This is a genomic window from Agrobacterium sp. D14 (genome assembly GCF_001526505.1).
Taxonomy (GTDB): domain Bacteria; phylum Pseudomonadota; class Alphaproteobacteria; order Rhizobiales; family Rhizobiaceae; genus Agrobacterium; species Agrobacterium leguminum.
In genome coordinates this window covers 112,612-170,282 of sequence record NZ_ASXX01000010.1, presented here as the reverse complement: position 1 = coordinate 170,282, position 57,671 = coordinate 112,612, and the positions used below count along the sequence as shown (strand labels likewise).

49 protein-coding genes, 2 tRNA genes and 2 pseudogenes (2 of these 53 only partly in view) are annotated in these 57,671 nt (G+C 59.0%); 39 read left to right on the top strand and 14 right to left on the bottom strand.

The genetic code is table 11. The features are described 5' to 3' along the window. Positions 1-606, top strand: partial view of a TIGR00282 family metallophosphoesterase gene (locus L901_RS09175; protein WP_003523211.1) — the 3' portion only. The gene continues 219 nt to the left of window position 1, outside the view; only the last 606 of its 825 coding nucleotides appear in the window; its start codon lies beyond the left edge, outside the window; its stop codon occupies positions 604-606. Positions 607-719: 113 nt separating this feature from the next. Further along, the gene (locus L901_RS09170) at positions 720-1,562 is read left to right on the top strand and encodes an MBL fold metallo-hydrolase (protein WP_059755787.1); all 843 of its coding nucleotides are present in this window, start codon (positions 720-722) and stop codon (positions 1,560-1,562) included. A 38-nt stretch (positions 1,563-1,600) separates the two neighbouring features. Here the strand turns inward: L901_RS09170 and L901_RS09165 are convergent, their stop codons facing one another. Beyond that, entirely contained in the window at positions 1,601-2,104 is a 504-nt protein-coding gene (locus L901_RS09165; protein ID WP_031234299.1) for a pyridoxamine 5'-phosphate oxidase family protein, read from the bottom strand. A 194-nt stretch (positions 2,105-2,298) separates the two neighbouring features. Here L901_RS09165 and L901_RS09160 point away from each other — a divergent pair, with 194 nt between their 5' ends. Next, positions 2,299-3,045, top strand: coding sequence for a YebC/PmpR family DNA-binding transcriptional regulator (locus tag L901_RS09160; protein WP_003523214.1), 747 nt, complete (start codon positions 2,299-2,301; stop codon positions 3,043-3,045). 52 nt (positions 3,046-3,097) lie between these two features. Here L901_RS09160 and L901_RS09155 read toward each other — a convergent pair whose 3' ends face one another. Together L901_RS09155 and L901_RS09150 are read right to left on the bottom strand one after the other, a co-directional pair. Next, the gene (locus L901_RS09155; protein ID WP_059755784.1) at positions 3,098-4,099 is read right to left on the bottom strand and encodes an LLM class flavin-dependent oxidoreductase; all 1,002 of its coding nucleotides are present in this window, start codon (positions 4,097-4,099) and stop codon (positions 3,098-3,100) included. A gap of 130 nt (positions 4,100-4,229) precedes the next feature. After that, positions 4,230-6,538, bottom strand: a pseudogene (locus L901_RS09150) (methyl-accepting chemotaxis protein). Between the two features lie 246 nt (positions 6,539-6,784). Here L901_RS09150 and ruvC point away from each other — a divergent pair. The 24 genes from ruvC (at position 6,785) to L901_RS09030 (ending at position 31,093) form a co-directional block, all read left to right on the top strand. After that, positions 6,785-7,297: a crossover junction endodeoxyribonuclease RuvC gene (gene ruvC, locus L901_RS09145; RefSeq protein ID WP_003523217.1), complete on the top strand. Its 513-nt coding sequence runs from the start codon at positions 6,785-6,787 to the stop codon at positions 7,295-7,297. 32 nt (positions 7,298-7,329) lie between these two features. Continuing rightward, positions 7,330-7,947 (top strand): Holliday junction branch migration protein RuvA, encoded by a 618-nt coding sequence (gene ruvA / locus L901_RS09140; RefSeq protein ID WP_059755780.1) that lies wholly within the window; start codon positions 7,330-7,332, stop codon positions 7,945-7,947. Positions 7,948-8,072: 125 nt separating this feature from the next. Further along, positions 8,073-9,113, top strand: a complete 1,041-nt coding sequence (gene ruvB / locus L901_RS09135; protein WP_059755777.1) for a Holliday junction branch migration DNA helicase RuvB — start codon at positions 8,073-8,075, stop codon at positions 9,111-9,113. Between the two features lie 52 nt (positions 9,114-9,165). After that, a complete protein-coding gene (locus L901_RS09130) occupies positions 9,166-9,384 on the top strand; it encodes a DUF2945 domain-containing protein (RefSeq protein ID WP_080629651.1) in 219 nt (72 codons plus the stop codon). A 36-nt stretch (positions 9,385-9,420) separates the two neighbouring features. Further along, a complete protein-coding gene (locus L901_RS09125; RefSeq protein ID WP_059755775.1) occupies positions 9,421-10,002 on the top strand; it encodes a DinB family protein in 582 nt (193 codons plus the stop codon). Further along, the gene (locus tag L901_RS09120) at positions 9,999-10,523 is read left to right on the top strand and encodes an NUDIX hydrolase (RefSeq protein ID WP_059755772.1); all 525 of its coding nucleotides are present in this window, start codon (positions 9,999-10,001) and stop codon (positions 10,521-10,523) included. Before L901_RS09125 ends, L901_RS09120 begins: the two co-directional genes overlap by 4 nt. Next, positions 10,520-11,056 (top strand): NUDIX hydrolase, encoded by a 537-nt coding sequence (locus L901_RS09115; RefSeq protein ID WP_059755769.1) that lies wholly within the window; start codon positions 10,520-10,522, stop codon positions 11,054-11,056. The genes L901_RS09120 and L901_RS09115 overlap by 4 nt, the downstream gene beginning before the upstream one ends. Beyond that, entirely contained in the window at positions 11,053-11,493 is a 441-nt protein-coding gene (gene ybgC / locus L901_RS09110; RefSeq protein ID WP_059755767.1) for a tol-pal system-associated acyl-CoA thioesterase, read from the top strand. The genes L901_RS09115 and ybgC overlap by 4 nt, the downstream gene beginning before the upstream one ends. A 261-nt stretch (positions 11,494-11,754) precedes the next feature. Further along, positions 11,755-12,474, top strand: coding sequence for a protein TolQ (gene tolQ / locus L901_RS09105; protein ID WP_003523238.1), 720 nt, complete (start codon positions 11,755-11,757; stop codon positions 12,472-12,474). Between the two features lie 52 nt (positions 12,475-12,526). Next, positions 12,527-12,985, top strand: coding sequence for a protein TolR (tolR, locus tag L901_RS09100; RefSeq protein WP_003523240.1), 459 nt, complete (start codon positions 12,527-12,529; stop codon positions 12,983-12,985). Between the two features lie 9 nt (positions 12,986-12,994). Next, positions 12,995-14,164, top strand: a complete 1,170-nt coding sequence (locus L901_RS09095) for a cell envelope integrity protein TolA (protein WP_003523241.1) — start codon at positions 12,995-12,997, stop codon at positions 14,162-14,164. Positions 14,165-14,184: 20 nt separating this feature from the next. Continuing rightward, positions 14,185-15,492 (top strand): Tol-Pal system beta propeller repeat protein TolB, encoded by a 1,308-nt coding sequence (tolB, locus tag L901_RS09090; RefSeq protein ID WP_003523242.1) that lies wholly within the window; start codon positions 14,185-14,187, stop codon positions 15,490-15,492. A gap of 210 nt (positions 15,493-15,702) precedes the next feature. Next, positions 15,703-16,236, top strand: coding sequence for a peptidoglycan-associated lipoprotein Pal (pal, locus tag L901_RS09085; RefSeq protein WP_003506243.1), 534 nt, complete (start codon positions 15,703-15,705; stop codon positions 16,234-16,236). A gap of 158 nt (positions 16,237-16,394) precedes the next feature. After that, entirely contained in the window at positions 16,395-17,411 is a 1,017-nt protein-coding gene (gene ybgF / locus L901_RS09080) for a tol-pal system protein YbgF (protein ID WP_003523244.1), read from the top strand. A gap of 27 nt (positions 17,412-17,438) precedes the next feature. Beyond that, positions 17,439-18,776 carry a tRNA lysidine(34) synthetase TilS gene (gene tilS, locus L901_RS09075; protein ID WP_059755764.1) on the top strand — a complete coding sequence of 446 codons (1,338 nt, stop codon included), beginning with the start codon at positions 17,439-17,441 and terminating at the stop codon, positions 18,774-18,776. Between the two features lie 154 nt (positions 18,777-18,930). Further along, complete coding sequence (gene ftsH / locus L901_RS09070; RefSeq protein WP_003523247.1) at positions 18,931-20,877, top strand: ATP-dependent zinc metalloprotease FtsH; 1,947 nt, start codon at positions 18,931-18,933, stop codon at positions 20,875-20,877. Positions 20,878-21,067: 190 nt separating this feature from the next. Next, the gene (gene glmM, locus L901_RS09065) at positions 21,068-22,420 is read left to right on the top strand and encodes a phosphoglucosamine mutase (RefSeq protein ID WP_003523248.1); all 1,353 of its coding nucleotides are present in this window, start codon (positions 21,068-21,070) and stop codon (positions 22,418-22,420) included. 186 nt (positions 22,421-22,606) lie between these two features. Next, a complete protein-coding gene (locus L901_RS09060) occupies positions 22,607-23,449 on the top strand; it encodes an outer membrane protein (RefSeq protein WP_059755761.1) in 843 nt (280 codons plus the stop codon). 208 nt (positions 23,450-23,657) lie between these two features. Then, positions 23,658-24,836, top strand: coding sequence for a phosphoserine transaminase (locus L901_RS09055; protein ID WP_059755759.1), 1,179 nt, complete (start codon positions 23,658-23,660; stop codon positions 24,834-24,836). Between the two features lie 83 nt (positions 24,837-24,919). Further along, positions 24,920-26,515 (top strand): phosphoglycerate dehydrogenase, encoded by a 1,596-nt coding sequence (gene serA, locus L901_RS09050; RefSeq protein ID WP_003523252.1) that lies wholly within the window; start codon positions 24,920-24,922, stop codon positions 26,513-26,515. Between the two features lie 224 nt (positions 26,516-26,739). Beyond that, entirely contained in the window at positions 26,740-27,813 is a 1,074-nt protein-coding gene (locus L901_RS27005) for a Tim44 domain-containing protein (RefSeq protein ID WP_059755756.1), read from the top strand. 473 nt (positions 27,814-28,286) lie between these two features. After that, positions 28,287-29,477, top strand: coding sequence for an OpgC family protein (locus tag L901_RS09040; protein ID WP_059755753.1), 1,191 nt, complete (start codon positions 28,287-28,289; stop codon positions 29,475-29,477). Between the two features lie 207 nt (positions 29,478-29,684). Continuing rightward, complete coding sequence (gene mnmA / locus L901_RS09035; protein ID WP_035239631.1) at positions 29,685-30,881, top strand: tRNA 2-thiouridine(34) synthase MnmA; 1,197 nt, start codon at positions 29,685-29,687, stop codon at positions 30,879-30,881. A 135-nt stretch (positions 30,882-31,016) separates the two neighbouring features. Beyond that, positions 31,017-31,093 (top strand) — tRNA-Met (locus tag L901_RS09030). A gap of 219 nt (positions 31,094-31,312) precedes the next feature. On the opposite strand, the gene L901_RS27000 is transcribed toward L901_RS09030, so the two are convergent. Beyond that, positions 31,313-31,612: a hypothetical protein gene (locus L901_RS27000; RefSeq protein WP_147401515.1), complete on the bottom strand. Its 300-nt coding sequence runs from the start codon at positions 31,610-31,612 to the stop codon at positions 31,313-31,315. A 290-nt stretch (positions 31,613-31,902) separates the two neighbouring features. Continuing rightward, positions 31,903-31,977 (bottom strand) — tRNA-Gly (locus L901_RS09025). 253 nt (positions 31,978-32,230) lie between these two features. Here L901_RS09025 and L901_RS09020 point away from each other — a divergent pair. From L901_RS09020 to pbpC, 6 genes and pseudogenes are all read left to right on the top strand, one after another. Next, positions 32,231-32,740 (top strand): prolyl-tRNA synthetase associated domain-containing protein, encoded by a 510-nt coding sequence (locus L901_RS09020; RefSeq protein ID WP_003523260.1) that lies wholly within the window; start codon positions 32,231-32,233, stop codon positions 32,738-32,740. Positions 32,741-32,793: 53 nt separating this feature from the next. Further along, positions 32,794-33,762, top strand: coding sequence for a thioredoxin (gene trxA, locus L901_RS09015; protein ID WP_003523262.1), 969 nt, complete (start codon positions 32,794-32,796; stop codon positions 33,760-33,762). Positions 33,763-33,831: 69 nt separating this feature from the next. Continuing rightward, positions 33,832-34,503: an LON peptidase substrate-binding domain-containing protein gene (locus L901_RS09010; protein WP_059755750.1), complete on the top strand. Its 672-nt coding sequence runs from the start codon at positions 33,832-33,834 to the stop codon at positions 34,501-34,503. Between the two features lie 10 nt (positions 34,504-34,513). Beyond that, positions 34,514-34,702: a Trm112 family protein gene (locus L901_RS09005; RefSeq protein WP_059755746.1), complete on the top strand. Its 189-nt coding sequence runs from the start codon at positions 34,514-34,516 to the stop codon at positions 34,700-34,702. A gap of 118 nt (positions 34,703-34,820) precedes the next feature. Next, a pseudogene (locus L901_RS09000) lies at positions 34,821-40,276 on the top strand (MG2 domain-containing protein). Beyond that, positions 40,273-42,351 carry a penicillin-binding protein 1C gene (pbpC, locus tag L901_RS08995; RefSeq protein ID WP_059755743.1) on the top strand — a complete coding sequence of 693 codons (2,079 nt, stop codon included), beginning with the start codon at positions 40,273-40,275 and terminating at the stop codon, positions 42,349-42,351. The pseudogene L901_RS09000 and the gene pbpC overlap by 4 nt, the downstream one beginning before the upstream one ends. A 74-nt stretch (positions 42,352-42,425) precedes the next feature. On the opposite strand, the gene L901_RS08990 is transcribed toward pbpC, so the two are convergent. The 7 genes from L901_RS08990 to L901_RS08955 form a co-directional block, all read right to left on the bottom strand. Then, positions 42,426-42,722: a hypothetical protein gene (locus L901_RS08990; RefSeq protein WP_059755865.1), complete on the bottom strand. Its 297-nt coding sequence runs from the start codon at positions 42,720-42,722 to the stop codon at positions 42,426-42,428. A gap of 487 nt (positions 42,723-43,209) precedes the next feature. After that, positions 43,210-45,060: a TniQ family protein gene (locus L901_RS08985; protein ID WP_059755740.1), complete on the bottom strand. Its 1,851-nt coding sequence runs from the start codon at positions 45,058-45,060 to the stop codon at positions 43,210-43,212. Positions 45,061-45,081: 21 nt separating this feature from the next. Then, complete coding sequence (locus L901_RS08980) at positions 45,082-46,056, bottom strand: ATP-binding protein (RefSeq protein ID WP_020808702.1); 975 nt, start codon at positions 46,054-46,056, stop codon at positions 45,082-45,084. A gap of 1 nt (position 46,057) precedes the next feature. Further along, a complete protein-coding gene (locus tag L901_RS08975) occupies positions 46,058-48,262 on the bottom strand; it encodes a DDE-type integrase/transposase/recombinase (RefSeq protein WP_020808703.1) in 2,205 nt (734 codons plus the stop codon). A gap of 47 nt (positions 48,263-48,309) precedes the next feature. Beyond that, positions 48,310-48,954 (bottom strand): hypothetical protein, encoded by a 645-nt coding sequence (locus L901_RS08970; RefSeq protein WP_020808704.1) that lies wholly within the window; start codon positions 48,952-48,954, stop codon positions 48,310-48,312. A 432-nt stretch (positions 48,955-49,386) separates the two neighbouring features. Beyond that, positions 49,387-50,133 (bottom strand): hypothetical protein, encoded by a 747-nt coding sequence (locus L901_RS08960; RefSeq protein ID WP_020808706.1) that lies wholly within the window; start codon positions 50,131-50,133, stop codon positions 49,387-49,389. Between the two features lie 87 nt (positions 50,134-50,220). Beyond that, positions 50,221-50,616, bottom strand: a complete 396-nt coding sequence (locus L901_RS08955; protein ID WP_020808707.1) for a helix-turn-helix domain-containing protein — start codon at positions 50,614-50,616, stop codon at positions 50,221-50,223. A gap of 165 nt (positions 50,617-50,781) precedes the next feature. Here L901_RS08955 and L901_RS08950 point away from each other — a divergent pair, with 165 nt between their 5' ends. Beyond that, the gene (locus tag L901_RS08950; protein WP_059755738.1) at positions 50,782-51,174 is read left to right on the top strand and encodes a DoxX family protein; all 393 of its coding nucleotides are present in this window, start codon (positions 50,782-50,784) and stop codon (positions 51,172-51,174) included. Positions 51,175-51,194: 20 nt separating this feature from the next. Next, on the top strand, positions 51,195-51,941 hold the full coding sequence (locus L901_RS08945; protein ID WP_059755736.1) for an SDR family NAD(P)-dependent oxidoreductase: 747 nt from the start codon (positions 51,195-51,197) through the stop codon (positions 51,939-51,941). Between the two features lie 345 nt (positions 51,942-52,286). Here the strand turns inward: L901_RS08945 and L901_RS26175 are convergent, their stop codons facing one another. After that, entirely contained in the window at positions 52,287-52,967 is a 681-nt protein-coding gene (locus L901_RS26175; protein ID WP_082710556.1) for an SH3 domain-containing protein, read from the bottom strand. Between the two features lie 335 nt (positions 52,968-53,302). Here L901_RS26175 and L901_RS08935 point away from each other — a divergent pair, with 335 nt between their 5' ends. From L901_RS08935 to L901_RS08920, 4 genes are all read left to right on the top strand, one after another. Beyond that, complete coding sequence (locus L901_RS08935; RefSeq protein WP_059755731.1) at positions 53,303-54,313, top strand: ABC transporter substrate-binding protein; 1,011 nt, start codon at positions 53,303-53,305, stop codon at positions 54,311-54,313. A 241-nt stretch (positions 54,314-54,554) separates the two neighbouring features. Continuing rightward, positions 54,555-55,178, top strand: coding sequence for an ABC transporter permease (locus L901_RS08930; protein ID WP_236766938.1), 624 nt, complete (start codon positions 54,555-54,557; stop codon positions 55,176-55,178). Then, positions 55,175-55,897 carry an ABC transporter ATP-binding protein gene (locus tag L901_RS08925; RefSeq protein ID WP_059755729.1) on the top strand — a complete coding sequence of 241 codons (723 nt, stop codon included), beginning with the start codon at positions 55,175-55,177 and terminating at the stop codon, positions 55,895-55,897. The genes L901_RS08930 and L901_RS08925 overlap by 4 nt, the downstream gene beginning before the upstream one ends. Before the next feature lie 9 nt (positions 55,898-55,906). Beyond that, complete coding sequence (locus L901_RS08920) at positions 55,907-57,244, top strand: LLM class flavin-dependent oxidoreductase (protein ID WP_059755726.1); 1,338 nt, start codon at positions 55,907-55,909, stop codon at positions 57,242-57,244. 170 nt (positions 57,245-57,414) lie between these two features. Here L901_RS08920 and L901_RS08915 read toward each other — a convergent pair whose 3' ends face one another. Then, positions 57,415-57,671: the 3' portion of a hypothetical protein gene (locus L901_RS08915; RefSeq protein WP_245289631.1), read on the bottom strand. 1,507 nt of this gene lie beyond the right edge of the window; 257 of the gene's 1,764 nt are visible here — the last part of the coding sequence; its start codon lies off the right edge, out of view; it ends in the stop codon at positions 57,415-57,417.

Genomic DNA, 57,671 nt, shown 5'->3' with positions numbered 1-57,671 from the left:
GAAGCGGTTTCCTTCTGTGAGCGCCACGACCAGTTCCTGCGGCCCGCCAATTATCCGGATGGTACGCCGGGCAAGGGCTCGGGCATTTTTTATGCCCGCAACGGCGCGCGCATACTGGTTGCCAACATCATGGGCCGGGTCTTCATGCATCCGGAACTGGACGATCCCTTCAAGTCGGCGGAAAACATTCTTGCCGCCTGCCCGCTGAAGGAACAGGCCGACGCCATTATTTTCGATTTCCACGCGGAAGCGACCAGCGAAAAACAGTGTTTCGGCCATTTCGTCGATGGGCGCGCTAGTTTCGTTGTCGGCACCCACACCCATGTTCCGACCGCCGACGCGCAGATATTGAACGGTGGAACCGCCTACATGTCGGATGCCGGCATGTGCGGCGATTATGACAGCTCGCTTGGCATGGAGAAGGAAGAGCCGATCAACCGCTTCATTTCCAAAATGCCGAAGGGCCGTTTCGAGGCAGCGAGCGGACCGGCGACGATCTGCGGTGTCGGCGTTGAGATTTCCGACCGAACCGGACTGGCGGAAAAGATTGCGCCGCTGCGCATCGGGCCGCGGCTTTCGGAAACCCTGCCGTCCTTCTGGGTTTAATTTTCCCCGAAGCGTTCACAATGACGAGAGTGTGAGCCTTCCGTTGCTCTTGTAACTGGACGCTCGCCAAAACCTGTCCCATCCTCTCAGCTTCGCAAGTTCAGGGGAGTGGCATGATGCTGCGCGTGCTAATGCTTGCAATAACGGGGCTGATCGCCTGTTCGGGAGCGGCCTTCTCCCAGACGGCGAGCCGTCCTCCCGTCAGCCAGTGCCAGGCGATCGCCAGCAACATTCCGGGCGTCATGTTCGCGAGCTTCAATCCGCCGGGTGTTCAGCTGGCGCAGGCGACGGCGAAGGAAGAGGTGAAGATCAGCTTCATCGGCCATTCCACCTATCTCATCGAAAGCCCCGGCGGTGTGACCATCGCCACCGATTATAACGGCGTCTATCGTCCGCCCGTCACGCCGACGGTGGTGACGATGAACCGGGCGCATTCGACGCATTTTACCCTCAGTCCGGACCCGGCCATTCAATATGTGCTGCATGGCTGGAGCGATACGCCGGGAGAAAAGGCCGAGCACAAGGTTCTGGTGGGCGATGTCTATATCCGCAATGTCGCAACCGACATCCGCAACCGCTGGGGCGATTATGAGTCCTTCCAGGAGAACGGCAATTCCATCTTCATCTTCGAGGTTGCCGGGCTGTGCATCGGCCATCTCGGGCATCTGCATCATGAGTTGACGGATACGCATTATGCCGAGATCGGCCGTCTGGATGTGCTGATGGTGCCGGTGGATGGCGGGCTGACCATGGGTGCCGACAGCATGAGCCGGGTGGTCAAGCGTCTGCGCTCCGCGCTTATCCTGCCGATGCACCGCACCGGCCCGCCGCTGGAGCAGTTTCTGACGATGTTCGGCGAAAGTTTCCGCATTGCCTATGCGACCGATCCGGTGATCCGCGTTTCGATGAGGAACCTTCCCCGCCAGCCGCAGATACTGGTGCCGAAAGGCATGTAGCATGGCGACGGGTGGGGAAGGCCGGGGGGAGTGGTTTATCAGGCAAAGGTCAGGTGCTGACGGACGCCGACGTCAGGCGTCTTGTCATCCGACATGTTCGCCTTGGCGATTTCCCAGCCGAATTTCAGCGTGCTGTCCGTCGAAGCCCAGATATCGGCATCGTCGACATGCAACGCCAGCATGGTCAGTTGCGGGTCGCTTTTGCCATGTTCGTACCAGGCCGCCGTAACGGAGTTCCAATATTCGTCGATCTTGGTTTTATCGTCGCGCGCTTCGAGGATGCCTGAAAGGCAGGCGTGGTAGTCATGGTCCTTGCCCACCACGCAGAAATGCGCCCGGGAGCCGGATTTCAGCGATTTAACCAGATCGGTGTCTTTTTTGGAGAAAAACCAGATGGTGTTGGTCTTGGGGTCAGCATGAGGCGCCATGGGCTGCATGTGGTTGTGCAGTCCCTCCAGCCCGAGCATGCCGGCATGGACGGAATTGATCTCGTCCCAGAGCTGGCGGGCCGGTGCTTCTCGTGCTTCAGTCAGGCTGACCATATGTTTTCTCCTTCGGGTGTCATGCTGCGACGGAGGAAAAATGCCCTGTTCCGCCGCGTTCATGATCAGAACGAAGAGCGGATAAATCAGTTCCTTCTGTTGTTGCGGCAAGAGAAAGCGCTTGCGGGGTTGAATGGCGCGCCTATCGCACTTATAAGGCCCGCAATCTCCAAATTACGACAATCAGGTTTTCCATGGCTGGTCATTCACAGTTCAAGAACATCATGCACCGCAAGGGCAAGCAGGACTCCGTGCGGTCCAAAATGTTTTCCAAGCTTGCGCGCGAAATCACCGTTGCGGCAAAGACGGGCATGCCCGACCCGAACATGAACCCGCGCCTGCGTCTGGCAATCCAGAACGCCAAGGCCCAGTCCATGCCGAAGGACAATATCGAGCGTGCGATCAAGAAGGCCTCCGGCGCCGATGGCGAGAACTATGACGAAGTCCGTTACGAGGGTTACGGCCCGGGCGGCGTCGCCGTCATCGTCGAGGCCCTGACGGACAACCGCAACCGCACCGCCTCCAACGTTCGTTCCATCTTCACCAAGGCCGGTGGTGCGCTTGGCGAAACCGGTTCGGTCTCCTTCTCCTTCGACCGCGTCGGCGAAATCTCCTACAAGGCTGAAGTCGGCGATGCCGACAAGGTCATGGAAGCCGCCATCGAGGCCGGCGCCGACGACGTCGAATCTTCCGAAGATGGTCACACCATCATCTGCGGTTTCGAAGCGATGAACGAGGTTTCCAAGGCGCTGGAAGGCGTGCTGGGCGAAGCCGAGAGCGTCAAGGCCATCTGGAAGCCGCAGAACACGGTGCCGGTGGATGAAGAAAAGGCGCAGTCGCTGATGAAGCTCATCGACAATCTCGAAGACGATGACGACGTGCAGAACGTCTATTCCAACTTCGAAGTGTCCGAAGAAATTCTCGCCAAGCTTTCCGCCTGACGTCTCATATTTCAAAAAAAGCCCCGGTAGCGTCCGCTCCGGGGCTTTTTGTTTAGGCGGCCTTCTTTATGGAGGTCCGCACGTCGGCAAAAATCTCCACGGATCGCAGCCGCTTTTCGATGTCATGGATCGGCATGGAAACGATCAGCTCGTCCGCCTGCGTTTCCGCCAGGAAACCGTCGAGATGGCGCTGGATCGTCTCAGGCGAGCCCACGGCTGCGAAACGCAGCGTGTGTTCGACGGAGAAACGTTCCATCTCGTTCCAGTAATCGTCCATGCTGTGCACCGGCTTCGGAAACTGCGTGCGCACGTTGCGGCGCAGGTTGACGAATTGCTGCTGCGACGAGGTGAAGAGATGCTGCGCCTCCTCGTCCGTATCGGCGCCGACCCCCATCACACCCACCATCACATAGGGCTTGTCCAGCACTTCTGAGGGCTGGAAGCGCTCGCGATAGATATGGATCGCTTCCATCAGCATATCCGGCGCGAAATGCGAGGCGAAGGAATAGGGCAGGCCGAGGGCTGCGGCGAGATGTGCGCTATAGGTGCTGGAGCCGAGCAGCCAGATCGGCACGTTGGAATTCATGCCCGGTATGGCGAGAATGGCCTGATCCTGCTGCGGCGGGCCGAGGTAACGCTGGAGTTCGACGATATCGTGCGGGAAATTTTCCGCACCGGCATCGAGATTGCGGCGCAGCGCCCGTGCCGTGCGCATGTCGGTTCCGGGCGCACGGCCGAGACCGAGATCGACACGGTCGGGAAGCAGCGCCGCAAGCGTGCCGAACTGCTCGGCGATGACGAGCGGGGAATGGTTGGGCAGCATGATGCCGCCGGAACCGACGCGGATATGTTTCGTGGCCGCGCCCACATGGGCGATGACGAGCGATGTTGCCGCACTGGCAATGCCCGGCATGCCGTGGTGCTCCGCCAGCCAGATGCGGTTATAGCCGTGTTCTTCGGCCTTGATCGCCATTCGGCGGGAATTTTCAAGCGCCTCGCTGACGCTCTCGCCTTCGCCGATGGGCGAAAGGTCGAGAATGGAAAAGGGGATCATCCGACGCTCCTGCGAAATTGAAATCTTTGCTGCGGATGTAAGGCGCGTGTCCCGATTTACCAGTGAAGTCGCGCAGAATTGAAGGATGGTTCAAAAAAATTGGGGCCTCCGGAGAGGCCCCTTTGCTTTTTCAGCCTGCCCGCCGAATTTGTCGGGTGTCGCGATGACCAGCCGCATCCCGGTCGGAAGCCAGCGCGAATTGTCCAAGCCTGCCATCCATTTCACCCGCTTCGGAGGCGAGATTGTGAATGGCGGCCGTCGTTTCTTCCACCATGGCGGCATTCTGCTGGGTCATGGTGTCGAGGCTGGCGACGGTGCTGTTGATTTCCGAGAGCGTGTGCGCTTCCTCGCGGGTGGAGTCCATGATCTCCTCGATGCGCGCGCTGATGGTCTGCACATGCTTGCCGATGCCGGAAAGCGACGTGCCTGCTTTTTCCACCAGCGCCACGCCGGCGGAAACCTCGTCGGTGGAGCGCTTCAGCAGACTGGTGATCTCCTTGGCAGCCGCCGCCGAACGCTGCGCCAGTTCGCGCACCTCCTGCGCCACGACCGCAAAGCCTTTGCCGGCTTCGCCCGCACGGGCTGCCTCCACGCCGGCATTGAGGGCGAGAAGGTTGGTCTGGAAGGCGATTTCATCGATGACGCCGATGATCTGGTTGATCTGGCGTGACGAGGTCTGGATCGCCTCCATGGCGGCGATGGTCTGCTCCATCACGCGGCTGGATGCCGTGGTCTCCGCGCTGGCGTCGCGGGCGATCCGCGTTGCCTGTTCGGCGCGTTCGATCTGGTCGCGGACGGCCTCTGTGATCGCCTTGATGGCGCTTGCCGTTTCGGTGATGGAGGCTGCCTGTCGCTCGGTGCGTTCGGCGAGCTGATCGGCCCCCACCCGCATCTCCTCGGAACCGCCACGAACGGCGGCGGAGTTGCCGCCGATGGCCTGCATGGTTTCGCTGAGCCGGGAAAGCGCCGTGTTGAAGTTATGGCGCAGGCTTTCGAGATCGTCGGGGAAGACGGTTTCGATACGATAGGCGAGGTTGCCGTTCGCCAGCCGGTCGAGACCTTCATCCAGGGAATGCACGACCATCTGCAGAGTGCCGGCCTCGGCCTCCCGTTCCGCAAGATGCGCGCGGCGGGCCGTTTCGGCTTCCTCACGCGTGCGCGATGCGGTTTCTTCCATCTCCCGCTGCAGGATGAGCTTTTCGCGAAAACTGCCTAGCGCCTGCGCCATGCGGCCGATCTCGTCCTTTCGGTCCTGATTGCCGATCTCCGCATCGAGACGGCCTGCGGCCACTTCGCCGGTCAGCCCTGCAAGCTTTTCCAGCGGTGCGAACAGGCGTCGCGCGAAAAAGGCCGTCGCTGCGCACATGGCCGCCAGAACGCAAAGGCCGATCACGGCAAGCGTGCCGGCAATCGAAACCGAGCCCGCATTCAATTCGCTGCGCAGCATGCTTTCCACCGCGAGATATTTTTCCCCGGCAAAGGAGAAGGGGCGGGCATAGGCATTGGCCTCGCCATCCGCACGGTCGATCTTGGCAATCGTCATGCCCGTCGTATTCAGCGCTTGTCCATGGAAGCCATAGATTGCCGGATCGAGGCCAACCAGCCTGTTGCCCTCCACGCCGATAACCTTGCCATCGGCGGAAACGATCGCGGACTGTTCGGAACTGCCGGCCGTCACACCCTTTGTGAGGATCTGGCTGAAGACATCTTCCTTGACCCGGAAGAGCACGATGCCCTTGAAAGCGCCGAATTTGACGACCGGAACGCCGAAATAAATGCCGGCCTCTTTCGTGGCGGCATCGATGCGCAGGCCGGAGAAGCTGGTCTGCGCCACGTCGTTCACGGCCTTTTCGGCATTCGCGGCACCGCGTGCGAAAGCCGCGCCGAGGCCGCTTTCCGCCCAGGCGCTGCCGGTGACGGTTTCCCCGAAAGCCGATCCTTTCAGGTAAGAGTAATAGACCGTGCCTGCGGGATCGATGAAGACAACGTCGCTGAACGGCGTTCCCTGCAGATAACCGCCAATATCCGTCTGGGTTTTTTCATGGGTGGAATAATAAAAGCCGCTCGGGCTTTCCGGCTTGATCAGCTTTTCCTTTTCGCCGAAGGGGTTTTCCTTGACGAAGACGCGCTGCAGTTCCGCCTTCGCGTCGCCGGAGTTCTTCTGCACGGTCGCCCAGCCGCTGCGCATGGAGACGACAGCCATCTGCAGGGATTCGATCTTGGCGATGGAATCCGCCTGCGTTTTCAGCTGCTCAAGACGCTCCTGAAGCATGTCGCCGCGAAAGACGAGAATGCTCTCCATGGATTTCGACGCCTGTTCTTCGAGAACGCCGCTGCTGCTCTGATAGCCGAGAAGTGTCAGAGCCCCGGTCGAGATCGCCATAAGCGCAGGAAAATCGCCAGCACTTTGGTGGATATGGAATGAAAACGGTTCAGCATGGCCGATGCAGCCCCCAATGCCGGATCAGTTCCCGCGCCATGCATGTGGCGCCACCGGATGGCTGATATGGCTCAAATATTATGCTGCGGATCATCATGTCCGCAGCTCCCCTTTTTTGATTTTGTGGGGGAACAATGCGGTACGCGGTTTAAGCAGAGGTAAATGCTGCACTGCAAATTTGATGAATGTTGTCGTTTTGTTCACTTATCGCTGGCAGGGTCGCAGCCGGAAAGATAAGGTGCCTCATGCAAAAGACGATTCGAATCATCGGCATTGACCCCGGATTAAGGCGCACCGGCTGGGGGGTGATCGACACCCTCGGCAACAGCCTGCGGTTTGTCGCCTCCGGCACGGTGACGTCGGACGGCGATATGGATCTGGCCTCGCGGCTCTGCCAGCTGCATGACGGGCTAGCGGATATCGTGCACAGCCACCAGCCCGACGAGGCGGCGGTGGAGCAGACTTTCGTGAACAAGGATGCGGTTGCCACGCTGAAACTCGGTCAGGCGCGCGGCATCGCCATGCTGGTTCCGGCGCGCGCAGGATTGCCGGTCTTCGAATATGCGCCGAACGCGGTGAAGAAGGCCGTGATCGGCGTTGGGCACGGCGAAAAGCAGCAAATTCACATGATGCTGAAAATCCTGATGCCGAAGGCCGAATTCAAGGGTAACGATGCGGCGGACGCGCTCGCCATCGCAATCTGCCACGCCCATAATCGCGGCGGTGACAGGATGCGGCGACTGCTGGCGGCCGGTTGAATATTTAAAGTCTCATTGCAGCGGGCGGCATCATGATCGGAAAACTGAAAGGCAGCATCGAGGAAATCGGCGCGGACTATGTGCTGGTGGATGTGCACGGCGTCTGTTACGTCGCCTATTGTTCGGCGCGCACGCTGTCGAAAATCGGCTCCGTCGGGGAAGCGGTGGTGCTGTTCATCGAAACCTATGTGCGTGAGGACCAACTGAAGCTCTTCGGGTTCCTCTCGGCGCTGGAGCGGGAATGGTTCAACCTGCTGCAGAGTGTGCAGGGCGTGGGCTCGAAAGTAGCCTTGGCCGTTCTTTCCACGCTGTCGCCCTCCGAACTGGCCAATGCCATTGCGCTACAGGACAAAACGATGATCTCACGCGCGCCGGGCGTCGGGCCGAAGGTGGCGGTGCGTCTTGTGACCGAGCTTCGCAACAAGGCGCCGGCCTTCGCAGGAGAGGCTTCCGCCTCGATCGGCCTCAAGCAGGAGCTTGGCGAAGGCGTCGCATCCGCGCCGGTTACGGATGCCGTTTCCGCGCTCACCAATCTCGGCTACTCGCGCGACCAGGCCGCCAATGCGGTTGCCGCCGCGCTGAAGAACGGCGGGGAGGGCGGCGACAGCGCCAAGCTGATCCGGCTCGGGCTGAAAGAGCTTTCGCGGTAGGCTGGGTGCGGTACACATGCTGTTCGGGCGCGATGTTGAATTTCGTGAAGCGCCTTGGCGTGACAGTCATGATATAGCGGCGAAGACCACCTCATGAATTCGTTTAGAACAATGGAATGCCCTGAATGAGCGATGCGGACAGACTGATTTCGGCGGACAAGCGCGGTGAGGACATCGACACCACCCTGCGTCCGCAGTCCCTGGACGATTTTACCGGCCAGGCGGAGGCCCGCGCCAATCTCAAGGTATTTATCGAGGCGGCCAAGAACCGTGGCGAAGCGCTGGATCACGTTTTGTTCGTCGGCCCGCCCGGCCTCGGCAAGACCACGCTGGCGCAGATCATGGCCAAGGAGCTCGGCGTCAACTTCAAATCCACCTCCGGCCCCGTCATCGCCAAGGCGGGCGATCTCGCCGCACTTCTGACCAATCTCGAGGAGCGCGACGTACTCTTCATCGATGAAATCCACCGTCTCAACCCGGCGGTGGAAGAAATCCTCTATCCGGCAATGGAGGATTTTCAGCTCGACCTCATCATCGGCGAAGGACCGGCGGCGCGGTCGGTGAAGATCGATCTTTCCAAATTCACCCTTGTCGCCGCGACGACCCGTCTTGGGCTTTTGACGACGCCGCTGCGCGACCGTTTCGGCATTCCCGTCCGGTTGGCTTTCTATACCGTCGATGAGCTGGAACTGATCGTCCGGCGCGGCGCGCGGCTGATGGGGCTGAATATGACCGACGAGGGCGCGCGCGAGGTGGCAAGGCGTGCCCGCGGCACGCCGCGTATCGCCGGACGGCTATTGCGCCGCGTGCGCGATTTCGCTGAGGTGGCGCGGGCGGAAGCGGTCACGCGTGAGATCGCCGATGAGGCTTTGACCCGGCTTCTGGTCGACAAAATGGGTCTCGACCAGCTCGACATGCGTTATCTGACCATGATCGCCGTCAATTTCGGCGGAGGCCCGGTTGGCATCGAAACCATCGCCGCTGGCCTTTCGGAGCCGCGCGACGCCATCGAGGATATTATTGAGCCCTATATGATCCAGCAGGGCTTCATCCAGCGCACGCCACGCGGCCGTATTCTGACCGGCACGGCCTGGAAACATCTGGGCATGCAGCCGCCGAAGGATATCGAGGCGGCGCAGTTCCGGCTGACTCTGGAGGAGGATTGAAGGAACGGGCCCGCTGTGCCGGCATTTGATCGTCTTTGGCACGGAGATGATCATGTCGGTGTATCGCAAGGGCACGAAGGTCCGGTGGAACTGGGGCAGTGGTACCGGTGAAGGTAAAATCGTCGAGACTTTCACGGATGATGTTGAACGCACCATCGCCGGCTCCAGAATAAAGCGGAAAGCGAGCAGGCAGGAGCCTGCCTATCTGATCGAACAGGAGGACGGCGCCAGGGTTCTGAAAAGCAGATCGGAGCTTGAGCGCGTCGATTGAACGACGCCGTCCTTCGGCGGCAATGGAGGAGCCTTCATGTCTTACGATCCGCTGCGGGTCTTCCGCAAACTCGCGCGCAACAACCGGCTGGCCAATTTTCGGCTGCATCAGGCCTGTCTTCAGCTTTCGCAGGAGGCATTTGTGGCTTCCCGTGTGAGTTTCTTTCCGACGCTGCGCGCGACGCTGAACCACATCTATACCGTCGACCTTTTTTATATCGATGCCCTGCAGGGCGGCACGCTCGGCCTTGCGGCCTTTGCCGAAGAGGAGCCTTTTGTCACCATGGCGGATCTGCGTGTCGCCCAGACGGAGTTGGACGAGGTGCTGATCGCATTTGTCGACAGTCTCGATGAAGACGGCCTTGCGGCTAACGTCAATATCCATCGCGGCGCGCGTATCCAGCAGGATCGCTGTGACGATGTTCTGTCCCATCTCTTCCAGCACCAGACGCATCATCGCGGGCAGGCGCATGCGATGTTGTCCGGCACCGCGCTCAAGCCGCCGCAACTGGATGAATTCATTGTGGGAGATGACGCAAAAGCGAGAAAAGACGAGATGGATGCGCTAGGGTGGACGGAAACCGATTTGATGTTTCCAGCCCGCAGGTCAGCGCCATGACACACGATACCAAGCAGGACACCCGCATCCGCATGAAGTTCAAGCCGAAGCGCATTTTCCAGATGCGGGTGGCGGGACTGGCGTTTCGCGATGGCCACGTGCTGGTGCACCGGGCGTCGCATGAAAAATTCTGGACCTTTCCGGGCGGCCGTGCCGAAATGGGTGAACGCTCCGAAGAAACGCTGGCGCGGGAAATGGTGGAAGAGCTTGGCGTCGAGGCCAAGATCGGGCGGCTTCTCTGGGCGGTCGAAAATTTCTTTCACTACGAAGGCAAGGACTGGCACGAACTCGGATTCTATTACCTGATGGACCTGCCGGAGACGCTGGCCTTTCATCCGACCGATATCATTCACCGCGTTCAGGACGGCGATAACGAACTGGAGTTCCGTTGGGTCGCCGCAACCCGGCATGCATTGACGGAGCTTGATATTCCGCCCTATTTCATCGCCGACGAAATAGAACACCTGCCGAAGGCCACGAGACACCTCGTCTGGCATGACGGCGATCTGGACGATAAATGACCTCTGCCCCCGAACGCCACATGATCCGGCTGGACCGGAAACCGCAGCTTTTCAGCATGCGCGTGGCGGCGCTGATCTTTCAGAACGGCCATGTTCTCGTCCAGCGCGGCACGAAGGACAGTTATTGGGCCTTGCCCGGCGGGCGTGCCGAAATCGGCGAAAGCTCGCAGGAAACCATCATCCGCGAGATCGGCGAGGAGCTTGGTCGGGATTGTTCGGTCGAGCGTCTTCTCTGGTCGGCCGAGAATTTTTTCGCCTATGACGATTTTGCGGCGCATGAACTCGGATTTTATTATCTCGTTTCGCTTCGCCAGCCTCTGCCGTTCCATGAAAGCGATATCGTGCATCGGGTGCTGGATGGCGTCGAGGTGGAGTTCCGCTGGCTGCCCGCGCAGCCTTCCGCGCTTCTGCAGAGCGATCTGAGGCCCCGTTTCATCGCGGAGCGTATCGAGGCGCTGCCGCAACGGCATGAGCATCTTATCGTCCGCGAAGGACGTCGCGATGCAGTTGAAATTCCCAAGGAGATAGTATGAGCGAGCTTGTGGTTTCGCTTTCGGGTGAGCTTATCGAACATGGCCACCGCCTGACGCAGCGTGTCTATTACGAGGATACGGATTTCTCCGGCCTCGTTTATCACGCGCGTTACCTGCATTTTCTCGAGCGCGGCCGTACCGATTACCTGCGCTGCCTCGGCTGCGAACAAAGCGCGCTTCTGACCGCTGACGAGGAGGGGCTGGTCTTCGTCGTGCATCGCATGGAGATCGATTTCAAAAGCCCGGCGCGGATGGATGACGTCTTGACGGTCACCACCGTTACCGAGAAGGCCGGCGGCGCGAAAATGGTGCTCAATCAGGAAATCCGGCGCGGCGAAACGCTGCTGGTTGCCGCCAAGGTCATCATCGCCGTCATCAACGCCAATGGTCGCCCGAGGCGTCTTCCGGAGACGGTGGCGGAAAAATTCCTGAAGTAATTGGCGGCCCGGTCCAGTAAATCCATCCGGCGTGGCGCTGCTGTAACACTCCTTTAACCATAATGGTGTCTTACTTTAGCAACTGGCATTTGTGCGGCGCACGCCTTCCTTTCACCAAATTTATTGGCAAGTAAGGCTTACTGGCAAGTATCGGGGTATGGCTAAGGGGTTGGCGGCCGTTGCCGCAGGACTTCGAGCGTTAACACGCGTTTGAATCGCCCGGTCCCGTACCGGGCGTTTGGATTCGGGGATTGGATATTTATGGAACAGGCAGGTTTGGCAGCGGCGACGCACGATGTAAGTCTCTGGGCACTGTTTATGCAGGCGGGCCTCATCGTGAAGCTCGTGATGATCGGACTTATCGCCGCCTCGGTCTGGACGTGGGCGATCGTCTTTGACAAATATGTGAGCTTCGGCAAGGCAAGACGCCAGTTCGACCAGTTCGAACAGGTCTTCTGGTCGGGCCAGTCGCTCGAAGAGCTTTATCGCACGCTGGCGGAACGCCAGAATGGCGGTCTTGCGGCGATTTTCGTTTCCGCCATGCGCGAATGGAAGAAATCCTTCGAGCGTGGCGCACGTTCGCCCATCGGTCTGCAGATGCGCATCGACCGTGCGATGGACGTGACCATGGCGCGTGAAAGCGAACAATACGAGGCGCGCCTCGGTTCGCTGGCCACCATCGGTTCGGCCGGTCCTTTCATCGGTCTCTTCGGTACGGTTGTGGGTATCATGACCTCGTTCCAGGCGATTGCCGGGTCGAAGTCCACCAACCTTGCGGTCGTGGCGCCGGGTATCGCCGAAGCGCTTCTGGCAACAGCCATCGGCCTTGTCGCGGCTATTCCCGCGGTTATCGCCTACAACAAGTTCACGGCCGACGCGCACAAGCTTTCCGCCCGTATGGAAGGTTTCGCCGACGAGTTCTCCGCGATCCTGTCGCGCCAGATCGATGAAAAACTTCAGACGCGGCAGGCCGCCCAGTAAGCGGCCGCATGCTGTGCAGTAATTTGCCGCAAGGCAAAATGGAGTAGATGATATGGGTATGTCAGCAGGTGGCAGCGGCGGCGGTTCCGGTGGACGCCGGGGGCGCGGCGGACGACGCAGGGGCGGCGCGATCAGCGAGATCAACGTGACGCCGCTGGTCGACGTCATGCTCGTGCTGCTCATCATCTTCATGGTGGCGGCGCCGATGATGACGGTCGGCGTGCCGATCGATCTGCCGCAGACATCCGCCAATGCGCTGAACTCGGACACGCAGCCGATCACCATTTCCGTCAACGCCAATGGCCAGATCCATTTGCAGGAAACGGAAATCCAGGCGGCCGAAGTGGCCGACAAGCTGCAGGCAATCGCCACGACAGGTTATAACGAACGCATCTTCGTGCGCGCGGATTCCGTTGCCGCTTACGGCGTCGTTGCCGATGTGATGGCGCGCATCCAGGCGGCGGGCTTCAAGAATATCGGCCTTGTGACCCAGCAGAAACAGGACAATTGACGTAAAACGATGAAGGGCAGCCTTACCACATCCGCGATCGTGCATGCGTCGCTTCTGGCTTTCGCCCTCGTTTCCCTGGGCTCGCCGGAGCCGCTTGACGTGTCGCAGGCCGAGGCCCTGCCGGTGGAACTGGTGCCCATCGAGGAGCTGAGCCAGATCCAGCAGGGCGACAAGAACGCGCCGAAAGCGGAAAAGTCGGCCCCCGTTCCGACCACGCGTCCGGATATTGTCGAGAACGCCCAGAATGTCGGCAACAACACGGTCGATCTTGACGCGCCGCCGACGCCGACCACCAAGCCCAACGACAATATCAGCGCCGCCGCTCCGCCAAAGCAGGAAAAGCCGCAACCCGTCGTCGACACCAAGGCGAACGAGGTGAAGGAAATCGTCAAGGAAGAGACCTCGGCTCCGAAGCCGCAGGAAATGGCCGCCTTGCCGCAGACCAAGCCCGAGATCGCGCCGCAGCCGAAGACGGAGCCGCCGCCGCAGGAAACCAAGGCCGAAGAGCCGCCGCCCGCGCAGCAGGAACCGGCCGAAATCCCCGTGCCGCAGAACGTGCCGCGTCCGAATTCCCGTCCCGAACCGCCGAAGCCGGAAGAGCCGAAGCAGGCCGAGACCAAGCCTGCCGAGCAGAAGCCCGCGGAAAAACCGGCCGAGACCAAGCCCGATCAGGCGAAGTCCACCGACAAGCCTTCCGACAAGAAGCCCGGCGAGAAAAAGCAGGAGACTGCAAAATCGGCTTCCTCGAAGGAAAGCGATTTTAACGCTGACGATATCGCCGCGCTTTTGAACAAGCAGGCCCCCTCGGGCGGCGGCGCCAAGCGCTCCACCCAGCAGGCTTCGCTTGGCGGCAAGAAGACGACGGGCGGTTCGACGCTCAGCCAGACGGAAATGGATGCGCTGCGTGGCGCGATCCAGAAGAACTGGCAGATCATTCCCGGCATGGCGGATGCCTCGGACGTTCGCGTCCGGGTCACCATGAAGCTCGACCGTGATGGAACCATCATCGGTCGGCCCGAGATCGAGGCGACCGGCGGTTCCGAAGGAACGCGTCGTGCTCTTTCCGGCGGAGCCTATCGCGCCATCATGCGTTCTGCTCCGTTCACCAACCTTCCTGCCGACAAATATGACGCATGGAACGAAGTTGTCGTGAACTTCGATCCCAGTGAATTGCTATGAATGCTGAAAGGCCTGGCAACATGAAGATATTTTCGCCGATCCGGCTGGTGCTCGCTGTTGCGGCCCTCATGTCGGTTTTCTCCGCTCCGGCTTTTGCGCGGGTGGAAATCAACATTAACAAGGGCAATGTCGAGCCGCTGCCCATCGCCATCACCGACTTCATGTCGAGCGACGGCATCGGCGCGCAGGTTTCCGCGGTCATTGCCGCCGACCTGCAGCGTTCCGGCCTTTTTGCGCCGGTCAACAAGAACGCCTTCATCGAAAAGATCAGCAATCCGGATCAGCAGCCGCGTTTCGAGGACTGGAAGGTCATCAACGCACAGGCGCTCGTGACCGGCCGTGTCACGCGTGAAAGCGATGGCCGCCTGCGCGCCGAATTCCGCCTGTGGGATACGTTCGCCAACCAGCAGATGACTGGCCAGCAGTTCTTTACCCAGCCGGAAAACTGGCGTCGCGTCGCCCACATCATCGCCGACGCCATCTATGAGCGCATCACCGGTGAAAAGGGCTACTTCGACACCCGCGTCGTTTTCGTCTCTGAAAGCGGCCCGAAGACGGCCCGCAAGCGCCAGCTGTCGATCATGGATCAGGATGGCTTCAACGTCCGCAATCTCACCAACTCGAACGACATCGTCCTGACGCCGCGTTTCTCGCCGAACCGTCAGGAAGTGACCTACATGTCCTTCGAAGGCCAGCAGCCGCGCGTTTATCTGTTGCAGCTGGAAACCGGACAGCGCGAAGTCGTCGGTAATTTCCCCGGCATGACCTTCTCGCCGCGCTTCTCTCCGGATGGCCAAAAGGTCATCATGAGCCTGCAGCAGGATGGCAACGCCAATATCTACACCATGGACCTGCGCTCTCGCACCACGACGCGGCTGACGAACACGTCGGCGATCGATACGGCGCCGTCCTATTCGCCCGACGGTCAGCGCGTCGCCTTCGAAAGCGACCGCGGCGGCCGCCAGCAGATCTACGTCATGAATGCCGATGGTTCCGGCCAGCAGCGCGTTTCCTTCGGCGATGGTTCCTATTCCACGCCGGTCTGGTCGCCGCGCGGCGATCTGATCGCCTTCACCAAGCAGTCGGGCGGTAAGTTCTCGATTGGCGTGATGAAGACCGACGGTTCGGGCGAGCGCATCCTGACCAGCGGTTTCCACAATGAAGGCCCGACCTGGGCGCCGAACGGCCGCGTGCTGATGTTCTTCCGTCAGAACGCCGGTGCGGGCGGTCCGCAGCTCTATTCGATCGATCTTACGGGCTACAACGAGCAGCTCATCAAGACGCCGACTTTCGCTTCGGATCCGGCATGGTCGCCGCTTCTGGACTGATATGACTGCCATGACGGCGCCGGCATGAACCGGCGCCGTCATGTTTTACTTGATACCATGGGGAAGTGCGCCTCTTTCTTGCCGCAAAGTGTTGTGAGGGAGCAAAAAAATGGGACATTTCCTTTCTGTTAACCATAAGCGTTTGCCGGCTATTAACCGCGATCAATTAGTGTCCGGCAACGTTATTGAAATCCTAAGGAGAGACCGGCGATGAGCCGTACACACATTTCGGCACTCAGCCCCATGCAGAAACTGGCCCGTAACCCGGCTGTCATCGCCATGACGCTCGCGCTCGCTCTCGCAGGCTGCGCGAACAAGAAGAACATGCCGAACAGCGCCGGTGAACTTGGCCTTGGTGGCGCGGGCTCCGCAACGCCGGGCTCCCAGCAGGACTTCACGGTCAATGTCGGCGACCGCATCTTCTTCGACACCGACTCGACCTCTATCCGCGCTGACGCCCAGCAGACCCTGCAGCGCCAGGCTCAGTGGCTCGCCCGTTACCCGAACTACGCCATCACCGTTGAAGGCCATGCCGACGAACGCGGGACGCGCGAATACAACCTGGCGCTCGGCGCCCGTCGTGCGGCTGCAACCCGCGACTTCCTGGCTTCCCAGGGCGTTCCGGCTAACCGCATGAAGACGATCTCCTACGGCAAGGAAAAGCCGGTCGCCGTTTGCGACGACATCTCCTGCTGGTCGCAGAACCGCCGCGCCGTGACGGTTCTCGGTGGCGCGGGCATGTGATTGCCTGACGTTATTGTGATCTTGAATGAAAGGCGGTCTTTGGGCCGCCTTTCGTTTTTTTCATAGTTTGGCCGAAGTTAAGTTGCTTTTTCGGTTGATATGGAAAAAATCCGGCTTGCGCCATTCCGGTGCAAATCAGTTAAGGCAGGACGAATGAGATGAAGAAACTTGTCGTGGCGGGAATGCTGGGGCTTGCAGCCTGCACCGGCTTGAGCGGCATCGCCGTTTCGGGTCCGCTGTTCGGTGCGGGGGGTAGCTTCGGCACGATCAACTCTCAGCAGCCCCCGGTCGTCCGGGTTCAGGCCAATGAAGCCTATCGGGTTCAGCAGCTTGAAGAACAGATCCGGCAGCTCAACGGCCGTATCGAGGAAATGAGCTTCCAGCTTCTGCAGATGCAGGAAACGATCCGCAAGGCGCAGGAAGACAATGAGTTCCGCTTCCAGGAACTGGAGAGCGGCAATGCCGGCGGCAAGGGTGCAAGCCCGACCGCTGCACCGAAAAAGAAGGCGGAAGCCAGTCCGGTCAATCCGGCCTCACCGCCGACCGACGACGTTGCAACGATCATCGAAACGCCACCCGAGGGTGGCGCTTCCGTTTCTCCGTCTGCTCCCTCCACCGCCCCGACAGGCGCACCGGGAGAGACGACGCTCGGCTCCATCGAGCTTGATTCCAAGGGAATGCCGGTTGGCGGTACGTTGAATCAGGGCGCTAACAATTCCTCCGCCAGCCTTCCGGGCGTTAGCACGGGCAATAGCCAGCGCAAGACGGATCCGGTGAATACGGCGGCGCTTACCAGCGAAGGCGATATTTATCAGGCCGCTTACGGCCATGTTCTTTCCGGTGACTACAAGCTGGCGGAACAGGGGTTCCAGCAATATCTTCAGGGTTATCCCAAGGGCACGAAGGCCGCGGATGCGAGCTTCTGGCTGGGCGAGGCGCAATATTCCCAGGGCAAGTTCAACGAGGCCGCAAAGACCTTCCTGAACGGCCATCAGGCCTATGGCAAATCTCCGAAGGCGCCGGAAATGCTGATGAAGCTCGGCATGTCGCTTGCCGCTCTCGACAATACCGAAACCGCCTGCGCCACGCTGCGCGAGGTGCCGAAGCGTTATCCCAATGCTTCCAAGACCGTGCTGAGCAAGGTTGCCAGCGAACAGAAACGGCTGAGCTGCTGATTTTTCCCTGCGATCGCGGGTATTTCCATGCCGGTTGATGCCCGCATTCTGAACGAAAAGACTGTTGCGCCGCTCGCGGCGGCGAGGTCTTTTGTCAAAAATCTCCACACACCCGCCCATATCCTCGTCGCAATCTCCGGAGGCAGTGATTCCACCGGTCTGTTGCTGGCCCTGCATGAGGCAATGGCGGAGATGGATCGGGATGGCTTGCGCCTTTCCGCCGTCACCGTAGACCATGCGCTGAGAGCGGAATCCGCCGACGAGGCGCGCAAGGTGGCGATGCTCTGCGCCGAACTCGGCATCACCCACCTTACCCGCCGATGGGACGGTGCCAAACCGGCCTCCGGCCTCTCCGAAGCCTCCCGGCTTGCCCGCTACCGCCTGATTGCCGAGGTCGCCCGCGAGACCCGCGCTGATCTTGTCGTGACGGGACATACAATCGGCGACCAGCGCGAAACCGTGGCGATGCGCGCCGCCCGCAGCGGCGGCTCTTACAATCTCGGTCTCTCCGGCATGGCGGATGCGGTCTTATACGATGGCCGCCACTGGATCATGCGACCGTTCCTGATGTGTGAGAGGCAGGCGATCCGTGATTATGTGTCTTCCCGCTCACGCGGCTGGTTCGACGATCCGAGCAATGAAAATACCCGATATGAGAGGGTGCGAGTACGGCAGGCGCTTCCCGTCTCTCCTGTCCGGATCGATGCGGAAACCTCTCTCAAAAGACAGGCGCTTTCCGAAACAACGGCCGCTTTCCTGCGCGGTCATACACAGGTTTTCCATGCTGCACTCGCCAGATTGGCCGGCGATGGCGTCAATCCCGATCTTCCCGAGTTCCGGCATGGGCTGGCGGCGCTGATCGCCACCCTTGGCGGAAGGGCATATTTTCCGGCCGCAAGCAGCATGGAGCGCGTTCTGGAGTTTCTTAAAGCGGCTGAAAACGGGCGACTGACGGTCGGTCGCGTCCTGCTCGATCGCCGGCGGGACGGGCTCTATATGTTCCGTGAGCAGCGAAACCTGCCGGAGCTTCACATTGGCGCAAATGACCAGGGGCTGTGGGACGATCGTTTCCTCGTGACGAATGGATCGGCTTTTCCAGTCCATGTCGAAGCGCGCGGGGCCAGCGATGCTGCGGAAGCGGCCGCGCTTTTTCCGTCAGTACCGGCCGGGGTGGCGAAACAGGCAATGGCGGGGCTGCCGCAAATTGCCGCAGCGGCCGATGAGCCGGGTTCGCGGGCGGAGGCCGTCACCGTCACGCCGAGGCTCGCACCTTTCGATCTGTTCCTGTCGCGTTTCGACCTTGAGTTGGCGAATGCAATCGCCAATTTATTCGGGCGGGCGGCATATTCACAGCCCCCGGTTTAAATCCGGCCTCTTTTTCGTGAATTGCCTTGGAATAGTTTTTACACCAAAACGCATCAGATAATGCGCTTTGCCTTGGCAACGGCAGATGTCGTCCTTATGTTAGGGGCACGTAAGAGCGGGCAGCAGATATGCCCGTGTGAGTTCGGGGAGTTCGATGAACCCAAATTTCAGAAATTTCGCCTTGTGGGCCGTGATTGCCCTCTTGCTGATCGCATTGTTCAGCATGTTCCAGACGTCGCCGACGCAAACGGGTTCGCGGGAAATTCCGTATTCCCAGTTTCTTCGCGATGTGGATTCCGGGCGAGTTCGCGACGTGACCGTCACCGGTAACCGGGTTCTCGGAACCTACACCGAAAACGGCACGGCCTTTCAGACCTATTCCCCCGTCATCGACGACAGCCTGATGGAGCGCTTGCAGAGCAAGAACGTGACCATCGTGGCGCGTCCCGAAAGCGACGGTTCCTCCGGTTTCCTGAGCTATCTCGGCACGCTTCTGCCGATGTTCCTCATTCTCGGCGTCTGGCTGTTTTTCATGCGGCAGATGCAGGGCGGCTCGCGTGGTGCGATGGGCTTTGGCAAGTCCAAGGCCAAGCTTTTGACGGAAGCCCATGGCCGCGTGACGTTCGATGACGTTGCAGGCGTGGATGAAGCCAAGCAGGACCTTGAGGAAATTGTGGAATTCCTGCGCGATCCGCAGAAGTTCCAGCGCCTTGGCGGTAAAATTCCGCGCGGCGTGCTGCTCGTCGGCCCGCCCGGTACGGGTAAGACGCTTCTGGCGCGTTCCGTCGCCGGCGAAGCCAATGTGCCGTTCTTCACCATTTCCGGTTCGGATTTCGTGGAAATGTTCGTCGGCGTCGGCGCAAGCCGTGTGCGTGACATGTTCGAGCAGGCCAAGAAGAATGCGCCCTGCATCATCTTCATCGATGAAATCGACGCCGTCGGCCGCCATCGCGGCGCCGGTCTTGGCGGCGGTAACGACGAGCGCGAGCAGACGCTGAACCAGCTGCTGGTCGAGATGGACGGTTTCGAGGCGAATGAAGGCATCATCCTCATCGCCGCCACCAACCGTCCCGACGTTCTCGACCCCGCACTTCTGCGCCCCGGCCGTTTCGACCGTCAGGTCGTCGTGCCGAACCCGGATATTGTCGGCCGCGAGCGCATCCTGAAGGTGCATATCCGCAACGTGCCGCTGGCGCCGAATGTCGATCTCAAGGTTCTGGCTCGTGGTACGCCCGGTTTCTCGGGTGCGGATCTGATGAACCTCGTCAACGAAGCCGCCCTCATGGCTGCCCGCCGCAACAAGCGCGTCGTCACCATGCAGGAATTCGAAGACGCCAAGGACAAGATCATGATGGGCGCGGAACGCCGCTCCTCCGCCATGACCGAGGCCGAAAAGAAGCTGACCGCCTATCACGAAGCCGGACACGCCATCACCGCGCTGAAGGTTGCCGTGGCCGATCCGTTGCACAAGGCGACGATCATCCCGCGCGGCCGCGCGCTCGGCATGGTCATGCAGCTGCCGGAAGGCGACCGCTACTCCATGAGCTACAAGTGGATGGTGTCGCGTCTCGTGATCATGATGGGTGGACGCGTTGCCGAGGAACTGACCTTCGGCAAGGAAAACATCACCTCCGGCGCGTCTTCGGACATCGAGCAGGCCACCAAGCTTGCCCGCGCCATGGTCACGCAATGGGGCTTCTCCGATGCTCTCGGCCAGGTCTCCTATGGTGAAAACCAGCAGGAAGTCTTCCTCGGCCATTCCGTCTCGCAGTCGAAGAACGTCTCCGAGGCGACGGCCCAGACGATCGATACGGAAGTTCGCCGCCTGATCGACGAGGCTTATGGCGAGGCGCGCCGCATCCTGACGGAAAACCACGATGGTTTCGTTGCGATTGCCGAGGGTCTGCTTGAATACGAAACCCTGACGGGCGACGAGATCAAGGCCCTTCTGAAGGGTGAGAAGCCCGCCCGCGATCTGGGTGACGATTCTCCGGGCAGCCGTGGTTCGGCAGTGCCGAAAGCCGGCACCAAGAAGGATGGCCCGAGCGAAGCAAAGGGTGACGGTGAGGCCGAAGGCGGCATGGAGCCGCAGCCGCATTGATCGTTCGCGCAAGCTAAAAATTGTAAAAGGCCATCCGGGTTTCCGGGTGGCCTTTTCATTTTGGTAACAAGATATAAGCCATTTTTGCGCTAATTTACGTGCTGTTTATCGTGGTTTGTGGCATCTAGCCAAAAACGCTTCCGGCTGTTTTCAGCTTTTGCCGGAATGCTGGAAAAGATTTGGAGTTCAAATGGCACGCCGTTATTTCGGAACCGATGGTATCCGCGGACAATCGAACGTATTTCCCATGACGCCTGATCTGGCGATGCGTGTGGGCATTGCGGTCGGGACGATCTTCCGCCGTGGCCATCATCGCCATCGCGTGGTCATCGGCAAGGATACGCGTCTTTCCGGTTACATGCTGGAAAACGCGCTGGTCGCTGGTTTCACCGCCGCCGGTCTCGATGTCTTCCTGCTCGGCCCCATTCCGACGCCCGCCGTCGCCATGCTGACCCGCTCGCTGCGCGCCGATATCGGTGTAATGATCTCGGCCTCGCACAATCCCTTCTCCGATAACGGCATCAAGCTTTTCGGACCGGATGGTTACAAGCTCTCCGATGAGCTGGAACTGGAGATTGAGGACCTTCTCGACAAGGATATCTACGCGCAGCTTGCCAAGCCGAGCGAGATCGGTCGCGCCAAGCGCGTGGACGGCGACATCTATCGTTATATCGAATTCGTCAAACGCACCCTGCCGCGCGACGTGACGCTGAGCGGACTGCGGATCGCCATCGACTGCGCCAATGGCGCGGCCTACAAGGTTGCGCCCGCTGCGCTCTGGGAACTCGGCGCGGAAGTCGTTACCATCGGCAACGAGCCGAACGGCATCAACATCAACCTCGAATGCGGCTCCACCCACCCGGAAGCGTTGCAGAAGAAGGTGCATGAAGTACGGGCCGATATCGGCATCGCGCTCGATGGCGATGCGGACCGCGTCATCATCGTTGACGAGCGCGGCGAGATCGTCGATGGCGATCAGCTGATGGCCGTCATCGCCGATAGCTGGGCTGCCGACAACACGCTGCGCGGCGGCGGTATCGTGGCGACCGTCATGTCGAATCTCGGTCTTGAACGCTTCCTGGGCGACAAGGGCCTTACCCTTGCCCGTACCAAGGTGGGCGACCGTTATGTCGTCGAACACATGCGTAACCACAATTTCAACGTCGGCGGCGAGCAGTCCGGCCATATCGTGCTGTCGGACTATGGTACGACGGGCGATGGTCTTGTTGCGGCCTTGCAGGTTCTCGCCAAGGTCAAGCGCTCCGGCCTCACGGTCAGCGAAGTCTGCCGCAAGTTCGAGCCGGTGCCGCAGCTTTTGAAGAATGTCCGTATCTCCGGCGGCAAGCCGCTGGAAAACCCTGTTGTGCAGCAGGCGATTGCGGATGCGGAAAGCGCATTGGCCAATAATGGCCGCCTCGTCATCCGTCCCTCCGGTACGGAGCCGCTGATCCGCGTCATGGCGGAAGGCGACGACAGTGCGAAGGTGGAGCAGATCGTCAACGATCTCGTCGGCGTCATCGCCAATGCCCGCTCGGCGGCGTGAGCCTTCGAGACAGTAACGCCCAAAAAGCCGGCTCTGCAGCCGGCTTTTTCTTTGAGTATTTCCTAATAAATATAGTGAATGATCGTGGTTAATCGGGACTTAACCATTTTACGTTAATCTCCATGACTGAACAGTTCACTGGCATCTGCTGCCGAAACCGCACGTGCCTCTTCTGGAGTGGAAGTCATGAAAAACGCCCTGGCCGGATTTCTGGCCGTCCTGCTGACCGGTACAAGCGCTATCGCTGCCGATCTTTATCAAGCCGAGCCCGCACCGGCCTATGTCGATGCTCCCGAGGTTACTGTTACCCAGGCGAGCGGCTGGTATCTGCGCGGCGATGTCGGTTATTCCTTCAACAAGCTACGCGGTGCTCACTATTATCAGGGTGGTCCGGGTGGTTATCTCGCGGATTTCGATACCGCGACGATCAAGGACAGCTATGTCATCGGCGCCGGCGTCGGTTATCAGTTCAACAATTATTTCCGCAGTGACGTGACCTTTGACTATATGGGTAAATCGGATTTCCGCGGCTCCACGATCGGCAGCTGCGGCGTGTCTAGCACATGCGTCTCGACCGATCTGAGTTCGCTGAGAGCCTATACGCTGATGGCGAATGCCTATGTCGATCTTGGCACCTATGGCCGTGTCACGCCGTATGTCGGCGGTGGTATCGGCGGCTCCTACGTCAAGTGGGACAAGCTGCGCAATACCTCGTGCAGCACCAACGGTCTCGGTTGCGACCCGACCACCGAACATGGCGGCAAGGGCAAGTGGCGCTTCGCCTACGCACTGATGGCTGGTGCCTCCATCGATGTCACGTGTAACCTGAAGGCCGATATCGGCTACCGTTTCCGCCATATCAACAAGGGCGATATGTTCGGGTACGAAAACAATGGCGGGCCGGGTCGTGACAAGGGCCTTTATTCGCATGAAGTGCGCGTCGGCGGCCGTTATGTCTTCAACGGTTGCGATACCGCGCAATACATGCCGCCTGCCGATATTCCGCTGCAGCCTGCCGTTTATAAATAAACGTCACGCCAGACTGATAGCTTCGAGCCGTCCGTATCCTCCTCGGGTGCGGGCGGTTTTCGTTTTAGCGGCATCGACCATGACGCATATGGACCAAGATTCTTCTGCGTAGCGACATATTCCGCTTGACTGAAACCGGCGACAGGAATAGCAACGGCGTCAGGACACCTCTCCCTAACGAGAGGCGCCTATCTGAAAGGGTAGTCAAATGACAGATATAGTGAAGCCGGGCGTTCGTCCGGGCAATACGCATTTCTCTTCTGGTCCCTGCTCGAAGCGCCCCGGTTGGTCGCTAGATGTTCTCTCCGATGCGCCGCTCGGTCGCTCGCATCGCGCCAAGGTTGGCAAAGCCAAGCTGAAGCAGGCCATCGATCTCACCCGTGAAATTCTTGCTGTTCCTGCCGATTACCGCATCGGTATCGTTCCGGCATCTGATACCGGCGCTGTTGAAATGGCGCTCTGGTCGCTGCTCGGTGAACGCGGCGTTGACATGCTCGCCTGGGAAAGCTTCGGCGCTGGATGGGTTACCGACGTCGTCAAGCAGCTGAAGCTGAAGGACGTCCGCAAATTCGAGGCCGATTACGGCCTGCTGCCGAACCTTGCCGAAGTCGATTTCGACCGTGACGTGGTCTTCACCTGGAACGGCACCACTTCAGGCGTTCGCGTTCCCAATGCCGATTTCATCCCGGCTGACCGTAAGGGTCTGACCATCTGCGACGCCACTTCCGCGGCCTTCGCACAGGACATGGATTTTACGAAACTCGACGTCGTCACCTTCTCCTGGCAGAAGGTTCTGGGCGGTGAGGGCGGCCATGGCGTCATCATCCTTTCGCCCCGCGCTGTCGAGCGTCTCTTGAGCTACGCGCCGGCATGGCCGCTGCCGAAAATCTTCCGCATGGTTTCCGGCGGCAAGCTGATCGAAGGCATCTTCACTGGCGAAACCATCAACACGCCGTCCATGCTCTGCGTTGAAGACTACATCGACGCGCTGCTGTGGGCGAAGAATCTCGGTGGCCTCAAGGCGCTGATCGGCCGTGCCGATGCCAATGCCAAGGTTATCTACGACTTCATCGAGAAGAACGACTGGATCGCCAATCTGGCCGTCAAGCCGGAAACCCGCTCCAACACCTCCGTCTGCCTGAAGATCGTCGATCCCGAGGTGCAGGCGCTGGATGTAGCCGCGCAGGCTGATTTCGCCAAGGGTGTTGTCGCCCTGCTCGAAAAGGAAAATGTCGCCCTCGATATCGGCGCTTACCGTGACGCCCCGTCCGGTCTGCGCATCTGGGCCGGCGCGACCATCGAGACGGCGGATATGGAAGCCGTCATGCCCTGGCTCGCCTGGGCCTACCAGACGCAGAAGGCAGCACTTTCCAAGGCTGCCGCCTGATTTCGATACCGGCCCTGCGCTGATGCAGGGCCGCATATTCCCCGCTTTCAAAACTGCACCGTTTTTCAAGGAGCCCGTGAACCATGGCACCTCGCGTACTCGTATCCGACGAACTGTCGGAAACCGCCGTCCAGATCTTCCGCGATCGTGGCGTCGAAGTCGATTTCCAGCCGAAGCTCGGCAAGGACAAGGACAAGCTTGCCGAAATCATCGGTAACTACGATGGTCTCGCCATCCGCTCCGCCACCAAGGCAACGGAAAAGCTGATCGAGGCGGCGACCAACCTCAAGGTCATCGGCCGCGCCGGCATCGGCGTCGACAATGTCGATATTCCGGCCGCCTCGCGCCGCGGTATCATCGTCATGAACACGCCTTTCGGCAACTCCATCACGACAGCGGAACACGCTATCGCGCTGATGTTTGCCGTTGCGCGCCAGCTTCCGGCCGCTGATAGCTCCACGCAGGCCGGCAAGTGGGAAAAGTCGAAATTCATGGGTGTCGAAATCACCGGCAAGACGCTGGGCGTCATCGGCGCCGGCAATATCGGCTCCATCGTCTGCTCGCGTGCACTCGGCCTCAAGATGCATGTTCTCGCTTATGACCCCTTCCTGTCGCCGGAACGCGCGCAGGAAATGGGCGTGACCAAGGTTGAGCTGGACGAGCTGCTGGCGCAGGCTGATTTCATCACTCTGCACGTGCCGATGACCGATAAGACGCGCGGCATCCTCAATGCAGAGAACCTTGCCAAGACCAAGAAGGGCGTGCGTATCGTCAACTGCGCCCGTGGCGGCCTGGTGGATGAGGCGGCCCTTGCCGATGCCATCAAGTCCGGCCATGTCGCCGGCGCCGGTTTCGACGTGTTCGAAGTCGAGCCCGCCACCGAGAGCCCGCTTTTCGGCCTGCCGAACGTCGTCTGCACGCCGCATCTCGGTGCTTCGACCACGGAAGCGCAGGAAAACGTCGCCCTTCAGGTTGCCGAGCAGATGTCGGATTACCTCGTCAAGGGTGCGGTTTCCAACGCCATCAACATGCCGTCGATCACGGCTGAGGAAGCGCCGCGCCTGAAGCCCTTCATCCGTCTGGCGGATGTTCTCGGCTCCTTCGTCGGTCAGGTGCAGGAAAGCGCCACCAAGGAAATCGAAATCCTTTATGACGGCGCAACCGCCAGCATGAACACCAAGGCATTGACCAGCGCCCTGCTGGCCGGCCTGATCCGCAGCCAGGTTGCGGATGTGAACATGGTTTCGGCCCCGGTCATGATCAAGGAAAAGGGCATCATCCTCTCCGAGGTCAAGCGCGACAAGACCGGCGTTTACGACGGCTACATCAAGCTGACGGTCAAGACGGAAAACCAGATCCGTTCGGTTGCCGGCACGGTGTTCTCGGATGGCAAGCCGCGCTTCATCCAGATCAAGAACATCAACATGGATGCCGATGTCGGATCGCACATGATCTACATCACCAACACCGACGTTCCCGGCATGATCGGCTTCATGGGCACCACGCTCGGCGAGGCTGGCGTCAACATCGCCAACTTCCAGCTCGGCCGTGAAAAGGAAGGCGGCGACGCCATCGCGCTGCTTTATGTCGACGGCCCGGTTTCTGAAGCCGTGCTCGACAAGCTGCGCGCCAACCCGGCGATCCGCCAGGTCAAGCCGCTGACCTTCAACGTCGACTGATCTTATCGTTCCTCCCAAGGGGACAATAAGGCCCGGCGCAGGGGAGACCCTGTGCCGGGTTTTTCGTTTTTCCAGTGTCTGTTTCGTCGCAAAATACGGGCGACTATCGCATTGGTTGCATGTCACAAAAAATTTAAGCCAAGTGCTCTAAAAATGATGATCATGAGTTGCTATATCGCCTGCTGACATGCCGCTCATGGGAGGGCGGCCAACAGGAGATAACGATGTTTGCTGCCTTTCGGCGCTTCAAGGGTTTGTTCGCAGTCGCCGCGCTTGGTATCGCGGTGTCTTTCGTGGCGGTTGATATGGCGGAAGCGCGTCGCGCCAGCGGCGGTTTCGGCAGCCGCGGCACGCGGACCTATTCCGCTCCGCCTTCGACCAGCACTGCACCCGGCCAAACCGCGCCGATCAACCGCAGCATGACGCCCAACACCAATCAGGCAGCGCCGAACGCTGCTCAGCCGGCCCGTCCGGGCGCGCAGGCGCCGCAGCAGAATCGCGGCCTGTTCGGCGGCATGATGGGTGGTTTGATGGGCGGCCTGTTGATGGGCGGTCTGTTCGGCATGCTGCTGGGTGGCGGTTTTGGCGGCATGGCCGGTTTCTTCGGCATGTTGCTGCAGGTGGCGCTGATCGGTCTTCTGGTCATGCTCGCCATGCGTTTCTTCGCCTCGCGCCGTCAGGGCCAGCCCGCTTATGGCTCGGCTGGTGGGTCGCAGCGCACGGATCATTCCGGTTCCTCCTATAATGGCGGTTCGCAGGCGGGTTCTGCCGCTTCCTCGTTCAAGATTCCGAAGATCGGCGCGCTGGCCGGCGCTACGGGCGGTGTGGCCGCCACTGCCGCAACGGCAAAGCCTGCGCCTCATGCCAACGCCATGTCGGAAGGTGATGAAATCGGCATTACCCAGGGCGATCTCGAAACTTTCCAGAAAATGCTGGAAGACGTGCAGGCCGCCTATGCCGCCGAGGATTATGGCACATTGCGCAAGCTGACGACGCCGGAAGCCATGTCTTACCTCGCAGAAGAACTGAGCGACAACGCCACCAGCGGCGTGAAAAACGACGTGCGCGATGTGACGCTGCTACAGGGCGACGTTGCCGAAGCATGGCACGAAGAGGGCCAGGATTATGCAACGGTGGCGATGCGCTACTCCGCCATCGACGTGATGCGCGACCGCACCTCCGGCAAGGTGATCGAAGGCGACGAGCACCAGCCTTCTGAAGCGGTGGAAATGTGGACCTTCGTTCGCCGCCCCGGAAACGACAACTGGCAGGTGGCCGCTATTCAGGCCGCCGCCTGACGAATCGGAACGTGTTTAACGGATAAAGGCCCGGCGGTTTGGCGACCGCCGGGCCTTTGCTCGTCTCGCTTCCGGAAAGCATGGTCACGCCGACGCTTGCTCCGCCAAGGGGACAGCAAGATGCGGTCAAAAAACGACTGATAAATCTAACGGGTGATATCTCCCCCGCTCATCGGCGGTGAATTCCGCTTCGCCCTGTTATGCAAGGCTTTGAGCCCTGCTTGCCGCGACATGTTACCCGCGCATGGCTCATGCGCTTCACGGAATTGCCTTTTTTTATTCATCCGGCATTCAGTCCCTGCATCCTAACCAGAACGCATACACGTCAATGTGACTTTTCGCGCCGGTTCTAAACCGCTTTGGAAAGGGAACCTCAGGCGCAAAACAGCGTTGACAATCCAATCCCCGGCTCCTCCCAAGCCGGGCTGGGTGGCTGGGCAATGCAGGCCCTGCGAGAACGGAGAGCTATCGAGATGAAACGCTTTGACCTGATCGACGGGATGCGTGGTTACTTCCTCGTCTTCATGCTGATCAACCATCTGGTGTTTGCCGGCGGCTTCTGGCTGGTGGAAATCAATCACCGGCAGTTTGCCTTTGTCGAGGACGCCCAGGGCTTTGTGTTCCTGTCCGGCCTGCTGATCGGCATGGTCTATGCGCGCAAGATGATGAAATACGGCTATGATGCCGGCAAGCAGATGATCTGGAACCGGGCGCTGGAACTCTATCGTTACGCGATGGGTCTCGTCATCGCCGTGCTGTTCTTCCGCATGGTCATCCCGCATGCGCCCTATATCTGGTACAACTGGCTCGGCATGACGACGTTCGACGATCCGCTGCGACTGGCGGCGATTGCGACATTCCTGTTCCAGCCGACCTTCATGGATATTCTGCCGCAATATATCGTCTACATGATCTTTGCGCCGGTGCTGGTGAAGCTCTGCCTGGATGGCAAGTGGGCCTATGTCATGGCCGGCTCCCTGCTGGTCTGGATGGCCGGCCAGCTTGGCCTGCAGCAGATCGTGACGACCCCGCTCAACGAACTCGTGAAGGGTGCGGATGAGCAGGGCATCCGCGTCAGCTTCAACCTACTCGGCTGGCAGCTGGTGTTCTATTCGGCGCTGGTGATGGGCGCGATGACGGCGCAGAACCGTATTCCGTGGAAGGCGATCTTCTCGCCTGAGCATACGTGGCTGCCGAAGGCGGCGCTCGTCATCTGCCTGTTCTTCATGCCGCTGCGCATCGCCACAGCCTGGGGCCTGATGCCGGAATTCATGATGGGCAAATTTTCCACCATGGAAATCCGCGCCGATTTCGGCCCGGTCTATCTCATCAACTTCCTCGCCGTCGGCGTTGGCCTGACGTGGCTGGTGATCGCAGGTCCGAAGCACCACCGTCCGCTCGTGCGTTCCATCGCCGAAGGCGTCATCTGGGTACTGTCGCTGAAATTCCTGCAATTGCTCGGCCGCCATTCGCTGCAGGTCTATGTCTGGCACGTGGCGATCGTTTATGCCGTCTATTATCTGGATGGTCGCACGGCGGAACTGTCTCAGCTCAACAAGACGCTGATCGCCTTTACGGCTATCGGATTGTTGGCCCTGCCAGCCCTGTGGCGGGAGCGCGACAAGTGGTTCGGCAGCAGCGGCCAGAAGACGGCCGGCGCCTGAGAGCCGGGTCCCAGCCCGAATCTGACGGCTTTGCGGGGCGGTTTTCCGCCCCGTACTTGCGTGCGCGGCCATTCCTTTCTATATGCAGCCCTTAAATCCGCCGGATGACGAGACAGGACGGCCCGATTGATGGCCAGGTTTCTCGCGGCGGATGACCGACAGGCGGCGGGGCCTTTACCCCCGTTATGACTGACGATGGGAAAAAACGTGAATACGCTCGATTTTGACAAGAGGCCGGAAGATACCCGGATCGTTGTCGCCATGTCCGGTGGCGTCGATTCTTCGGTGGTGGCCGGTATCCTCAAGCGCGAGGGTTATGATGTCCTCGGCATTACCCTCCAGCTTTACGACCACGGTGCTGCCGTGCACCGCGCGGGCTCCTGTTGCGCGGGGCAGGATATAGACGATGCGCGCCGGGTCTGCGAAACGCTCGGTATTCCCCACTACGTGCTGGATTACGAAGCGCGGTTCCGTGAAACCGTCATCAACCCCTTTGCCGAAGCCTATGCGATGGGTGAAACGCCGATCCCTTGCGTGGCCTGCAACCAGACGGTAAAATTCGCCGATCTGCTCGCCACGGCGCAGGAACTCGGCGCCGATGCGCTGGCGACCGGCCATTACATCCGCTCGCGTCCCAATCCCGTTTCCGGTCAGCCGGGGCGGCGTGCGCTCTATCGGCCGATCGACAGCGACCGTGACCAGAGCTGGTTCCTGTTCGCCACGACGCAGGAACAGATCGATTATCTGCGCTTTCCGCTCGGCGGCCTCTCCAAGGCCGAGACGCGCGCTCTGGCGGAAGATATGGGACTTGTCGTGGCCAAGAAGGCTGACAGTCAGGACATCTGTTTCGTGCCGCAGGGCAAATATACCGATATCATCAACAAGCTGAAGCCGAATGCGGCATTGGCAGGCGATATCGTCCATCTCGACGGCCGTGTGCTCGGCCGCCACGATGGCATCGTGCATTATACGATCGGCCAGCGTCGCGGCATTGGTGTCGCCACCGGGGAGCCGCTTTATGTCGTGCATCTCGATGCACGCGGCCGACGGGTCATCGTTGGCCCGCGCGAAGCGCTGGAAACCCGTCGGGTCTATCTGCGTGACATGAACTGGCTGGGCGACGGCGAGCTGACGAGCGATGCCGGGCAGGGCTTTGCCTGTTTCGCCAAGGTGCGCTCCACCCGCCCGCCGACGGAAGCGATGCTGCATGCGGATGAAAACGGTATCTATGTGGACCTGATGACCGGGGAGGCCGGTGTCGCTCCCGGTCAGGCCTGCGTGCTTTATTCCGCGCCGGGTGCCGATGCCCGCGTTTACGGCGGCGGTTTCATCGAACGGTCGGAACGCTCGGCGGAAGCCGAGGCGTCGCTGAAGGCGCTTCTGGAAAAGCCGGTTGCCGCCTGAAACCATTCGCTTTTTGCAGCGATGCGGAAAGCGAATTTTTTGCGCATCTTGCGCTTGACACTTTGGGGAGCGGCACCTTATAAGCCGCTCATCCTGATGGAACGGCCGGTCACATGACTGTCACGTTTCCCCTGTGGCGGGGTAGCTCAGGTGGTTAGAGCAGCGGAATCATAATCCGCGTGTCGGGGGTTCAAGTCCCTCTCCCGCTACCACTTTTCTTCATATGAAAAATCCAGATCGCACCATTCTGCGCCCGTGTTTCATTGCTTTTCCGAGCCGGAGAAACGATGGATCCGATGGTGCCTGCCGGTAAGTTGTGCCCAAAAAAAGGGAAACCCGCTTACTGCCAAAATGCAGCCAGCGGGTCTCAACCTCTACCCCCTCCCACAAGGGCGGCTGCACAAAAGCACATTGAATGAATTATGGCAAGATCAAGGCGACCATATTGTTGCTGTTGATGGCCCTGTTCGCCAGTTTAGTGGCGGATGGCAGAGCGTGACCTGTTCCGTGTGCCGTTCGTAAGGGGAGCGATAGGACACGATATTTTCGGTGCAGCGCATTTCTGCGGTATTGGAATAGGTATTTTCGATACGCTGCGGTTGATGATGTGTTTTGTGCGGTAAAACCCGTTCCTCACGATAAACCGTGATATCGGCGGCAAGCGATGTGCCTGGTATCGACAAGGTGGCGACTGCGGCAATCAAGAGAATTCTTCCGGGATGTGCGGACATGGCTCTTCCCCGCGTTGAACAACGCAGGAGAACGTGCTGTGCACATAAGCTGTTCCAGAGGCGCCGGCAAAAAAATGCCCGCTCATGGCGGGCAATCAGAGGGGAACTGAGGTTAGGAGCCTCGGATCTGAAACGAACATCTTCCGTATAAGTTCCGCTTGCGGAATAATTTCCGTCGCGACTTGCCTATAGGGGGGTTGCGCAGGCCGAGTTTCAAGCCGCACGAGACGGAACGATGCGACGCGCGCGAACAGGGACGCTTTGATGATGATTCTATCTTTAGGGAAATTTGGAGCGGGCGAAGGGATTTGAACCCTCGACCCCAACCTTGGCAAGGTTGTGCTCTACCCCTGAGCTACACCCGCTCAAATCCACCGGTCCGGGGTAGTTCGCTGAACCGTGGGCCGCCAAGCGGCGACGGGCGCTATATCGCTCAATCGATTTTGGAATGCAACAGGGAAATGACAAAAACGCGAAAATTTCTTTGAGAAATGCGACAAGCGGCGGAAATGATTGAGAATTTTTCATCTCGCTGTTTTTTCCTGCGTTGCCAAGCGTCGGTTGCCCGCTTAATCAGGAAACAAGGATAGTGGAATCGGCAGAGGCAGGCGGCAGGATATGGCGGAAAATTCCCAGAAGACGGCAACGGAGCTGTTCGAGTTTCTCGACGGACTCGGCATTTCCCACACCACGAAGCAGCATGAACCGGTGTTTACCGTCGCCGAATCCCAGTCGCTGCGCGACCTCATTCCCGGCGGCCATACAAAGAACCTCTTTGTAAAGGACAAGAAGGATCAGTATTTCGTTCTGACCGTTGAGGAAAATGCGGTCGTCGATCTGAAAAGCGTTCACAAGACCATCGGTGCGGCAAGCCGCGTGTCCTTTGGCAGACCGGAAAAGATGCTTGAATATCTGGGCGTCGCGCCGGGCTCGGTGACGGTGTTCGGAGCCATCAACGACACCGACAGGCAGGTCACCTTCGTGCTCGACAGCGGGCTTCTGGAAAACGAGCTGGTCAATGGCCATCCGCTTTCCAACGACCAGACGACAACGATCGCGTCCACGGATCTCATTCGCTTTCTCGAGGCAACCGGACATGCGCCGCTTGTCTTGAAAGTCAGCGAGTGAGATACGATCTTTGCTTCAAATAAGACATATGACAGAGGTTACGGGAGACCGGCATGAGCGGCGAAAATAATCCTTACGGCGGTTCCTATAGCGGCCAGATGACCGCAAGCGCCCATCACAACGGCGAACTGAACGGTGCGGCCTCCGGCCACATCAAGGACACCACGACGGCGGGTTTCTCCAGGGACGTTCTTGAGGAATCGCGTCGCCAGCCGGTTCTGGTGGATTTCTGGGCGCCCTGGTGCGGTCCGTGCAAGCAGCTGACGCCGGTGCTCGAGAAGGTCATCAACGAGGCGAATGGCCGCGTGAAGCTCGTGAAGTTGAATATTGACGACCACCCGTCGATTCCCGGCCAGCTCGGTATCCAGTCCATTCCGGCAATCGTCGCCTTTGCCGATGGCCGGCCGGTGGATGGCTTCATGGGTGCCGTGCCGGAAAGCCAGATCAAGCAGTTCATCGAGAAGATCGCCGGGCCTGATGCGGGTGATCCCAAGGCCGAGATCGAGGCTGTTCTGACAGAGGCGAAGCAGCTTCTGGCGGATGGCGATTTTAATGGTGCTGCGCAGCTTTTCGGCGCCGTCATGCAGGCCGATCCCGAAAATCCGGCAGCGATTGCCGGTATCGCGGAATGCATGATCGCCGCCGGCCAATATGAGCGGGCAAGCGAACTGCTCTCTTCCCTGCCTGCGGAACTCAACGAAGATGCGGGCATTCAGCTCGTTTCGAAAAAGATCGCGCAATATGAGGAAGCCCGCAAGATCGGCGACCCGGTGGCGCTGGAGCGCGAGCTCGCGCTCGATCCCGATCGTCACGAGGCGCGGGTGAAGCTTGCCAAGGTGCTGAATGCTCAAGGGCGGCGGGACGAGGCCGCGGACCATCTGCTCTACATCATGCGCAAGGACCGGACCTTCGACGATGACGGCGCGCGCCGCCAGCTTCTGGAGTTTTTCGAGGCCTGGGGCTTCAAGGACCCGGCAACCGTTGCCGGCCGCAGGAAGCTTTCGGCGATACTGTTTTCGTAATGCGGGCATATCCCGGCCGTGGCGGTTGATCCGCCGGCCGGGCAGCAGTGAACAGGGGGCTTGATTCCCATGCATGTCGGAAATGCGAGATATGTAAAGAACGACGATCTGCCGGAAACCGTGCCGGTCTTTCCATTGCCGGGCGCGCTGCTTCTACCGGAAGGCCATCTTCCACTTAATATTTTCGAGCCTCGATATCTCGCCATGATCGACTGGGCGTTGGCCGGCCATCGCATCATCGGCATGGTGCAGCCCGCCCTGCATGTCATCGAGGCGGGGCTTGAGGGCGGTCCGCTGAGCGCGGTCGGCTGCCTCGGCCGCATCACGTCCTTTTCCGAAACCGGCGATGGCCGTTATATCATTTCGCTCACTGGCGTGTGCCGCTTCCGCCTGCTGGAAGAGGTGGAGGCGGACAAGCCCTATCGCAGCTTCCGGCATGCGCCCTTCATCGCCGATCTTTCCGGCGAATATGACGAGGATGCGGTGGACCGCGAAAACCTGCTCCGGGTATTCCGCTCGTTTCTGGATGCCAACCAGCTGGAAGCGGATTGGGAAAGCGTGGAAAGGGCGGGCAATCGCGTCCTCGTCAATTCGCTTTCCATGATGTCTCCCTTCGGACCGGCTGAAAAACAGGCGCTGCTGGAAGCGCCGGACCTGAAGACGCGGGCCGAAACATTGATCGCCATCACCGAGATCGTTCTCGCCCAGGGATCGGGCGAGAGCGGCAACGTGCTGCAATAGGATCGCCGCCATGGACGACAGGATGAGCAATGTCGATCCCAAGCTGCTGGAGCTTCTGGTCTGCCCTTTGACGAAAGGGCGCCTTGTCTATGACCGCGCCCGCAATGAACTCATTTCCGAAAGCGCGAGGCTCGCTTATCCGATCCGCGATGGCGTGCCGATCATGCTGATTTCCGAAGCGCGCAAAATAGAAGACTAAGCTCCCCGCTTGCCCGTCTTCACACATTGCGTGTCGCGAATTGACGAAGATGCGTTGACAACCATGCGTGGATTTGACCAGAGTCCCGCCCGACATGTCTGTTGCGGGGAGAAAACTGATGTCGTTGCGCGCGCTCGTCCGGATTTCGCTGGTTGCGGTCTCAACCGCCCTGTTTTTTCCGCCAGCCATGGCGGCGGAACCCTCCCGCAAGGTCGTTACGACCCAAAATGGCGATTATTTCGGCTTCGATCTCAGGACGGAGCAAAATGTCTCGCTGGAACAATGCGGCGAGATTTGCGTCGGCGATACCGCCTGCAAGGCCTTTACCTACAATCCCAAGGTGAAATGGTGCTTCCTCAAATCGGATTTCAATCAGCTGAACGCCTTCCCCGGCGCGGTTGCCGGCAAGATCGTGGAAGTGGCTGCGGAGGCCGATATCGGCGCGCCGCAGCGCCTGCCCTTCGTGACCGACAGCCTGCAGCAGGAAGCGCGCCGGCTGAAATCCGGCCTTGCGGCAAATGAGGGTGAGGGCGAACAGGGCCTTGAAGCCCTTGTGGAGACGGCGCGGCAGCAGGCAGCCGCCGGCAATATTCCCGATGCGGTCACGACCTATAAACAGGCCCTTGCGATCACACCTGACGATGGCGCGCTCTGGGCGGAATTGTCGGAAAAGGCCGCGCAGGTCACCGATAATTATTCGATAGCGGGACAGGCCGCTTCCGCTGCCATCAATGCCTACCAGCTGAGCCGCACGGTCAGCGCCCGCACCGAGGCCCTGAACCGGCTGGCGAAGGCGTTTGAAAGAACCCAGAATTATCGCGCGGCACTCAATGCCTATAAGGAAAGCCTTGCGCTCACCGACAATGCACAGACCAAGGCGGCCTATGCCGATCTGCGCACCCGGCAGGGTTTCCGCGTCATCAATAATACCGTGGATACGGATAGCGTCAGCCCGCGCGCCTGCGTGCAGTTTTCCGAGCCGCTGGTGAAGAACGGCGTCGATTACTCCTCCTTCATCACGCTGGATGGGGCAGCGCCCAAGGCCATCGAAGCGAAGGGCAGCGAGATTTGCGTGGAAGGCCTGACGCATGGCCAGCGTTACAAGATCGCGTTTCGCGCCGGCCTGCCGTCTTCGGTGGAAGAGCCTCTGGAAAAGCAGGTCGATCTCGATATCTACGTGCGTGACCGCGCCGCCAGCGTGCGCTTCACCGGCGAGAATTTCGTGCTGCCGGGCACGGCGCGCCGCGGCATTCCAATCGTCTCTGTCAATGCCGACAAGGCCGACCTGAAGCTTTATCGCGTCGGCGATCGCAACATCACCTCGCTTCTTTCAAACTCGCAGTTTCTGACGCAGATGGACGGCTACAATGCCGACCGTATCGAAAACGAAATTGGCGAGCTTGTCTGGCAGGGCTCGATCGATATCCAGCCCGATCTCAATAAGGATGTGGTGACGAGCTTCCCGGTGGATGAGGCCCTGCCGGAGCGCAAGCCCGGCATCTATGTGCTGACCGCCGTACCACCGGGCACCGCGCCGGAAACCTGGGATTCGCGGGCCACGCAATGGTTCCTGGTTTCCGATACCGGCATCACCACCTATGCCGGAACCGATGGTCTGAATGTTTTTGTCCGCGCACTTGGCAGCGCCAAGCCGCTGGCAGATGTGGATTTGCAGCTGCTCGCCAAGAATAACGAGGTGCTGGGCACCGCGAAGACGGATGCGGACGGCCGCGCGGTGTTCTCGGCCGGCCTGATGCGCGGCACGGCGGCGCAGGCGCCTGCGATCCTGACGGCGCGCAACGGCGACAAGGACTACGTCTTCCTCGACATGACCCGCGCCGGCTTCGATCTTTCGGATCGCGGCGTGACGGGCCGTGCAGCCCCCGGCGCCATCGACGTGTTTAGCTGGACGGAACGCGGCATCTACCGTGCCGGCGAGACCGTGCATGCCGCAGCCCTTGCCCGCGATGTCGACGGCAAGGCAATCGAGGATCTGCCGCTCACTTTCATCTTCTCGCGCCCTGACGGTGTCGAGGACCGGCGTTTCGTCAGCGACGGCAAGGCACTGGGCGGCCATGCGGTCGATCTGCCGTTGCAGGCAAATGCGATGCGCGGCACCTGGACATTGCGCATCCATACCGATCCGAAAACGCCTGCGATCAGCGAAAAGAGCTTCCTCGTCGATGATTTCGTGCCTGACCGCACCGAGTTCGATCTCTCCAGCAAGGCAAAGCAGATCGACCCTGGCGCGGAAACGGCGATCGACGTCGATGGCCGTTATCTCTATGGCGCGCCCGCAGCCGGCCTGACGCTGGAAGGTGAGGTCGCCATCAAGCCGACGCGCACGAGTGCGGATTTCGAAGGTTATTTCTTCGGTCTGGCCGATGAGGAGAGCGAAGAGGAAAACCGCACCACGCTTGCCGATCTGCCGGTTCTGGACGAAGAGGGCAAGGCGAGCTTCAATGTCGACCTGACCGACCTGCCATCCACAACGCAGCTTCTTTCCGCCAACATCACCGTGCGCATGCGCGAGGCCGGCGGCCGTGCCGTGGAGCGCTCCCTGACGCTGCCTATCAAGGCGGAAGCCCCTGTCATCGGTATCAAACCGCAATTTTCCGGCGATCTCGCCCAGAACTCCGTTGGTCGTTTCCATATCATCGGTGTCAGTGTCGAAGGTGCCAAACAGGCGATGAATGGCCTGACCTGGAAGCTCATCAAGGTCGAGCGGAACTATCAATGGTATCGTCAGGGCAACTCCTGGCGTTACGAACCGGTGGAATATACCAAGCAACAGGAAGCCGGTACGCTTTCGGTCGATGCCAATGGCGGCGAGATTTCCGTGCCCGTCACCTGGGGCCGCTATCGGCTTGAAGTGGAGGGCGCCGGCAATGGCGCGCCTGTTTCCAGCGTTGAATTCGATGCCGGTTTTTACGTCGAGGCAAGCTCGACGGAGACGCCGGATGCGCTGGAAATCGCTCTCGACAAACAGAGCTACAAGATCGGCGATACGGCCAAACTCAAGGTTTCCTCGCGTTTTGCCGGCGAGTTGATGGTGACTTCCGGTTCGGAAAAGCTGATTGCCGTGCAGAATGCCGAGATCGGCGAGGATGGCGGCGAGATCGACATTCCCGTCACCGAGGAATGGGGTGCGGGCGCTTATGTGACGGCCACGCTGTTCCGTCCCGGCGATGCGCAGGAAAGCCATATGCCGATGCGCGCTATCGGCATCAAATGGCTTGCCGTCGATCCGGCCGAGCGCAAACTTGCCGTCACGCTCGGCGCGCCGCAGAAAACGCTGCCGCGCCAGCCGCTTGAAATTCCGATCACGGTTGCGGGCGCTGGCGTGGGCGAAAAGGCCTATGCCATCGTTGCGGCCGTCGATGTCGGCATATTGAACCTTACCCGCTACGAACCCCCGAAGCCGGATGAATGGTATTTCGGCCAGCGCCGGCTGGGACTGGAAATCCGCGACCTTTATGGCCGCCTGATCGACGGTTCGCTCGGCGCCACCGGCCGGCTGCGCACCGGCGGTGACGGCGGCGGGGCAGCCCTTCAGGGCAGCCCGCCCACGGAAAAGCTCGTGGCCTTCTTTGCCGGTCCGGTCGAACTCGATGCAGACGGCAAGGCGACGGTCAGCTTCGATATTCCGCAGTTCAACGGCACGGCCCGCATCATGGCGGTGGCCTGGACGAAGACGGGTGTGGGACATGCCGTCTCCGATGCCATCATTCGCGATCCTGTCGTGGTCACGGCCAGCGCGCCGAAATTCCTCGCTCCCGGCGATGTCTCGCAATTGCGGCTCGATATCGCCAATACCGATGGCGAGGCCGGCGATTACCGGCTGGATGTGACCAGCAATACGGCATTGACGGTCGATCAGGGTGAGATGACGCAAACTCTCGCGCTTCAGAAAGGCGGCAAGTCTTCGCTGACGGTGCCGCTGACGGGCGAACAGCCCGGCAATGGCGCGATCACCATCAAGGTTTCCAATGCCGCCGGTCTTTCACTGGAGCAGGTTCTGAACGTTCCGGTACGTCCGGCCGTTCTGCCGGTCACGACGCGACGCGAAATCAAGATCGCGCCCAATAGCAGCCTGACGATCAATGGCGATCTTCTGGCCGACAGCATGCTTCTGGGCTCGTCCGTCGCGGTCAATGTCACGCGCTCGCCGGCTTTCGATATTCCGGCGCTGGTGATGATGCTGGACAAATATCCCTACGGCTGCGCCGAACAGACGACGAGCCGCGCTTTGCCGCTGCTTTACGTTTCGGAACTGACGAAGGATAGCGGCCTTGCAGAAGACCCCGATACCCGCCGGCGGGTGCAGGAGGCGATCTACCGCGTGCTGTCCTTCCAGTCGAGTTCCGGCAGCTTCGGCCTCTGGTCGCCGGGTTACGGCGATCTATGGCTCGATGCTTATATCAGCGACTTCCTGACCCGCGCCCGCGAGCAGAATTACGATGTGCCCGAAGCCGCCATGGTGCAGGCGCTGAACAACCTGCAAAACGGTCTTTCCTATGACAGCAATGTCAAGGATCGCGGCACGAGATCGCCTATTCGCTCTATGTGCTGGCGCGCAACCGCAAGGCGGCGATCAACGATCTGCGTTATTACGCGGATACGGCGCTGGCCGATTTCCCGACGCCGCTCGCCAAGGCGCAGGTTGCCGCCGCCCTTTCGCTTTATGGCGATCAGGCCCGTTCTAAGGCCGTATTCGGCGCTTCGCTCGACATGGCAAGCCGCACCACCAATGTCAGCTTCTCGCGCGCGGATTATGGCTCCGCCCTGCGTGACGGCGCGGCGACGCTGGCGCTTGCGGCGGAAAGCCGGCCGGTTCCGGCCGTCGTGCCGCAGCTTGCCGGTGCGGTGGCCAAGGAATGGGAAAAGAAGCCCTATACCAGCACCCAGGAACAGGCATGGATGCTGCTGGCCGCCCGCGCCGTCAAAGGCGAGGACAAGGATATCCGTCTCGATGTGAACGGCGATCTGCAGACCGGAGGCTTCGGCAAGCGGATGAGCGGCGACGAATTGCTGGCCGCACCCTTGAAGATCGCCAATGCCTCGGCCGATCCGGTAACGGCTGTCGTCACCACGGTGGCGCCGCCGGCGCAGCCGCTTGCGGCGGGCGGCGAAGGTTTCACCATCACCCGCACCTATTATTCCATGGATGGCGAGGAGGTGAACCCGAGCGAGGTCACGCAAAACGAGCGTTATGTGGTGGCGCTGAATATCGTGCCGCAAAATAACTGGCAGTCGCGCATTCTGGTGACCGACCTGTTGCCCTCCGGTTTCGAAATCGACAATCCGAGCCTCGTCAATTCGGCGGAGCTTTCGAATTTCGACTGGCTGCCGGAAACGGAAGCGGCGCATACGGAATTCCGCTACGACCGTTTCGTGGCGGCCTTCGACCGCTCGGCCGGCGACAGTTCGGAAATTGCGCTGGCCTATGTGGTCCGCGCCGTCACCCCCGGCACCTACGATCATCCGGCAGCTTCGGTTGAGGATATGTACCGGCCGCAATTTGCCGCCCGCACGGCAACCGGCCGCATGGAGGTGCGCTCGGCAAACCCATGAGGCGACGCAAGGCGATCATTGTCGGCATCATGACGGCCGCGTTGCTTATGGGTGGCGCGGCCTTCGGTCTCGATGCGCTGGACAAGGCCTATCCGCCGCCGCTGGACGTTGCGCAGCAACGATCCTTCGAGGTTCTGGATCGTGACGGCAAGCTGTTGCGCGCTTTTGCGACACCCGATGGCCGCTGGCGGCTGAAAACCTCGGCCGCCGAAGTCGACCCACAGTTCCTGCGCATGCTGGTGGCCTATGAAGACCAGCGTTTCTACGATCACCACGGCGTCGATCCCTGGGCGCTTTTGCGCTCCGCCTGGCAATTGGCCAGCAACGGCCGGATCGTTTCCGGTGCATCGACGCTTTCCATGCAGGTGGCACGGCTGATCGAGCCGCGCGCCGACCGGTCTTTTTCGGCGAAATTCCTGCAGGCCGCGCGTGCGATCCAGATCGAGAGACGGCTCAGCAAGGCGGAAATCCTCGATCTCTATCTGAATATCGCGCCCTATGGCGGCAATCTCGAAGGCATTCGCGCCGCAAGCCTCGCCTGGTTCGGCAAGGAACCGGGCCGGCTCGATACCGCGGAGGCGGCCCTTTTGGTGGCGCTGCCGCAATTGCCGGAAAAGCGCCGTCCGGATCGTTTTCCGGAGGCGGCGAAGCAGGCGCGGGAGCGTGTGCTGCAACGGCTTGCCGTGGAACGCGTGGTGGGTGAGGGGGAGGCGGAACGGTCGGCTCTTGCGAATGTGCCCGCCAACCGGCGGGACCTGCCGGCATATGCGCCGCATATGGCCGTCGCCGCACGGGTGAAGTTCCCGAATACTGCCGAGGTGCGTTCCACGCTGAAGCTGCCGATCCAGCGGGAGCTGGAGGGTGTCGCCCGCCATGCGGCGGAAAAGCTCGGCGACAGGGTCTCCGTCGCCATCGTCATGGCCGATGCGCAGAGCGGCGATATTCTGGCGGAAGTGGGCTCGGCGGATTATCTCGATACGGCAAGACGCGGTTTCGTGGAGATGAGCCGGGCCGTTCGCTCGCCGGGCTCCACCCTCAAGCCATTCATCTACGGCCTTGCCTTCGAAGACGGTCTTGTCGGGCAGGAAACCATCATCGAGGATCGCCCGGCCGACTTTTCCGGTTACAGGCCGCGCAATTTCGACATGCATTACCAGGGCGATGTCAGCATCCGGCAGGCGCTGCAACTGTCGCTCAACGTGCCTGCCGTCAAGCTGCTCGATGCCGTCAGCCCCTCGGCGCTGATGGTGCGGTTCCGGCGGGTGGGTGTCAAACTCGTGCTTCCCGCCAATGAAGCGCCGGGGCTTGCCATTGCCCTTGGCGGCGCGGGTGTTTCGCTGGTCGATCTGGTGCAGCTCTATGCGGGGCTTGCCGGCGGCGGCGATCCCGTGCGTCTTGGAGACGGCGTCCGCTCCGCCCCGGAACGGCTGGAGGGTGACCGGTTATTCTCCGATGCTGCGATCTGGAATATCTCCGACATCCTGTCCGGCGTACTGCCGCCGCTCGGCATGAAACAGCGCGGCATCGCTTACAAGACCGGCACCAGCTATGGCTATCGCGATGCCTGGTCGGTGGGTTATGACGGGCGGCATCTGGTCGGTGTCTGGGTCGGTCGGGCCGACAATGGCGCGGTGCCGGGCATTGCCGGTTATGCGACGGCCGCCCCGATCCTGTTCGAGGCTTTCGAAAAATCCGGCGTGACGATCACGCCGATGCCGGCCGCACCTTCCGGTGTCGCGCGGGTCGCGGTCAATGATCTCCCCGCCAACCAGCGGCGGTTCACCACGACGGCCAGCGGCCTGCTTTCTGCTTCAAGACGTGAAAGCGTGCCGCGCATCGTTTACCCGCCGGAAGGCGCGCGCGTGGAGCTTTCCGGCCAGTCGGGCATCTCGCCGCTGGTACTGAAGCTGCAGGGCGGGCGCGCACCCTTCCGCTGGCTCGCCAATGGTTTGCCTCTGCCGAACGCGTCCCACCGCCGCAACAGCGAATGGCGGCCGGAAGGCCAGGGATTTTCCACACTTACGGTGATCGACGCCGATGGCCGCGCCTCGAGCGTGCGGGTTTTCGTCGAATAACCGGCAGAAAAAGCCCACGCGACGAGGCAGCGCCACGCGTTTCAGGCAGGATAACGTCGTGCGGCGGCCTGCCGTCAAGCAATATCCAGTGAATGGCGGCGGATACGCTCCTGGAGCGATGAGACGATGGCCTGCAGAAACTCCCGGCGTCTGGAGTCGTCCGTTGCCTCCAGCTTTACCTGCAACTGGCCACTGATCTTGTTCATGAAACCAACGTGGTCAAACGTATCGGCGGCAATGTTGACCTCGACCTCGTCCATATAGTGAGTCAGGTGCGACTCCAATGCGAGATTCGCATCCATTTGGTACAGGGCGGCCATGCGCTCTCCAAGCGTCGACATCTGCACGTATGGACCATATTCGTTGATCATCAAATCTCCTTCGCCTTGCGGATGCCGCTTCGGCACCTTCTTTCGCCGCATATCATTCATAATAGGAAGCGATTTTCGGCTTTCAATGTTCCCCTTCAATATTCCCACGCAGCGCTAAGTTTTCTGCCATCCGGCAAATGGGCTTCGCAGGAAATGCGGGATACTTCGTCGCTCAATCCAGAAGAGTTATGGTGTCTGCCAAACGGTTCCATGCATGGCTGGATGTCTTCGCCATGTCCGGAGGCGCACCGGAGGCGGGCAGATCATCCGATCATCATCTGATTTCGCTCCGTTGATTTGTCGCTGTGACGGTAGTTTTCCCTGATTTCATTGAGGAATTTTAGAGGGTATCCCAAAGGTCAGGGCGAATTGCTCCGATAGGTGTGTCCAGAAACTAAAGTGCCGGAACTGCAGGCAATAAAAAAGCCCGCCGAAGCGGGCCTTCCAAACTAAGATTGTACGTGTTCGTCGAAAGACGATCTTCGTTTTATTGCCAGTGCGCCACGTCCGATCTCCGATAGAATCTCGAGTTTCTACCGGTCGGTTCATAAATGGGTAGCACTCCCTCGGCCTCGAGCTTTTGACGAAGGATTCCTGGAAAGACACCCGCACGGTCTGACAAAAGAGCGAGACAAATATGCTCTGCAATGAAGGCATCTACGGAATTTGCCAAGACGTATTGTTGCTCACGCCGAGTAGCAGGATTGATCCGGGTTTCCGTCTTTAGATAACCGAGGCGCAGCAGTTCGCTGATCGTGCCTCTCGCCGTCCCGATCCGGCGTTCTGTGTCTCGGACATTGAGGTGTCTATGACTATCGTTTTGAACGTTGCCATTCAACGATGCCACGTCAGGAATAGAGCGGTTCAAGCAGGCTCTGACTTCCTCCCAATCCACAAGGAGGTTCAAGAGAGTCGTCCGACCACCTTTGAAATGGAGGCTTTTCAGAGAACCTTCCAGGCCCAATTTGAGGATGGTCTCGGTTTGGCAACCACATCTTTGCGCTGCTTTATCCAGCTGCACCAGGCCGTCTGTATTTGAACCGTTTAGCGAACGCCCGAAAAGCGCTTTCTTGAATGCCTCAAATTCGGACCGTTGGACACGCGAAAACACGCGTGCGCCGTCTTTTGGTTGCTCCACGCGGCGCAGAAGTCCGGCATCGAGAATGGCTCGCATGCGGTCATCCCTGATTCCGAGAACCGTCCGGATTTCAACACTGGTCATCGTATCCAGCGCATTGGACAATACCTCGTGGCCCCGACGCGCATCGAAGTAAATCTGGGCGCTCGTCAGCTGCGAAGGTGCAATGAGATTAGCTTCCAGAAGGAGGTCCTGGATACGGTCTTCCATCATGCCATATTCGAGGCCTGCCGATCTGATCGAATGCAGATGGCGTTTTCGGGTCGGCAGCACAAAGGCTTCATCAGGACCGATTGGGAGATTCCGCTCGGCGATGTCCTGAAAAATCTCTGTTACGAGGGAGAATTCAGGCTTCTTGTGATTGCGCATCAGCCAATCTCGCAACGGCCCGAAAAAGGAAGCCATTTCATAGACCATCGGTTTTGATTGTTCGATCGCCTGGCAAATAATCTTCTCAATCAGATCGCGTCCGGCCGAGGCGGAACCAAACCCGCACTCGACGTCGGAATGAGACGCCAGGTCGCAACGATCATATGCGATCCGGTGCATCTTCTGGAAGCGACCGAAATGACGGCAAACATCGACAGCCACATAGGTTTCAAAATTGTCGAGAAACTCGTTGGCGGGGAGACTGTCGATTCTTGCGACCACGTATCGATCGATTTGAGACGAGGAGGCTGCGCTGGTGTCGACCGCCTCCTCCCTGATCATTGAAATATTCAGGCGTACGAACGAGGCGAAATCACCTTGCTCTTGCGAGGACGCCGGGGCTTCCTTGATCGCACAAGCATGGTCATGGCAATTCTGTAGGGCCCGGGTCATCCACGCCGCCCGGACGTAGGGACGTGAAGAAGGACGTCCGCTGCCGTTTTCGAGATCGTCAACGACACATTTCGGGCAGTACCGATGATTTCGTCCCGGTCGCATATCACGGCCCATCAATGCGTGACCCAGCTTCCACGTCGCTCCGGCGGTAACGGACGCGATTGCATACGCTGCGAGACGCGCTTCTTCGACACCTGACCAGTGTGCGAGTAATGCCATCGCTTCGGGATCGCCCGAGGCGATGGCAGTGGCGTTTGTGTCCGTCGTGGCGAGAAACCCCCGCATTGAACGATAGCCATTTGCGTGCGCGAGGCGGGATGCCAGGCTCAGGGGCGTTTCGGTTTTGTGAAACTCGACGGTGACGGGGAGTGCCATGACGCGATACCTTTCTGGCTATTACTTCTTCTTTTTCGAGGGCTGGGCAACGAGGTCCGTCAATGCATTGCTGCGATCAATGTCGCGCCACCGGGGCGAGGTGATGATGTTGTCGCCGCGAAGACTGCCTGACGCACGGTCGTAGAAACCTGCGAAGTCGCGAGCCGTGAGATTTTTGCGGTTTCGTCCCAGGGCTGCGAAACAAGCTGCCCGTACCATCTCGATCATCGTACCCAGCCCACCACCCGTGGATGCTACCAAGCGTCCCAGGAAGTCGTCAGTCATCAACTCGTCCGCCAGCACAAGACCGCAATGGTCGACGGCAATGTCGCGCAGAAGCTTTTCGACTAGCGGCTTATCGGAAGGAAAACGCACCGGTTCGAACCGCATCACCAACGACCTGTTCGCGAGTTGAAGATCGCCGGATACCAGCTTGGCCAGGTCCGGTACGCCGCTGTAGATCGTGTGGAGTGGCCAGTCGGGAATGGCGATGAGGCTTTTCAGGCGATCCTGAAGAGACCTTACGGCTGCAGCTGTTGGTGCCCGCAAGAGGTCTTGTGCCTCGTCCAGATGCAGAAAGAGGACGCGGCGTTCTCTGAGCTGTTGTTTGACTGTCTCGTAAAGTTCATGCTCATTTGCACGATTGCTCGCGGGCAGACCCATTTCGTGAAGGATACGGATTGCCAAATCTTTGGTGGAGCAGGGTTTCGGCACCTCGATACTGATCAGTGGACGCACCGTTTCGCCATACTCATTCTGGTACGGCTGAAACGATGGGATCATCGTAAACGCTCGCTCCAGCGAGGTTGACTTCCCACTACCGGACTCGCCGATTACGATGAAGGAGCGCCTTCTCGAGCCGCCGCCGGCAAGGCAATCGAGGGCATGCTCCTCGAATTCCGTAAGGCGCTTCACGAGTTCCAGGCAACGGCCTGTCTCGAAGTAACGGTTGGTTTCCCTCACACGCAACGCGCGCAGTTCGTTGGTTGCCGTCATCTTAGTACTCCTCATCATAGTAGAAGCCGGAAGCAAGCGCGTCAGAGGCTTGCGTGGCGGTGGGTTCGTTTTCTTTGATTTCTTCGGTCACGGATTTTTCGAGGGCGAACAGGTCGGGCCGCTGGATGACCATGCCGATCCGCAACGGATCGTCGGGCAGTGGGCCATCGGCGAGGAGCGGGGTCTGATCTTCAGAGGGCGCGGCCATCCACGCCCCGAACAGTTCCGCGTCCCAACGGTCGAAGTCTTTTGCGGTCGGTACGCTGGGAGAAAGACCCGCGCGGAGAGTTGCGGCATCACCGATAGCGCGAAGACGATTGATAGCGTCGTACATCACCGTCATGCCCTGCTCGGCAGCAGTGGCGTAGCTGGCACGCAATTCCTTGCGCGCGGCCATCCATTCGGCGAGCGTTACACTGTCATCGAGACCGACGGTGTTGCGAACGACGAACCAGCCCTTGTCGCCTTTAACGGCGATGTGGGCGGGGCATTCTGGATCGTATTTGATCTCGACGTCGACCTGGTCGAACTTGGTCCGGAGCCGCTGGATTTCGGCATCACAGTAGGTGATGCCGAATACGGTAATACCGTAGTCGGAAATCCGGCGGGTCGTCTTGATCCCGAAAATCTGGAGCATTTCTTCGGCATCTGGCGGGTAGAGGATTTCGTATTCTTTGGAGGCCTCGACCCACGCATTGTGGGGGGTATTACCGCCAAGGCCCGAATGCGGCTTGTTGTGATAGATGTCGCATACCGCGAAGATGAAAATCTTGATCAGTTCGTCGACCAGCAATGCGGCATGAACCTGCGGATCGTAATCGCCCTTTTCTACGACCGAAGAGAAAGTCCGGCCCTCGAAATACGGTGCGATCAGCAGGCCGATCGAATGGAAAAGGCTTTCAATGAACGGGCGGCAACCAGGATCGCCGGCGGGCGGACGGGTGCCGTGAATGCGAGCGGCACGAAGCACCTCTGCGGTCCGTTGCGCGGTGAATTCCGCGCCGTTGTCGGTGTAAATGACCCGGGGCCTGATTTTCCCGATCCATGGCGTCTTGGCGGCCACATAGGACGACAGGTGTCTCTTGTCGGTCATGATCATGCGGATCGTGGCAACGGCGGACGCGGCGTTCGGATTTGTGCTTGCCTTGAGTGCAAGGATGTAACGTGTCGCGACGTCGATTGCAGCGCAGAAGCAGATGCGAACGCGAGGGATACGCTCCTGTACTGTTTCCGGAAGGGCGTTCCAGATACCCGTTTCCACGAGAAGCGAGATCAGATCGACGGTGACAAAATCCATCTCGATCCGCTGGCCAGGAGCGACCACGTGGAAACTCCGGCGGATCGCCTTGAACTTCTGGATGGCGAACTTCTCGCCGTGACGGCTCGCGATGACGTGGAACTTGTCGAATTTCCCGATCATCGCTTCGAATTTTTTGCGGGATACCTTGCCGATTTTCTTCGGGATCGGGAGGTCGGCATTGTGCTTCTGGAGTTCAGCCAGATACGACCGATAGACATGTGCCTTGGTAGGACGGCGGCGATCCAGGTAGGCCATCGCCATCTTGTGTGCGAACGCGATCGTAGCTGGTTTCGGGGCGAACAGCTTCGGGCCCGGACCGTGATGCCGGGGAAGAAGCGCCATCACGTCACCGTCGCAATTATGATAGTCGTCGTAGTCGCGTTTGAAGGTTTTAACGCTTGGGCAAGGGAAAATGACGACCTGGCTTCTCTGGTCGGCTCGGCCATCAGCGGCTAGGTCGAACAGCGCGTCGTTGATTTCCCGGTTCCACGCCAGCAGCTTCGGGCCGAGCTTTTTCTCGGACATTGGCAGGAGCTTGCCGATGCGGTCGCATTCCACATCGTATCTGTGGATCAGCTTTTCCCGATGAACGGCGAGATCACGATCTTCGACGTCGAATTCGTCCCATGGCTTATCGCCGAAGATGGCACGGATTTTCTGCTGCGCGGGGCTGTTGTAGCCGTAGCGGATCGATGCTTTGTTGCTGTCGAGCGCGGCGTAGATTTCCTGGTGGGAGAGGAAAATCTTATATTCCACATCGCTTTCTGAACGGAGCACATAGCCTACGTCGTCGCGACTTACAGGAATGAAGAAGGCGTTCCTCGTCTTGTCATGGTAGCGATCCATTTGACCCATACCGATGAGGGAATGAAGGAATTGACGAGCGGGCAGGGTGCGGGATTCCATGATGGTCCTTTCTCTGATGGATGGAATTTTGATTTGATTGGGAACGGCTAGGCGCAGGCGCGCAGCCAGGATCGATCATCGATACGGCCCGAGTAGACGGGTGCGATCAGACGGAGATCGATAAGACGCCACACGGCGGTGCGGCGTTTACTGCGTGAGGGGACGTCGCGTAGAAGGTCACCAAACCGGAACTGGCCCGGCAGACGTTTCACCACATCCACAAGTCTGGTACACTCGGCATCGTCGTGGTGGAGGCGAGAAGTCAGGATGAAGTAGGCATTTTCGAATGCCTCTAGGGTTGCTTCATCGTTCGTCATCAAGGCGACGGCGTCCGCGACGCGCGGCGTCAACTTTCCGAGTGGGCCGACCCCTGTGATACCGGCGGCGCAGATGCGATCAAGCAAGTCGAGCATTTCGGCTCGCTTGCGGGCATACTTCACCGCAACGGCGACCCTTGTGCCGTCGTTGAGAACGATGAAGTAATCGAACGTATGCTCACGAAGGACGCCGTCGGCGTCGGTGTAGTGAACCTTCGGGTATTGCGACTGGAGTTCTCGAAGGCCAGCCAGGGTTTGGAGTACAGAGCTGACGCGGTGCTCGAGTTCGCTCTCGTGGTAGACGCCGTTGCCGTTGAAGAACGTGTGACCACGTGCGGTCTTTGCCTGTTTGTCGGCGGGCACGCGCAAGGCCAAGCCGAAGTGCGGCTCGTGCCAATACTCCTTGTCCGCTACGCTGACGGCCGGATTGGCGGCTGGGCTATATTCGTAAGCCCCCGGCCAAGGTCGTGCCGGTGTTCTCCGGCGGTTGGGTCATGGACGCAAGGGAAAGGAACCCGAGGCCCTCGCGTTTCTGGTAAAGGTATTGGGCGACTTTATGGGAGTGACGCATTCCGATCTCCTGCCTCGTATCCTGCGATGATCTCGCTGGCCGAGGTTTCCGGTCGGAAATCCTCTGGCTCAGAGAGAAGCAAAACCTATAGTGGCTGCTATCGTCATCATGCGTCCTCATTACTGCTCACGCTGTCGGCGAGCGGATATTACGTCGAGGCAGGGCTCTTAGGGTTCAAACGTAAATGAAAAGAAAATTTTTTCGGCGATTTCTCATAATTGGGCGCGTTACGAGTATTATTTTTTGGCTACGGCTTTATGGAACCAGTCTGGTATTTGAAGCTGATCAGACCACCATATGTTTTCGGGGACCGAAAGCCAAAAAGCCCTGAAGGCGGCGTGAAACTCGAGAAGGTGTTCGCGCGTGACGGAGAGATGCGAATGGTCTGCGAACTTTAGCCACGCGGCCTCATTTTCGTCCGGCAACCCAATTCTCAAGTAATGAGAATAAGATTCTTTTAGGCTTTCGAGAGATGTACCCGGGCCATGTTTATAGACATTAACAATTAACCTGCATGCATCGATTTTTTGGAAATATTCTTCGGAAGAGGCATCCCATCCCCAAAGTCTGAATAGACGAAAAATCTCATCGATATTCACAGACCAAATTTTGGGACCAAGGTGGTCCATATTGAAATTGTGAGACAGTTCCCTGTGCAGCCATTCGCGCAGTTGTTTGTCCCATTCATGATACATGCCCGCTGCTACCGATAGGAATGTGCGGCTCCGAAGGTCGTCGAGCATCTCATAATATTCGATTCCCTCTTCCCAAGCGGCCTCTGCGAGGTCACCCATGTCATACATCTCAGGGCGGCTGATTTCAGCAAGTTGAGTATACTTGTCGTTGGCGTAAGCCTCAGCTTCGTCATTGATATTGTTGAACTGACTGAGAATACGTTTTTCCGCCTGATCCATATAGAAGTCGAGTTCATCGATGAGGCGTTCGCGCCATCGCGACCAGATATTCAACAGCGTGCGTGCCATTCCTACTCCTGGAGAAGATCGAAAAAGGACATAAGATTTTCAACGCTCTACGGACATAAGTAGTCTTCAGTCAGAAGAAGCAAGGTTTCATACCAGACGCTTGGATTTCTCTCCCGCGGCTCTCGTGGTTGGCTTACGGCCACGCCCATTTGACTTCGAGGGGATAGTTTTACCGTACTCTTCCCACCAGGCGGCCAGTGCCTGCATCGTCGGGCCGAGACCAAGCGCCTTTTCTGTCATCTCATATTCGACGCGCGGTGGCACTTCAGCAAAAACGGTGCGCGAGACGAGACCGTCCGCCTCCAATTCGCGAAGCTGCGCCGACAACATGTGCTGGGTAATTCCCGGGATCGCCTTTCGCAATTCTCCAAAGCGGTGGACCCGCTGATGGAGTAACCACATGATTTCCAGCTTCCATTTTCCCGAGAGCATCGCGAAGGCGCGACGCATCTCGTCCTGCATCGTAAAGCCGGTTTCAGTCATTAGTCTGAATTTCCATACCTAGTGTCATAAATTCATCCTACTTGCGAAAATTCATTATAACCTACAAATTCTCTACAAGCTCTTCGTAGCCGATGCAACGCGTCATCCGAAAAGCGCAAGATCAATGCTCAATTTCGCCGGGACGCCCGGTGAGAGGGATATTCCATGACCTACACTTACTGGATCAGCACCGTTCTCTTGTCGGCGCTGTATCTGTCTTCGGCGACCCTGTACCTGACCAAGAGGGTTTTCGTCGAAAAGGCCCAAGCCGATCTCGGCTATCATGCGGCCCATCTGGTGCCGTTCATGATCGTCGTGAAGATACTCGGACCACTTGCGATCCTGGCCCGTCTGTCTCTGCCACTTAGCGATCTCGCCTATGCGGGCATTTTCTATCACCTGATCCTGTCGGGAATGGCGCATCTCGGCGTCCGCAGCATCAAGGGTGCGATGCCCGCTGCCATTGGCCTCATCCTGTTGGCCACATCCTTCGCGACGCAGAACCACGCTCGCGATGTTCCCTCACCGTATGCTCTCGAAGCGGCGGTGCACCAGTAAACATGAAAAAGGAAACACCCATGAAAAGACTGGAAGGCAAGGTTGCGATTATCACTGGAGCCGGCAGAGGAATCGGCCGCGCCACCGCCAAACTATTCGCGGCGGAAGGGGCAAAAGTCGCTGTACTCTCTCTCACACCCACGAATGTCAGCGCTGTTGTGGAAGACATAGAAGCCGCAGGCGGAATTGCACTGGGCATTGCGGTTGATGTTAGCGATGCCGACGCGATCAAGGCTGCAATCGACAAGGTTGTAACAACATGGGGCGGCATTGACATCCTCGTGAACAATGCCTTTAACCCGTCAGTGGTGCAATCGTCTGTTCTCGATCTTTCGGTGGAACAACTGCAGCGCAATTTCGATACGGGCCCGATTGCCTTCCTACGGACGATGCAGGTCGCCTATCCCCATCTCAAAGCAAGCGGCGAGGGCCGCATCATCAACTTCGGATCGATGGCAGGCGTTACGGGTCTGGTGCCCTATGCTCCATACAACATGGCAAAGGAAGCCGTCCGTGCCTTGACCCGGGTTGCTGCACGCGAATGGGGGCCTGACAATATAACCGTTAACAACGTGCTTCCGATTGCCGACACCTGGGGTGCGGCGGCTGCCAATATTCCGGCCCCGGCCAATGCCCTTGCCCGGTACGGCTCGCCCGAAGACGACATCGCGCCCGTGGTGCTGTTCCTCGCCAGCAAAGATGCACAGTTCATCACTGGTTATAGCCTGACGCCCGACGGCGGGATGATCATTGATGCAGGCCGTTAGGTCTCTTTCCCAGAAGTCCACTCTCGCGGAGGTCAGCGAATGGTCGCTGACCTCCAACGCAATCTCATTAGGACGGTCCTGGAATCAAGTCGAGGAACTAACGTGCCGATACTTCCCATTACGTCAATCTTTGCGGCCTGTTTCGCTATCGCACTTGTCGCGCTGTCGTTTCCGATTTCGTTGCGGCGTATGTCGCCTGCTCTTGTTTGCGCGCTCTTCGGAGGCAAAATCGGGATCAACGATTTTCAGAGGAATATCTGGGGCAAGATGAAAGTCGGAGTGGCTCGACAGATAGATGAGGCACAAAGTACTTCACATTTCAATTAGGGGTATTTGTGGCTCTGCTCAGCGATAAGCTTCGATCATTGATTTCGTAACGTCTTGCGCGAAACAGATCGGCGCGTACCCTCCGGGTTTCGAATATGCACTTCGGTTGCCACACCGTCGGCCCCTGCGATCTGTGCTGTATGGACAGGCGCATGTGCCGGGATAGTTGGTAACGGATTCGGCAATGATCCGTTGAATGATGATCGTGGGTGATATTGTCGGCGGAGGTTTATGTGTTGGTTCCGACGGTTTTACGATTTGCTCCCGCTTGGATTCGTCGTCCTGCAAGAACCTGCTTGCAACCCATCCTTCTTTTTGAGTCAGAGTATCTTTGATCCGAGACCATTGTCCTTCTGGTTGCAAGAGGTCGACTTTCCTACCTTTGTCCAGCCTATCAATGATTTGAGCCTTTGGGCCTGGCGCGGCACGCAGTGCGACGCCGTTCCCACTGACGAACCTGGTTTGCGTTGTCTGGCTGGAACGTGATTTGGCCGTCTCGCTTGGCAGGGTAACAGTGTTATTTGCAGGAGGAATGATGGATTGCCCGCCGCTCCTTGTTGATGGTCTGGGTTTCGGGGCATGCGTTATCCCTGGAGAACTCGGCGATGGTGCCGTTACGCCATATCCCGAAGGTGTTTCTCCAAGTTTCGAAATGCCGAACAGAATAAGCCCACAGAGTAACCAGTATCGTTTTTTCATGAAAAAGCCCCCAGCGTATATTGCTGAGGGCTAAAATGTTCCGCAAGTAGTGTCGTCGACATTTCTCAACTTAACGTAACCTTCCGGCTCGGCGGACGTTTCACTTCAGGTGTATGAACCCGGCAAGCGCCTTTCTTTCGTCGGCCTTCGGGAAGAGATATTTTGAACATTTAGGCAAGTGGAATGATTTCCTTGATTCCGAAATTTTCGTCTATCGATGGTGGTTTTTGAGGAATGGAAATACCTATTCCGACCTGAATTCGTATCAAGTATCTCTATCGTTTTAGTGGTGTATTGATAGCCTCTTAGGAATTCCAAGCCCGCGGCAGTCAGCAATGGCTGACAAAAAATTCGGAGTGAATTCCTTGTATCGTAGAATTTTCTTGCGCCTGTCCGCCGCAACTTTGATCGGCACCTTGAGCGTGGGGGGCGTAAACGCGTATGCCACCGAACCCGCATCCAAGCTGGTCGTGGCCGATCAATCCGAACTGGTGCGCAATCTGCTGGACGCCAGTGGGCAACGTAAGAGCCTCGATTTTGATATCGAATTCCCGAACTTTGCGGGAGGTCCGGCCATCCTCGAGGCAATCAGAGCAGGAGCTTTGGACATAGCCTATGTTGGCGACACGCCACCGATACAAGCCCGAGCCTCAGGAACCCTGCTGCCGATAGTGGCGACCTTTACCCGTGAAGTCGCACAGTACCGACTTACAAGTCGTCCGGGCCTGAAAATCGAAAAGTTATCCGATCTCAAGGGGAAAAAACTGAGTTATGTGGAGGGTTCAGGCCGTCAGGTATTCCTTATCGAAGCCTTGAACCGAGCCGGATTGAAGCTTGATGACGTCACGCTGGTAAATCTTCGGGTCGCAGACCTTCCTGATGCGCTACGATCTGGCGCTGTAGACGTTGCGGTCCTGCAAGAGCCATTCGTCACACGACTTACCAACCAGGTGGGCGCGAGTCCCGTGCTCGATCCCGAAGAGCGCAAACTGCTGCCCAGCACCTCCTACTTCTATGCACGTCCCGAGGTGCTTGCGGACCCGGCAAAGGTGGAGGCAATCAAACGGTTTCTGGTCGCCTACGTAAAAGCTGGCAAATGGAGCAATGAGCACGAGAAAGAATGGGCGAAATTCTACTACACCGACTTTCAGCGTGTGTCGCCGGAAGACAGTGCAGCGATACTGGCGGGGCAATCTCCGCTCGTCTTCCAGACATCTGCAGAGGCAATCCCACACCATCAGAAGCTTATCGATATTCTCTATCAAGCCGGGTCTCTGAAGGAAAATTTCGACGCGAAGGGTTCATTCGTGGACACGTTCGACAACGTCGTCGAGCAGTCACGCTAAGCTTGGAGGTCTTATGACAGACATTTCCTCAGGGAAGATAACAAGTGCGCGGAGAGAAGGGTATTTTTATAACGATTCCTCCCGACGCTCGGTTAGTCTCGTCCCCCGAAAGCTTCCATCAGGCTTCCGGCTTCTAGGTCCAGCCCTCGTGCTAATCGTCTGGGAAGCAGCTTCCCGTCTAGGCTTTCTGTCGCCAAGTACTCTTGCTGCACCATCGACGGCAATTAAGACCGGATATGAAATGCTGGTCGACGGCAGTCTTCTACCCCATCTTGCAGCCTCTGCGGCACGGGCTTACTCAGGTCTTTTTCTCGGCGTCGTCACAGGCGTGGTCCTTGCCCTGCTTTCAGGGCTGACTCGCACTGGTGAGGCGCTTATAGATGGCCTTGTTCAGATCAAGCGGGCGGTACCGACACTCGCTTTGATCCCTCTGGTTATCATCTGGCTAGGCATCGGCGAAGCGATGAAGGTGTTCCTGATTTTCACGGCCGTGCTCGTTCCCGTTTATATAAACACCCACGCCGCCCTACGTGGTATCGACATCGGACATGTCGAACTCGCACGTACGCTGGGCCTGACGCGTGGTGAATTCATCCGGCACGTCGCTCTACCCGGAGCGTTGCCGGGGTTCTTCGTATCTCTCCGGCTTGCAGTTGCTCTCTGTTGGACTGCTCTTGTTGTCCTAGAACTGGTTAACACCCAGACAGGCATCGGCTACCTGATGAACAGGGCCCGTGACTGGGGCCAGACGGAAATCATCGTCGTTGGAATCATCATCTACGCCGTGCTCGGCCTCCTGTCTGACGCGGTAGTGAGAATCGTCGAGGCCCGTGCGCTTTCCTACAGAAGGGCGTTGGGGTCATGAACGTGCACGTCACCAATGCTGTGGCGCTTCGCGATCTTTCGCGCAGCTTCAAGGGTAAGATTGTTCTGGATCGGATTTCGTTGGACATTCCGGCGGGCCAGTTCGTCGCTCTTCTGGGTGAATCAGGGTCAGGCAAGACGACCCTGCTGCGGGCGCTCGCCGGCCTGGACGATGATGCGGAAACCAAGGGGCATTTCAGCACGCCGGAAAGCATTTCGGTTCTGTTTCAGGATTCTCGCCTGCTTCCGTGGAAAAGTGTCCTCGACAATCTGACGCTCGGCCTACGGCGACCGGACGCCGCTTCTTCAGCAAAGGCAATGCTCCAGGAAGTCGGCCTTGCGGAGAAAGCCGATGTATGGCCCTCCACGCTATCCGGGGGACAGAAACAACGCGCTTCATTGGCAAGGTCACTCTTGCGAACACCGGACTTGTTATTGGCTGACGAACCGTTTGGCGCATTGGATGCGCTGACGAGACTGAAAATGCAGGCGCTATTGATGCGCCTTGTAGAACGCAAGAGGCCCACGATCATCCTGGTGACGCATGACGTTGATGAGGCACTGCTTCTGGCTGACCGAATTCTGGTCCTCAAAGACGGACAGATCGCTGAAGATCATGCCGTTTCCGTTCCACATCCCCGCCGGGATCACCAGATCGAAATAACCCCGCTCCGAACGAGACTGCTTAAAAGCCTCGGCGTCGAAACCGACAGCATTTGAAAGGCCATCATGTCGCGTCATCTGCATCTCAACCTCTTCCTTATGTCCCGCGGCCACCACGAAGGCGCTTGGCGACATCCGAAATCCAACCACAAGGCTCTGACCGATCTCTCCCTCTACGTAGAGGCGGCCACGATTGCCGAGAAGGCAAAGTTTGATGCGGTCTTCCTTGCCGACACTCTTGCCGCCGGCAACAGCAGTGGCTTGGCGTCTTCCGGCTCGCTTGAGCCGATCGTCCTACTTTCGCTCCTGGCGGCACATACAAGCAAGATCGGCTTGATTGGCACAGCATCGACGACCTACAGTCTCCCCTACACGCTGGCCCGCCAGTTCGCCACGCTGGATCATCTTTCTAACGGCCGCGCCGGGTGGAACATCGTCACTTCATGGGCTCCCGAGGCTGGAGCGAATTACGGTCTCCAACAGAACGTCGATCATGGTGATCGTTATAAGCTTGCTGAAGAGTTCGTGGAAGCCGTCGACGCTCTCTGGAAGAGCTTCCCAGCCGACGCCGTTATTGATGACCGTGAAAACGGCAAATATCTTGATCGCGATCGTATCGTGCCAGCGAATTACATTGGCGAACACTATCGTACGAAGGGACCGTTGAATGTCCCCGAAAGCCCGCAGTCGCGGCCCGTTTACATCCAGGCAGGGCAGTCGGATGCGGGTCGCGGATTTGCGGCACGCTGGGCGGAGGCGATTTTCACTGCACACATGACCAAGGAGTCTGCGAAAGACTTCTATGCGGACGTCAAAAACCGCGGCGTCGGCTATGGGCGTAGCGCGGATGACATTGTCATCTTGCCAGGTATCAGCGCAGCGATTGGGTCTACAAAGGCAGAGGCAGAGTTGGTTTGGGAGGAACTCGACGCGCTAACCAGCACCGAGGTTGGATTGACACGTCTTTCGGCACGGTTTGGCGGCCATGACTTTAGTGGCATCCCGCTCGATCAACCGCTGACAAGGGACGACTTCCCCGATCCCAATACTGTGGAAGCCTCGAAAAGCCGTGTAATCGGTTATGTCGATATGACACTCAAGGAAAACCTGACGCTGAGGCAATTGCTTCGCAAACTGGCAGGCGCGCGGGGACATTTCGTTGCGACCGGCACTCCAGAAGAGGTGGCCGACATTATCGAGGATTGGTTTAAAACCGGGGCCGCTGATGGCTTCAACGTGATGCCGCCCACCATAAACAGCCAGCTTGAACTGTTCGCAGAAGAAGTCGTTCCGATCTTACAGAAGCGCGGATTGTTCCGTGAAGACTATGAGGGAAGCACGCTACGGTCGCATTTTGGGCTGGGCGATGTTGCCGTTCCTCGCCCGTTAGCGAAGTCTGCGTAACCCAAATTGATAATCAATGAGCCTTCGAGCCTTGCCTCCCAGGCGGGTTCGAAAATGGCCGCCTTGTCATATCAAACATCAGGAGCCGAATAGCGATTGCCAAAAGCCGCAGCAGACTGAGCCTATGCCGGGGTGAAGAAAAACTCTGACTGATGAAGACCGCATCTCGCTCAACGGAGGTTTTCGGCGATTGTCCGATAACACGCGTCGTCGTTGCCGATTACGGTCTTGGTGATCGGTTTCCAGATGTCTTCGTCGAAATCGAAGAATTCAATGACGCAAGTTTGAGTTTCGTAGTTTAGCCATTGGGCGGCAACCAGTCGGCTGTCGCGGCGAAAGTCCAAATTCAGATACATGTGCTCTTCCCCGCCACGGGGGAATGAGCCCGGGCGACCCGTTTGATTGTTCGCGACGATAACGAACGAGC

Coding starts and splice junctions, on each gene's coding strand:
- L901_RS09095 (WP_003523241.1), top strand. CDS start 12,995: ATGAAGGGCAGCCTTACCACATCCGCGATCGTGCATGCGTCGCTTCTG.
- L901_RS27005 (WP_059755756.1), top strand. CDS start 26,740: ATGTTTGCTGCCTTTCGGCGCTTCAAGGGTTTGTTCGCAGTCGCCGCG.
- L901_RS09130 (WP_080629651.1), top strand. CDS start 9,166: ATGTCGGTGTATCGCAAGGGCACGAAGGTCCGGTGGAACTGGGGCAGT.
- L901_RS09160 (WP_003523214.1), top strand. CDS start 2,299: ATGGCTGGTCATTCACAGTTCAAGAACATCATGCACCGCAAGGGCAAG.
- ruvA (WP_059755780.1), top strand. CDS start 7,330: ATGATCGGAAAACTGAAAGGCAGCATCGAGGAAATCGGCGCGGACTAT.
- L901_RS08935 (WP_059755731.1), top strand. CDS start 53,303: ATGGCTGACAAAAAATTCGGAGTGAATTCCTTGTATCGTAGAATTTTC.
- trxA (WP_003523262.1), top strand. CDS start 32,794: ATGAGCGGCGAAAATAATCCTTACGGCGGTTCCTATAGCGGCCAGATG.
- L901_RS09005 (WP_059755746.1), top strand. CDS start 34,514: ATGGACGACAGGATGAGCAATGTCGATCCCAAGCTGCTGGAGCTTCTG.
- ftsH (WP_003523247.1), top strand. CDS start 18,931: ATGAACCCAAATTTCAGAAATTTCGCCTTGTGGGCCGTGATTGCCCTC.
- L901_RS09165 (WP_031234299.1), bottom strand. CDS start 2,104: ATGGTCAGCCTGACTGAAGCACGAGAAGCACCGGCCCGCCAGCTCTGG.
- L901_RS09155 (WP_059755784.1), bottom strand. CDS start 4,099: ATGATCCCCTTTTCCATTCTCGACCTTTCGCCCATCGGCGAAGGCGAG.
- pal (WP_003506243.1), top strand. CDS start 15,703: ATGAGCCGTACACACATTTCGGCACTCAGCCCCATGCAGAAACTGGCC.
- L901_RS26175 (WP_082710556.1), bottom strand. CDS start 52,967: ATGAAAAAACGATACTGGTTACTCTGTGGGCTTATTCTGTTCGGCATT.
- L901_RS09120 (WP_059755772.1), top strand. CDS start 9,999: ATGACACACGATACCAAGCAGGACACCCGCATCCGCATGAAGTTCAAG.
- L901_RS08985 (WP_059755740.1), bottom strand. CDS start 45,060: ATGGCACTCCCCGTCACCGTCGAGTTTCACAAAACCGAAACGCCCCTG.
- L901_RS08930 (WP_236766938.1), top strand. CDS start 54,555: ATGCTGGTCGACGGCAGTCTTCTACCCCATCTTGCAGCCTCTGCGGCA.
- L901_RS08960 (WP_020808706.1), bottom strand. CDS start 50,133: ATGGCACGCACGCTGTTGAATATCTGGTCGCGATGGCGCGAACGCCTC.
- L901_RS09010 (WP_059755750.1), top strand. CDS start 33,832: ATGCATGTCGGAAATGCGAGATATGTAAAGAACGACGATCTGCCGGAA.
- ruvB (WP_059755777.1), top strand. CDS start 8,073: ATGAGCGATGCGGACAGACTGATTTCGGCGGACAAGCGCGGTGAGGAC.
- L901_RS08920 (WP_059755726.1), top strand. CDS start 55,907: ATGTCGCGTCATCTGCATCTCAACCTCTTCCTTATGTCCCGCGGCCAC.
- ybgF (WP_003523244.1), top strand. CDS start 16,395: ATGAAGAAACTTGTCGTGGCGGGAATGCTGGGGCTTGCAGCCTGCACC.
- L901_RS09125 (WP_059755775.1), top strand. CDS start 9,421: ATGTCTTACGATCCGCTGCGGGTCTTCCGCAAACTCGCGCGCAACAAC.
- L901_RS09040 (WP_059755753.1), top strand. CDS start 28,287: ATGAAACGCTTTGACCTGATCGACGGGATGCGTGGTTACTTCCTCGTC.
- L901_RS09115 (WP_059755769.1), top strand. CDS start 10,520: ATGACCTCTGCCCCCGAACGCCACATGATCCGGCTGGACCGGAAACCG.
- L901_RS08980 (WP_020808702.1), bottom strand. CDS start 46,056: ATGACGGCAACCAACGAACTGCGCGCGTTGCGTGTGAGGGAAACCAAC.
- L901_RS09020 (WP_003523260.1), top strand. CDS start 32,231: ATGGCGGAAAATTCCCAGAAGACGGCAACGGAGCTGTTCGAGTTTCTC.
- L901_RS09055 (WP_059755759.1), top strand. CDS start 23,658: ATGACAGATATAGTGAAGCCGGGCGTTCGTCCGGGCAATACGCATTTC.
- ruvC (WP_003523217.1), top strand. CDS start 6,785: ATGCAAAAGACGATTCGAATCATCGGCATTGACCCCGGATTAAGGCGC.
- L901_RS08925 (WP_059755729.1), top strand. CDS start 55,175: ATGAACGTGCACGTCACCAATGCTGTGGCGCTTCGCGATCTTTCGCGC.
- L901_RS08950 (WP_059755738.1), top strand. CDS start 50,782: ATGACCTACACTTACTGGATCAGCACCGTTCTCTTGTCGGCGCTGTAT.
- L901_RS08990 (WP_059755865.1), bottom strand. CDS start 42,722: ATGATCAACGAATATGGTCCATACGTGCAGATGTCGACGCTTGGAGAG.
- serA (WP_003523252.1), top strand. CDS start 24,920: ATGGCACCTCGCGTACTCGTATCCGACGAACTGTCGGAAACCGCCGTC.
- glmM (WP_003523248.1), top strand. CDS start 21,068: ATGGCACGCCGTTATTTCGGAACCGATGGTATCCGCGGACAATCGAAC.
- L901_RS09170 (WP_059755787.1), top strand. CDS start 720: ATGATGCTGCGCGTGCTAATGCTTGCAATAACGGGGCTGATCGCCTGT.
- tolB (WP_003523242.1), top strand. CDS start 14,185: ATGAAGATATTTTCGCCGATCCGGCTGGTGCTCGCTGTTGCGGCCCTC.
- L901_RS08955 (WP_020808707.1), bottom strand. CDS start 50,616: ATGACTGAAACCGGCTTTACGATGCAGGACGAGATGCGTCGCGCCTTC.
- tilS (WP_059755764.1), top strand. CDS start 17,439: ATGCCGGTTGATGCCCGCATTCTGAACGAAAAGACTGTTGCGCCGCTC.
- L901_RS08945 (WP_059755736.1), top strand. CDS start 51,195: ATGAAAAGACTGGAAGGCAAGGTTGCGATTATCACTGGAGCCGGCAGA.
- tolQ (WP_003523238.1), top strand. CDS start 11,755: ATGGAACAGGCAGGTTTGGCAGCGGCGACGCACGATGTAAGTCTCTGG.
- L901_RS09060 (WP_059755761.1), top strand. CDS start 22,607: ATGAAAAACGCCCTGGCCGGATTTCTGGCCGTCCTGCTGACCGGTACA.
- L901_RS08975 (WP_020808703.1), bottom strand. CDS start 48,262: ATGGAATCCCGCACCCTGCCCGCTCGTCAATTCCTTCATTCCCTCATC.
- ybgC (WP_059755767.1), top strand. CDS start 11,053: ATGAGCGAGCTTGTGGTTTCGCTTTCGGGTGAGCTTATCGAACATGGC.
- L901_RS27000 (WP_147401515.1), bottom strand. CDS start 31,612: ATGTCCGCACATCCCGGAAGAATTCTCTTGATTGCCGCAGTCGCCACC.
- tolR (WP_003523240.1), top strand. CDS start 12,527: ATGGGTATGTCAGCAGGTGGCAGCGGCGGCGGTTCCGGTGGACGCCGG.
- pbpC (WP_059755743.1), top strand. CDS start 40,273: ATGAGGCGACGCAAGGCGATCATTGTCGGCATCATGACGGCCGCGTTG.